This window comes from Achromobacter aegrifaciens, from assembly GCF_902859965.1.
Lineage (GTDB): Bacteria > Pseudomonadota > Gammaproteobacteria > Burkholderiales > Burkholderiaceae_B > Achromobacter > Achromobacter aegrifaciens.
Genome location: NZ_CADIKO010000003.1, coordinates 1 through 57,671, shown reverse-complemented (window position 1 = coordinate 57,671; position 57,671 = coordinate 1). Strand labels below are relative to the sequence as shown.

Annotated in this window: 48 protein-coding genes, 1 tRNA gene, 2 rRNA genes and 1 other RNA gene (1 of these 52 running past the window's edge); 14 read left to right on the top strand and 38 right to left on the bottom strand. The window is 65.5% G+C overall.

What is annotated here, in order from left to right; genetic code table 11:
• The 4 genes from HV793_RS19280 to HV793_RS19265 all read left to right on the top strand — a co-directional run.
• On the top strand, positions 1–170 hold the end of the coding sequence (locus tag HV793_RS19280; RefSeq protein WP_175213790.1) for a M14 family metallopeptidase. Its footprint begins 922 nt before the window's first position; 170 of the gene's 1,092 nt are visible here — the last part of the coding sequence; the start codon falls outside the window, past its left edge; the stop codon is at positions 168–170.
• A gap of 88 nt (positions 171–258) precedes the next feature.
• Positions 259–525, top strand: a complete 267-nt coding sequence (locus HV793_RS19275) for a transposase (protein ID WP_175163501.1) — start codon at positions 259–261, stop codon at positions 523–525.
• Between the two features lie 71 nt (positions 526–596).
• Entirely contained in the window at positions 597–2,339 is a 1,743-nt protein-coding gene (locus HV793_RS19270) for a GGDEF domain-containing protein (protein ID WP_054457575.1), read from the top strand.
• Between the two features lie 182 nt (positions 2,340–2,521).
• Positions 2,522–4,156: a methyl-accepting chemotaxis protein gene (locus tag HV793_RS19265; RefSeq protein ID WP_175213789.1), complete on the top strand. Its 1,635-nt coding sequence runs from the start codon at positions 2,522–2,524 to the stop codon at positions 4,154–4,156.
• Positions 4,157–4,348: 192 nt separating this feature from the next.
• Here HV793_RS19265 and HV793_RS19260 read toward each other — a convergent pair.
• From HV793_RS19260 to mnmC, 6 genes are all read right to left on the bottom strand, one after another.
• Positions 4,349–4,424, bottom strand: a tRNA-Lys gene (locus HV793_RS19260).
• A 133-nt stretch (positions 4,425–4,557) separates the two neighbouring features.
• Entirely contained in the window at positions 4,558–5,355 is a 798-nt protein-coding gene (locus tag HV793_RS19255) for a MetQ/NlpA family ABC transporter substrate-binding protein (RefSeq protein ID WP_054457577.1), read from the bottom strand.
• 55 nt (positions 5,356–5,410) lie between these two features.
• Positions 5,411–6,064 carry a methionine ABC transporter permease gene (locus tag HV793_RS19250; protein WP_042796433.1) on the bottom strand — a complete coding sequence of 218 codons (654 nt, stop codon included), beginning with the start codon at positions 6,062–6,064 and terminating at the stop codon, positions 5,411–5,413.
• Positions 6,021–7,109 (bottom strand): methionine ABC transporter ATP-binding protein, encoded by a 1,089-nt coding sequence (locus tag HV793_RS19245; protein ID WP_054457578.1) that lies wholly within the window; start codon positions 7,107–7,109, stop codon positions 6,021–6,023. Before HV793_RS19245 ends, HV793_RS19250 begins: the two co-directional genes overlap by 44 nt.
• A 199-nt stretch (positions 7,110–7,308) precedes the next feature.
• Entirely contained in the window at positions 7,309–9,534 is a 2,226-nt protein-coding gene (locus HV793_RS19240; protein WP_054457579.1) for a glycoside hydrolase family 31 protein, read from the bottom strand.
• A 272-nt stretch (positions 9,535–9,806) separates the two neighbouring features.
• Positions 9,807–11,678: a bifunctional tRNA (5-methylaminomethyl-2-thiouridine)(34)-methyltransferase MnmC2/FAD-dependent 5-carboxymethylaminomethyl-2-thiouridine(34) oxidoreductase MnmC1 gene (mnmC, locus tag HV793_RS19235; protein WP_119451415.1), complete on the bottom strand. Its 1,872-nt coding sequence runs from the start codon at positions 11,676–11,678 to the stop codon at positions 9,807–9,809.
• 142 nt (positions 11,679–11,820) lie between these two features.
• Between mnmC and HV793_RS19230 the strand changes: the two genes are divergently transcribed.
• Complete coding sequence (locus HV793_RS19230; protein WP_054457624.1) at positions 11,821–12,696, top strand: inositol monophosphatase family protein; 876 nt, start codon at positions 11,821–11,823, stop codon at positions 12,694–12,696.
• 5 nt (positions 12,697–12,701) lie between these two features.
• On the opposite strand, the gene HV793_RS19225 is transcribed toward HV793_RS19230, so the two are convergent.
• A complete protein-coding gene (locus tag HV793_RS19225) occupies positions 12,702–14,402 on the bottom strand; it encodes an AMP-binding protein (protein ID WP_175213788.1) in 1,701 nt (566 codons plus the stop codon).
• 75 nt (positions 14,403–14,477) lie between these two features.
• Between HV793_RS19225 and HV793_RS19220 the strand changes: the two genes are divergently transcribed.
• A complete protein-coding gene (locus HV793_RS19220; RefSeq protein WP_119451413.1) occupies positions 14,478–15,674 on the top strand; it encodes a M20 aminoacylase family protein in 1,197 nt (398 codons plus the stop codon).
• 3 nt (positions 15,675–15,677) lie between these two features.
• On the opposite strand, the gene HV793_RS19215 is transcribed toward HV793_RS19220, so the two are convergent.
• A complete protein-coding gene (locus tag HV793_RS19215; protein ID WP_175213787.1) occupies positions 15,678–16,571 on the bottom strand; it encodes a LysR family transcriptional regulator in 894 nt (297 codons plus the stop codon).
• 120 nt (positions 16,572–16,691) lie between these two features.
• Here HV793_RS19215 and HV793_RS19210 point away from each other — a divergent pair, with 120 nt between their 5' ends.
• The 4 genes from HV793_RS19210 (at position 16,692) to pagP (ending at position 20,460) form a co-directional block, all read left to right on the top strand.
• Positions 16,692–17,777 (top strand): YeiH family protein, encoded by a 1,086-nt coding sequence (locus HV793_RS19210; RefSeq protein WP_054457584.1) that lies wholly within the window; start codon positions 16,692–16,694, stop codon positions 17,775–17,777.
• A gap of 105 nt (positions 17,778–17,882) precedes the next feature.
• On the top strand, positions 17,883–18,293 hold the full coding sequence (locus HV793_RS19205) for an acyl-CoA thioesterase (protein WP_054457585.1): 411 nt from the start codon (positions 17,883–17,885) through the stop codon (positions 18,291–18,293).
• 10 nt (positions 18,294–18,303) lie between these two features.
• On the top strand, positions 18,304–19,776 hold the full coding sequence (mgtE, locus tag HV793_RS19200; RefSeq protein ID WP_054457586.1) for a magnesium transporter: 1,473 nt from the start codon (positions 18,304–18,306) through the stop codon (positions 19,774–19,776).
• Positions 19,777–19,905: 129 nt separating this feature from the next.
• On the top strand, positions 19,906–20,460 hold the full coding sequence (gene pagP, locus HV793_RS19195; protein WP_054457587.1) for a lipid IV(A) palmitoyltransferase PagP: 555 nt from the start codon (positions 19,906–19,908) through the stop codon (positions 20,458–20,460).
• Between the two features lie 13 nt (positions 20,461–20,473).
• Here the strand turns inward: pagP and HV793_RS19190 are convergent, their stop codons facing one another.
• The 3 genes from HV793_RS19190 to HV793_RS19180 all read right to left on the bottom strand — a co-directional run bounded on the left by HV793_RS19190 (position 20,474) and on the right by HV793_RS19180 (position 22,569).
• Complete coding sequence (locus tag HV793_RS19190) at positions 20,474–21,085, bottom strand: gamma-glutamylcyclotransferase (protein WP_054457588.1); 612 nt, start codon at positions 21,083–21,085, stop codon at positions 20,474–20,476.
• A gap of 160 nt (positions 21,086–21,245) precedes the next feature.
• The gene (locus tag HV793_RS19185; RefSeq protein WP_042796425.1) at positions 21,246–21,704 is read right to left on the bottom strand and encodes an Lrp/AsnC family transcriptional regulator; all 459 of its coding nucleotides are present in this window, start codon (positions 21,702–21,704) and stop codon (positions 21,246–21,248) included.
• 82 nt (positions 21,705–21,786) lie between these two features.
• The gene (locus tag HV793_RS19180) at positions 21,787–22,569 is read right to left on the bottom strand and encodes an SDR family oxidoreductase (RefSeq protein WP_119449375.1); all 783 of its coding nucleotides are present in this window, start codon (positions 22,567–22,569) and stop codon (positions 21,787–21,789) included.
• 181 nt (positions 22,570–22,750) lie between these two features.
• On the opposite strand from HV793_RS19180, the gene HV793_RS19175 reads away from it, so the two are divergent.
• Positions 22,751–23,293 (top strand): cysteine dioxygenase family protein, encoded by a 543-nt coding sequence (locus HV793_RS19175; RefSeq protein WP_175164475.1) that lies wholly within the window; start codon positions 22,751–22,753, stop codon positions 23,291–23,293.
• Here the strand turns inward: HV793_RS19175 and HV793_RS19170 are convergent.
• From HV793_RS19170 to HV793_RS19145, 6 genes are all read right to left on the bottom strand, one after another.
• Complete coding sequence (locus HV793_RS19170) at positions 23,274–24,968, bottom strand: thiamine pyrophosphate-binding protein (protein ID WP_082401227.1); 1,695 nt, start codon at positions 24,966–24,968, stop codon at positions 23,274–23,276. The two genes, HV793_RS19175 and HV793_RS19170, sit on opposite strands and share 20 nt — an antisense overlap.
• A gap of 62 nt (positions 24,969–25,030) precedes the next feature.
• Complete coding sequence (locus HV793_RS19165) at positions 25,031–26,017, bottom strand: tripartite tricarboxylate transporter substrate binding protein (RefSeq protein WP_175163960.1); 987 nt, start codon at positions 26,015–26,017, stop codon at positions 25,031–25,033.
• The gene (locus HV793_RS19160; protein ID WP_054457593.1) at positions 26,014–26,769 is read right to left on the bottom strand and encodes a GntR family transcriptional regulator; all 756 of its coding nucleotides are present in this window, start codon (positions 26,767–26,769) and stop codon (positions 26,014–26,016) included. Before HV793_RS19160 ends, HV793_RS19165 begins: the two co-directional genes overlap by 4 nt.
• Positions 26,770–26,967: 198 nt before the next feature.
• Positions 26,968–27,687 carry a VOC family protein gene (locus HV793_RS19155; protein WP_175182184.1) on the bottom strand — a complete coding sequence of 240 codons (720 nt, stop codon included), beginning with the start codon at positions 27,685–27,687 and terminating at the stop codon, positions 26,968–26,970.
• 13 nt (positions 27,688–27,700) lie between these two features.
• On the bottom strand, positions 27,701–30,436 hold the full coding sequence (gene secA / locus HV793_RS19150; protein ID WP_175182178.1) for a preprotein translocase subunit SecA: 2,736 nt from the start codon (positions 30,434–30,436) through the stop codon (positions 27,701–27,703).
• Between the two features lie 192 nt (positions 30,437–30,628).
• Positions 30,629–31,600 carry a M23 family metallopeptidase gene (locus HV793_RS19145; RefSeq protein ID WP_054457596.1) on the bottom strand — a complete coding sequence of 324 codons (972 nt, stop codon included), beginning with the start codon at positions 31,598–31,600 and terminating at the stop codon, positions 30,629–30,631.
• Positions 31,601–31,727: 127 nt separating this feature from the next.
• On the opposite strand from HV793_RS19145, the gene HV793_RS19140 reads away from it, so the two are divergent.
• Positions 31,728–32,135, top strand: a complete 408-nt coding sequence (locus HV793_RS19140; protein WP_082401228.1) for a DciA family protein — start codon at positions 31,728–31,730, stop codon at positions 32,133–32,135.
• A gap of 296 nt (positions 32,136–32,431) precedes the next feature.
• Here HV793_RS19140 and lpxC read toward each other — a convergent pair whose 3' ends face one another.
• The 16 genes from lpxC to rnpB all read right to left on the bottom strand — a co-directional run bounded on the left by lpxC (position 32,432) and on the right by rnpB (position 51,497).
• The gene (gene lpxC / locus HV793_RS19135; RefSeq protein ID WP_008160097.1) at positions 32,432–33,355 is read right to left on the bottom strand and encodes a UDP-3-O-acyl-N-acetylglucosamine deacetylase; all 924 of its coding nucleotides are present in this window, start codon (positions 33,353–33,355) and stop codon (positions 32,432–32,434) included.
• 240 nt (positions 33,356–33,595) lie between these two features.
• The gene (gene ftsZ, locus HV793_RS19130) at positions 33,596–34,780 is read right to left on the bottom strand and encodes a cell division protein FtsZ (protein WP_054457598.1); all 1,185 of its coding nucleotides are present in this window, start codon (positions 34,778–34,780) and stop codon (positions 33,596–33,598) included.
• A gap of 189 nt (positions 34,781–34,969) precedes the next feature.
• On the bottom strand, positions 34,970–36,196 hold the full coding sequence (gene ftsA / locus HV793_RS19125; protein ID WP_006217473.1) for a cell division protein FtsA: 1,227 nt from the start codon (positions 36,194–36,196) through the stop codon (positions 34,970–34,972).
• A 4-nt stretch (positions 36,197–36,200) separates the two neighbouring features.
• Positions 36,201–37,025 carry a cell division protein FtsQ/DivIB gene (locus tag HV793_RS19120; protein WP_054457599.1) on the bottom strand — a complete coding sequence of 275 codons (825 nt, stop codon included), beginning with the start codon at positions 37,023–37,025 and terminating at the stop codon, positions 36,201–36,203.
• Between the two features lie 12 nt (positions 37,026–37,037).
• On the bottom strand, positions 37,038–37,988 hold the full coding sequence (locus HV793_RS19115; protein ID WP_054457600.1) for a D-alanine--D-alanine ligase: 951 nt from the start codon (positions 37,986–37,988) through the stop codon (positions 37,038–37,040).
• Positions 37,985–39,391 (bottom strand): UDP-N-acetylmuramate--L-alanine ligase, encoded by a 1,407-nt coding sequence (murC, locus tag HV793_RS19110; protein WP_054457601.1) that lies wholly within the window; start codon positions 39,389–39,391, stop codon positions 37,985–37,987. Before murC ends, HV793_RS19115 begins: the two co-directional genes overlap by 4 nt.
• Positions 39,388–40,464: an undecaprenyldiphospho-muramoylpentapeptide beta-N-acetylglucosaminyltransferase gene (gene murG / locus HV793_RS19105; RefSeq protein ID WP_175213786.1), complete on the bottom strand. Its 1,077-nt coding sequence runs from the start codon at positions 40,462–40,464 to the stop codon at positions 39,388–39,390. The genes murC and murG overlap by 4 nt, the downstream gene beginning before the upstream one ends.
• The gene (gene ftsW / locus HV793_RS19100; protein ID WP_042796415.1) at positions 40,461–41,654 is read right to left on the bottom strand and encodes a putative lipid II flippase FtsW; all 1,194 of its coding nucleotides are present in this window, start codon (positions 41,652–41,654) and stop codon (positions 40,461–40,463) included. Before ftsW ends, murG begins: the two co-directional genes overlap by 4 nt.
• Positions 41,651–43,183: a UDP-N-acetylmuramoyl-L-alanine--D-glutamate ligase gene (gene murD / locus HV793_RS19095; RefSeq protein WP_119449380.1), complete on the bottom strand. Its 1,533-nt coding sequence runs from the start codon at positions 43,181–43,183 to the stop codon at positions 41,651–41,653. Before murD ends, ftsW begins: the two co-directional genes overlap by 4 nt.
• Positions 43,180–44,349 (bottom strand): phospho-N-acetylmuramoyl-pentapeptide-transferase, encoded by a 1,170-nt coding sequence (mraY, locus tag HV793_RS19090; protein ID WP_042796413.1) that lies wholly within the window; start codon positions 44,347–44,349, stop codon positions 43,180–43,182. The genes murD and mraY overlap by 4 nt, the downstream gene beginning before the upstream one ends.
• A complete protein-coding gene (gene murF / locus HV793_RS19085; RefSeq protein ID WP_175213785.1) occupies positions 44,339–47,194 on the bottom strand; it encodes a bifunctional UDP-N-acetylmuramoyl-L-alanyl-D-glutamate--2,6-diaminopimelate ligase MurE/UDP-N-acetylmuramoyl-tripeptide--D-alanyl-D-alanine ligase MurF in 2,856 nt (951 codons plus the stop codon). The genes mraY and murF overlap by 11 nt, the downstream gene beginning before the upstream one ends.
• Positions 47,191–48,921, bottom strand: a complete 1,731-nt coding sequence (locus tag HV793_RS19080) for a peptidoglycan D,D-transpeptidase FtsI family protein (RefSeq protein WP_054457606.1) — start codon at positions 48,919–48,921, stop codon at positions 47,191–47,193. Before HV793_RS19080 ends, murF begins: the two co-directional genes overlap by 4 nt.
• Entirely contained in the window at positions 48,918–49,208 is a 291-nt protein-coding gene (gene ftsL, locus HV793_RS19075) for a cell division protein FtsL (protein ID WP_054457607.1), read from the bottom strand. The genes HV793_RS19080 and ftsL overlap by 4 nt, the downstream gene beginning before the upstream one ends.
• The gene (gene rsmH / locus HV793_RS19070) at positions 49,208–50,302 is read right to left on the bottom strand and encodes a 16S rRNA (cytosine(1402)-N(4))-methyltransferase RsmH (RefSeq protein ID WP_054457608.1); all 1,095 of its coding nucleotides are present in this window, start codon (positions 50,300–50,302) and stop codon (positions 49,208–49,210) included. Before rsmH ends, ftsL begins: the two co-directional genes overlap by 1 nt.
• Positions 50,303–50,309: 7 nt before the next feature.
• Positions 50,310–50,738, bottom strand: coding sequence for a division/cell wall cluster transcriptional repressor MraZ (gene mraZ / locus HV793_RS19065; protein ID WP_006226256.1), 429 nt, complete (start codon positions 50,736–50,738; stop codon positions 50,310–50,312).
• Between the two features lie 354 nt (positions 50,739–51,092).
• Positions 51,093–51,497: RNase P RNA component class A (gene rnpB, locus HV793_RS19060), an RNA gene on the bottom strand.
• A 133-nt stretch (positions 51,498–51,630) separates the two neighbouring features.
• Between rnpB and HV793_RS19055 the strand changes: the two genes are divergently transcribed.
• Complete coding sequence (locus HV793_RS19055) at positions 51,631–53,457, top strand: ATP-binding cassette domain-containing protein (RefSeq protein WP_054457609.1); 1,827 nt, start codon at positions 51,631–51,633, stop codon at positions 53,455–53,457.
• Between the two features lie 97 nt (positions 53,458–53,554).
• Here the strand turns inward: HV793_RS19055 and pyrC are convergent, their stop codons facing one another.
• Together pyrC and HV793_RS19045 are read right to left on the bottom strand one after the other, a co-directional pair.
• A complete protein-coding gene (pyrC, locus tag HV793_RS19050) occupies positions 53,555–54,619 on the bottom strand; it encodes a dihydroorotase (protein ID WP_054457610.1) in 1,065 nt (354 codons plus the stop codon).
• A gap of 11 nt (positions 54,620–54,630) precedes the next feature.
• Positions 54,631–55,824: a M20 aminoacylase family protein gene (locus HV793_RS19045; protein ID WP_054457611.1), complete on the bottom strand. Its 1,194-nt coding sequence runs from the start codon at positions 55,822–55,824 to the stop codon at positions 54,631–54,633.
• Positions 55,825–55,971: 147 nt separating this feature from the next.
• Between HV793_RS19045 and HV793_RS19040 the strand changes: the two genes are divergently transcribed.
• Positions 55,972–56,250, top strand: a complete 279-nt coding sequence (locus HV793_RS19040; protein WP_006217453.1) for an SWIB/MDM2 domain-containing protein — start codon at positions 55,972–55,974, stop codon at positions 56,248–56,250.
• 448 nt (positions 56,251–56,698) lie between these two features.
• Here HV793_RS19040 and HV793_RS19035 read toward each other — a convergent pair whose 3' ends face one another.
• The 3 genes from HV793_RS19035 to rrf (HV793_RS19025) all read right to left on the bottom strand — a co-directional run.
• Complete coding sequence (locus HV793_RS19035; RefSeq protein ID WP_013391517.1) at positions 56,699–57,064, bottom strand: DUF4870 family protein; 366 nt, start codon at positions 57,062–57,064, stop codon at positions 56,699–56,701.
• A gap of 237 nt (positions 57,065–57,301) precedes the next feature.
• Positions 57,302–57,414, bottom strand: a 5S ribosomal RNA gene (gene rrf, locus HV793_RS19030).
• A gap of 158 nt (positions 57,415–57,572) precedes the next feature.
• A 5S ribosomal RNA gene (gene rrf, locus HV793_RS19025) occupies positions 57,573–57,671 on the bottom strand; the annotation flags it as partial.

Below are 57,671 nucleotides of genomic sequence, written 5' to 3'. Positions count from 1 at the left end.
GCAGGAACTGGCTGCACGCGCACCCCGAAGCGCCGGACGAATTGCGGCGGACCATCCTGCAGACCACGCTGGACGCGTTCTATTGCAACGAGGCGAATTGGCACGGCATGGTGCTGGGACAAACCCGGGTTGCAGTGCTACAGGCGCTACGCGGCTTGCAGGTAGCTTGACGCAATGAGTCAAAGCGATTGCTCGGGGTGTACGCGCTCATGGTTTGAAAGGAATTGACTTCGTCTCAGGATACGGGGGGTGCATAACATGGATCGATTGGGCTTTACGGAAGAACAGATCAGGCATGCGTTGAGACAGGCGACGCTTGGCACGCCGATGTCTGACATCTGCAAGCGCATGGGCGTGAGCGTAGCGATTTTCCACGAGTGGAAGACGCATTACGACGGGCTTGCGTCCTCTGAACTGAAGTTGCTGAACAAGCTGGAAAGCGAGTGCAACCGGCTTGAACGCCTTATCGCCATCCTGGCGCTCAACAAAGTGATACTGCAGGACACGCTCGGAGCCAAGGAGTGAATCGCGCGCGACGCGGCAAGTCTGCCGCTACCCCTCCCGCCTGTTGAAACCTCTTCGTCCGCACCGTTCTTTTGAAATCCCTGAACCGCTACACGGTGGCCTATGTCATCGGCGTGCTCATCCCGGTCAGCGCGCTGATAGGCATTCAACTTACGCATAGCTGGCGGGCCCACGCGGCGGCGCGCGATGCCATGTCGAGCCTGGGCGTCGTCCAGGGCACGCTGGAGGCGATGGCTACCGTCCTGATGGAACGCGGTTCGATGAATGCGGCGCTGATTGAAGGCCAGCCGGTATCCGAGGCCAGACAGCAAGAACTACAACTCGCGCGCAACGCCAGCGACAACAGAATTGCCGAGCTGCTGGAACTGCACCGAACCCGCAGCTGCGACAGTTGCAGGGATGTCCGAGCCACCGTCCAGCACATCGCGCGGACCCTGGTCCAACACCGCGCCGCCGCAGATCGGCTCATCGCCAGGCCGCGTGCGCTGATCAGCGCGCAAGAGCTGAATGACGTGGTGGTCATCATGGCCGGGCTCATTCCCGCTCTCGAGGAAACCGCGCTCGACAACTCGGCCGTCGTGATCCGACATGAAGTGGAAAGCCCCGGCCTCATGACCATTGCCATGCTTGCTGCAGGCCTGCGCGAACAAGCCGGCCTGCTGGGATCCTCCTTCATGCCCGCACAGGTTCAGCGTCGCCCCCTCAGTGACTTGGAAACGCAACGCATCGAACAGCAGCTTGGACGCGTTTCGCAATTGCGTGCGTTGCTTGAAGTACAGCTTTCCACCCATGCGGACCTCGAGACGCGCGCTTATCCCCGAGTTCAGTTTGAGTATTTTGGCGCAGGCCTGGAGTACATCGAAACCTTGCGCCACACGCCGCCTTCAAGCGCTGACTCGCCCAGTCCGCAGGCGGGCACGCAGGAGCGTTATGTTCCGCTGATGCAATCCATCGTCGACTTCCGCGATGAAGTGCTGAGCGTATTGGAAAAGCTCCTGGAACGGCAACGCGTCAACGCGGTGACGGAACTGGTCACGACCACAGCGGTCGCCATCGTGCTGTTGCTGGCCGCCACCTGGGGATTCACCAAGTTCCGCTGGCGTCTGATACGACCATTCGTCGTGGCCACCGAAATCATCAACTCCATCAATGACAACGCCCCCGCGCCAATCTCCGGCGCCGGCTATCGGAAGGAAGTCCGCGGCCTGTTCGACGCCATTCAGAGATTGAAGGAGGACGCCATCGCCAAGTCCCGGACAGAGCATGAACGCGAGCGGCTCATCGCCGATCTGGCGACCTTGGCGGAGACAGACTTCCTCACGGGGCTGCTCAACCGTCGCGCATTTCACGTCCGCGCCGTAGCCTTGTGCGCAAGCCTGCATGAGCCGGAACAGATGCTGACTTTGATCGTCTTCGACATCGATCATTTCAAGCGGATCAACGATTCCTACGGCCACGCCGGCGGCGACAACGTGCTGGTGGCGGTGGCCCAGGCATGCCATCAGACATGGCGGCGCACCGACATCGTTGCGCGCATCGGCGGCGAAGAATTCGCGGTGCTATGCACGGTTCCCAGCATGGCGCAAGCAAGCGCAATGGCGCAGAGCATGCGCCGCCGCATCGAACGCCTGACGGTCCCTGCCGACGGCAGGACCATAACGTCGATCACTAGCAGCTTTGGCGTGGTCTGCGCGCGGGCAGATGAAATCAGGGATATCGACGCGTTGCTGAAGCAAGCGGACGCACTGCTCTATCGCGCCAAGGCCTCTGGCCGCAACTGCGTCATCACGCAGTCCGACAACCCGGCGCGATAAATCGATGGATGGCTTTGACCTGCGCCGCGCGGGCTTGCGCGGCGTGATCTACGGTCGCCCACAAAATAGGAAAAAGTGCTTGGCGGAACAAAATTTCTGTCTTTTGTCGCGCGCAGCGCGTCCGTATAGTCCGGACAGCGTGAACCGAATACAGAGATTCCATTTTTGAAAGCGAAACTGAAATGAAGCCATCAAAGCTGAAGATGCGTACTCGCCTTGCCATGGGTTTTGCGATGATCATGGTGGCGCTGCTGGTGTCCGGCGTTCTCGGCGCGTTTGGCATCCGGGCGTTGGAGCAGGATGTCTATCAGATCACCTCGATCAACAACGAACAGCGGCGCCTGGCGATCGACATGCGCTACCAAGTCCAGGAACAGGCCATCGCGATCCGCAACATTCTGCTCCTCACGGATCCGTCGGTGCTGAAGGCCGAATTACTGCGGGCAAATGAAGCGGAGAAACTCTACAACGAATCTCGAGACAAGCTGGGCGGCATGTTCTCCAGCCGCTCTGGCACCACCAACGAGGAAAGGCGTCTGTTCGCCGCCGCCGGCGTTGCACAACAAGACATGCGTTCGCAGTTCGTGCGTGTCATGGAAGAAGGATTGAACGGCGACCGCCAGAACGCGCAACATCTGCTGGAAGAGGAACTGCGGCCCAAGCAACGCGTGCTCCAGGAAACGCTTTCCACACTCGCGGCGCTCGAAACGCAGATCAACGACGCACGCGCGGCGGATACCCGAACGTTCGCGAACCAGTTGCAATGGGCTGTAGGAACGACCGTCATGATCGCGCTGCTGCTTGGGGTGCTTGCTGGCTGTCTCACGGCGCGCAGCATCCTGCGCCAGCTGGGTGGCGATCCCGGCGATGCACAAGTCCTGGCGGTAAGCATCGCGGATGGCGATCTGACCAGCCGACTGCAGCTCGATTCCCGCTATGACCACAGCTTGATGCATGGTCTGGAATCCATGCGATCACGTCTATCCAGAATCGTCGATGCAATCAAATCGTCGGCTTCGTCGATTTCGACGGCTGCTGGTCAGATTGCCCAAGGCAATGCAGACCTGTCGCACCGTACCGAGGAGCAGGCCGCCTCTCTGGAAGAAACCGCCGCCAGCATCGAACAGCTGACGTCCACCGTGCGACTGAATCAAGACAACGCGGCAAGCGGAGACGAAGTAGCCATTGAAGGAGCCAAGGCAGCCGAGAAAGCTGGCAGTGTGGTGTCCGAGATGCTCGCAGCCATGACAGAGATTTCCGCCAACTCCGAAAAGGTCGCTCAGATCGTGTCGCTGATCGAGAGCATTGCATTTCAGACAAACATACTTGCGTTGAACGCTGCAGTGGAAGCCGCCAGGGCCGGGGATCAAGGCCGCGGCTTCGCCGTGGTCGCCGGCGAGGTCCGGGCGCTGGCTCAACGCAGCGCCACATCCGCAAGGGAAATCAAAGACCTGATCGAGACCTCCACTTCCGTGGTCCAGGCCGGACGGGATCTCGCCGCGCGGGCTGGCCGGGACATGGAGGACGTCGTGACCTCGGTGATGCGCATGAAGACAATAACAGGAGAGATCGCCACCGCGTCGCGCGAACAAGCCATAGGTATCGAACAGGTCAACGTCGCCATCGCGCAACTGGACTCCGTGACACAGCAGAACGCGGCATTGGTCGAGGAATCAGCTGCCGCGGCGCATTCCATGGCGGAACAGGCGCGCGACCTGCTGCATGCGGTCGAAGTGTTCAAGACGGCATCGTCCCAGCCCCCGCGGCATGTGCCGATGGCGGAACCGACCCTCATCGCGTTTGCGGCCTCTACGTAAGAGAGCAACACGAATGGACCGGCTGCAACGCGCGCCGGTCCAGCAGCGGCTTCAACCCGGCCACAAGCCGAGTCCATAGCCAGGTCATCAACCACAATGATCAAGAAGCAAAAAAAACGCCGCTAGAAATAGCGGCGTTTTTCTTGAGTACAGCAATGCTTGGACAGCCATTGCTTTGTACGAGAATTGGGGTGGTGGGTTGTGCGAGACTCGAACTCGCGACCAACGGATTAAAAGTCCGCTGCTCTACCGACTGAGCTAACAACCCGACCGAAGCCAGAAATTATGGCCGATTTGACGCCGTTTGTCAAAATTCCATGCAAGGCCCCAGCCCATAACTTCCACCGAGCAACAAAAACGGCCGCTCGCGGCGGCCGTTCCTGGAGCTGGCGGTGCTGGGCTTACCAGGCGGCCACCACCGCGCCCTTGTACTTGGTCTCGATGAACTGCTTCACGGCCGGGCTGTGATAGATGGCGATCAGCTTGGCGAACTCGGGACGGTCCTTGTCCTTTTCACGTACGACCAACACGTTGGCGTACGGCGAGTCGGGCGATTCCTGGGCGATGGCGTCCTTGGCGGGATTCAGGCCGGCTTCCAGCGCAAAGTTGGTATTCACGGCCGACGCATCGGTGTCATCCAGCGAGCGCGGCAACTGAGCAGCGTCGAGTTCGATGAAGCGCAGTTTCTTGGGGTTCTCGACCACGTCGATCGGGGTCGCCTTCAGGCCGACATCGGGACGCAGCTTGATCAAGCCGTTGGCCTGCAGCAACAGCAGGGCGCGGCCGCCATTGGTCGGATCGTTCGGCAGCGCAATGCGGGCGCCTTCCTTCAGCTCGGACAGCGACTTGATCTTCTTGCTGTAGATGCCGATGGGGAAAATCACCGTCTTGGCGATGCTGACCAGCTTGTAGCCGCGGTCGGCGTTGGCGTTGTCCAGATAGGGTTGGTGCTGGTAGCTGTTGGCGTCCAGGTCGCCCGAGGACAGCGCGACGTTGGGCTGCACGTAGTCGGTGAATTCGATGACCTGGATGTTCAGGCCCTGCTTGGCGGCTTCCTGCTTCACCACATCAAAGATCTGGGCGTGCGGGCCGGCGGTCACGCCGATCTTCAGCGGCTTGTCCTGGGCCAGCGCGGGCTGGGCGAAAACGGCGGCGCCGAGTGCGAACGCGGCCAGCGACTTCAAAACCTTGATGCTCATGTTGCAGTATCCCGAATGTCGGAAGTGAGGAGAAATGGATGCGGCGCCGGCAGGATCAGCGATGCGAGATGCGGCGCACGTAACGGTCGCCCAGGCTCTGGATCACCTGGACCAGGACGATCAGCACGATGACGACTGCGGCCATCACGTCGGACTGGAAACGCTGGTAGCCGTAGCGGATGGCCAGGTCGCCCAGGCCGCCTCCGCCGATGGCCCCGGCCATGGCCGAGTAACCGATCAGGCTGACGACAGTGACGACCGTGGCTGCGATGAGGCCGGGCAAGGATTCGGGCAGCAGCACCTTCATGATGATCTGCATGGGCGACGCGCCCATGGCGCGCGCCGCGGTAATCAGCCCCGGGTCGACTTCGCGCATGGCGTTTTCGGCGATGCGGGCCATGAACGGAATCGCGGCGACCGACAAGGGCACGATGGCGGCGGTGGTGCCGATGGAGGTCTGCGCCACCAGGCGCGTGAACGGGATGATCGCAACCATCAGGATGACGAACGGCACCGAACGCGTGGCGTTGATCACCGCGCCCAGCACATGGTTGACGGACTGGTTCTCGAGCATGTTGCCGCGGGCCGTCACCGTCAGGATCACGCCCAGCGGAATGCCGATCACCACCGCGATGGCGCTGGCCACGCCCACCATCAGCAGGGTGTCAAGCAGCGACGTAATAAGCAGGTCGATCAGTTGCGGACTCATGAGCTATTTCTTCAACGGTAATGTCACGGGCGGCCAGCGCGGCAATCGCGTCCTTGACCGATGCGGGCGCGCCTTGGGCCAGCACGAACATCGTGCCCACGGCCACGCCCTGGATGTCTTCCACGCGCGCCTGGATCAGGCCCACGTCCAGCGAATACTGCTTGTACAGGTCGGACAGGAAGGAGCCCGACGCGTCGGTGCCGGTCAGCGACAGGCGCAGCAGACGCACGGCCTGGCCCGGCTTGGCGGCGGCAAGCGCCTGGATGCGCTCCTTGACCGCGGCCAGCGTGGCGTCGGTCAGGTCGGACGCGGTGGCGGCCGACACCATGGCGCGGGTCACTTCGTGGCGCGGCTGCGCGAACACTTCGCGCGTGCTGCCCATTTCGACGACTTCGCCCTGCGACAGCACGGCGACGCGATCGCAGACCTCGCGCACGACTTCCATCTGGTGCGTGATCATGACCACGGTCACGCCGGTCTTGCGGTTGATGTCGCGCAGCAAGGCCAGGATGTTGTGGGTGGTTTCCGGATCCAGCGCGGACGTGGCTTCGTCGCTGAGCAGCACGTCCGGATTGTTGGCCAGGGCGCGGGCAATGCCGACGCGCTGCTTCTGGCCGCCGCTGATCTGGCTGGGATAGCGGTCGCGCAGATGCTCCAGGCCCACCAGCGCCAGCAGGCGCTCGACGCGGGCCGGAATCTCGGCCTTGGCCACGCCGGCAATTTCCAGCGGCAGCGCAACATTGCCGTACACCGTGCGGCGCGACAGCAGGTTGAACCCCTGGAACACCATGCCGATGCGGCGGCGCTGCTCGCGCAACTGCGCCTCGTTCAAGCCGGTCAGGGACTGGCCGCCGATGGCGATCGATCCTTCATTGGGCCGCTCCAGCAAGTTGATGCACTGGACCAGCGTGCTTTTGCCGGCCCCGCTGGGGCCGATGATGCCGAAGACCTCGCCCTGCTTGATATGCAGGTTGATGCCGCGCAGCGCCTGGAATTGTCCGTGCGGCGTGGCGTAGGTCTTGGATAGGTTCTCGATCTGAATCATGGCAAGCGATTTTGTATCTTTTCTCTTCTACAGAGAACGACTGTTTCTTTCATTTTTTATAACTACAAGTAATATAAGAACCCGTACCCGCGCCCGGTTGCGTCCCTAAGGAGCACACGCCATAACGCGGAAAGGGCAGTCAGGAAGGAAAGCCTTCCTGACTGCCCATTTTGTGCCGGACCGGCCGCAGCCGGCTTTTTCAGCGTGCGCGCGAGATGCGGACTTCCGCGCCGCGGCGCTTGACTTCCAGGCCCTCGGACGGAGAGATGCGCAGGCCTTCCAGCCCCTTGATGTAGCTGGAGCCTTGCATCTGCATCACGCGGATCTTGTTGCGCATGACGACCGGGTTATGCACCGGCATGCCGAACATCCAGACCTCGTCCAGGATGCGGGCCGAGTTGAACTCGCCCGTATGCTGCGCCGCCGGTCCAAGACAGAGCATGTGCCCTTCGCGGCCGAAAACCGGGAACTGGCCCAGTTCGCAATCGATGGTCCAGGTGGTGCCGCCTTCGTAGCGGTGCCCGGTGTTCAGGTCCCACCAGGCCTCGCCCTTGGGCAGGTACACGCGCACCTGCTTGCCGGGTTCGGTCACCGGCGCCACCAGCAGGGCCGGACCCAGCAGGTATTGCAGGTCCCAGTCGTGCGCGTGCGGATCGTTCGGGAACGACATCGCCATGGAACGCTGCACCGGCAAGCCGGTGCGCGCCGAGTCCTCGATGGCGCCAAGCACGTAAGGCACCAGGCGGTAACGCCACTGCATCCAGGTCTTGGCATGCGCCAGGGTTTCTTCGCCGAAGTCCCATGGCATCAGGCCTTCCACGCCCTGGAAAGCGAAGTTCGACGAGAACACGCCGGCGGTCAGCCAGCGCAGGTACAGCTCGGGCGTCATGCCGGCGCGGTCGCGCGCGGCCGAGCCGATGCCATGCACTTGGACGGGCAAGCCGCTGGCGCCGATCGACAACGCGGTGCGCAGGGTGTGACGCAGCCCTTCCCAGGTGTTTTCAACCTGCGGCCCCACTTGCCACGGCAGACGCTGGGCGGCGGGGAACAGATCGGAGCTGGGCACCACGCCTTCCGGCGGCACCTTCAGGCCGGCAACCGCATCGAACAGCGCGCGGCGCACCAGCAGCGGATACATGCTGCGCAGCGCAGGACCGGTTTCGCCGTTGCGGGCCGTGACGCCGTCGGGGATGGCGATCTGGGCGTCGCACGCGGGCGCGTCCAGGCCGTCTTCGACCAATTGGCGATGGCGCTCCACCCACAGGTTGTAGATGTCGCGGTAGGTCAGGTCCAGCAGGCCGTAGGGCTGTCCCGAGGTGGCGGCGGTGCCGTCGAACACCTGGGCCGAACCGTCGTCCTTGGCCAACAGCCAGCCGCGGTCTTCAAGTTCCTCGAACAGCGGGCTGGTCTTCAGCACGCCCGGGAAGCCGGAAGCGGCGACATGCACATGGTGCTTGTGGAACAGCGCCAGCATCTGCTTGGCGTCCGGGAAACGCTGGGCGTCCCATTCGAAAACCGTCTTGTCCGACTGGAAGCCCCAGGCCGCAGGCTGCGCCAGCGTCACGGCATCCACCGGAATCTGGTTTTCGCGCATGCGAGCGACCAAGGCCACGGTGTCCGTGGGCATTTCGCCCGGGGCCTGCTGCAGCCACGCGCCCATCGCCCACAGCGAAGGCTGGCCCGCGCGGCCGGTCAAGGCGGTGTACTGATTGAGGATCTCGCCCGGTTCGCCAGCGAACAGGAACATGTCCAGCACGACGTCGTCCACGGTCAGCACATAGGCGGAATCCGCAGGCGCCACGCCCACCGAATGTTCGACGCGGCGCATGGTGTTGACGTAGACCCCCCAGCCGCGCGGGCTCCATGCCAAAGGCAGGGCGCGGTGCTCGGGGTCGTCGGACACCACGGATTCTTCGCGGCGGTTCAGATCGCCCGGGGTTTCGCCCAGGCCATAGATGCGCTCGTCGGACTGCAGCGTGAAACCCGCCGTCCAGACGGCGTCGTCGGCCTGGTCCAGCGCGTTGTGCCCGAATGCGGGCGTATGCGCGGATACCTCGGACTCGAACACTCGTTCGTCGTTGCGGTAGATCGCGACGCGCACGGGGTTGGACAGGATTTCCAGGGAAACGTCACCCTGGGTGATCCGCCAGCCCTCCCCGTCGTCGCGCGGAGCGATAACGGCTTCGCCCACGGCCTCCTGGCGCGCGAGCAGCATTTCCGCCACGGCGCGAGCACGCGCGCCGGGCTTGTCATCGGTAAGGTGATTAGCCTCGCCGCAGCGCAGGCGAAAGACGCCAGGCGCATGCGCCTCGACTACCAGATGCAACCCATCGCCCGCGTCGAAATCGATGCGACTGGGGCGGGACGTCAGCAGCTCGACGTTTTCGAGCTGGGTAGTATGGGCAAAGTCGAACTTGGGCGGCACAGAGCATCCCCCGGCTTAAGCCAAAAACCATCAAAAGACGCTATTTTGACGGATTTGGGCTTTGAAATAAACTCGGTCCCTCATTTGGACTGCGATCTCATCCATAAAAGGGGTCTAAAGCCTTCGGCCAGCGCCCCCCAAGAGGAGCGGCCGTCGAGCCGCCAAAATGCCAGGTTCGCGGCCAACTCAGGCCAATTTGGCGCCAAATCCGGGCAATTCCTGCCATTCTACGCCACCCGGGACAAGCTCCCGGCGCCCCTTTCGGCTTTTTTTCATCGTGGCGAAATAAGTTGGGCCAGATCGGTTTCCAAAGGCGACGGCTCCCCAGCCAGACGCGCGGCGATCAGGTCTCCCATGAGCGCCGACCAAGACAGCCCCCGCGATGCATAGCCGATAGCCAACCACAGGCCCGGCGCGTGGGGTAGTTCTCCAACGGCGGGCAAGCGCCCGGGCAGCACGGCCCGCCATCCGGCCCAGCCCGGCAGGCTGCCGGGCTCCAGGGATTCGAATTCGGGGAAGCCTCCGCCCAGCAGGCCCGCAGCCTTGTCCAGGGTGACACGCTGGCCCTCGGCGCCGATCCGCGCTTCGGCCGCGCCATGCACATAGGTGCTGCCCGCCACGCAGCCAGAGCCCACGTCGGGCAGCAGATAGCCCTCGCCGCCCACGATGCAGCGAGGACCGCCACGCAGCGTCTGCGCAGGCAGCAGCGTCACTTCTCCCGCAAGCGCGTGCATCTGGCCCACGCGCGGCAAGGGATCCAGCAAGCCGCTGTCTGCCAGCACGGCGCGCGCGCCGAACGCGTTGGCCAGAACGACGGTATCGGCTCGCGCCAGTTCAGCGCCCTCCGCATCGCGCACGCGCCAGCCGGCGCCGGCGCGTTCGACCCTGGCCGCCGCGCCGGGCTGCACCGTGACGCCCTCGGTCGCCAGCAGGGCCTCTATCAGCAAGTCTGGCCGCAGCAGCATGCCCTGTCCGAAATACACGCCGCCGCGCGCCAGCGGCAGGCCGGCCAAGGCGCTGGCTTCGTCGCGGCTGACCTGGCGCACCCAGTGTTCGGGAAAGGCCAGGGTCTCCAGGGTGCCGGCCAAGGCCGCGGACCGGCCTTCGTCGCGCTCAAGCTGGACCGTGCCGCAGACCAGGGGCGCCGCGCCTGCCGGCAAACCCTGCCAGCGCGCCAGCGCGCGCAGGCTGCCGGCGCGCGACAGGCGCGCCCGCGCGTTGTCGTCTCGCGCCACCACCGGCGTCAAGGCCGCCGCGACATGCCCTGCGTGCGCCGCCGCGCCCTGCGCCCGGCCCGCGTCGATCACGGTCACACGCCATCCGCGCGCGGCCAGCGCCTGGGCGATGCCGGCTCCCGCCAGCCCCGCTCCCACCACCACGGCGTAGCGGGACTCCGCGTGCGGGACGTCCGCGGCCGCGCCTCCAGGGGCAATCGCAGTGGCCACGGTCATATGCCATTTGCCGCCGTAGCCGGGCGCGCGCCGCGCCTCGAAACCCGCCGTCCGCAAGGCCTGCCGCAATTCGCCGGTGCAGGCCCAGGTGGCCAGCGTGGCGCCGGGCGCCGCAAGCTTGGCAAGGTCGCGCAGCAAGGGCAATTCCCACATCCGCGGATTGCGTTCAGGCGCGAAGCCGTCCAGGAAGAACGCGTCCACGCCGACGCGCAGACGGGACGCCAGGACCTGCGCATCGCCAAAGCCCAGCGTCAGCGTGACGGCGCCGCCCTCGAATTCCAGGCGATGCAGTCCGGGCAACAAGACCGGCCAAGCTGCCGCCAGTTGTCGCCCCAGACCGGCCAAGGGCTCGGGCGCATAACGCGTCAAGAGAGCCGCCAAGTCCTCGCGTTCAAAGGGATGCCCTTCCAGCGACACCACGTGCAGCGCGGCGCTGCGCTGCGGATCGTCGCGCCATGCCTTCCAGAGAGCCAGGAAGTTCAGTCCCAGTCCGAAACCCGTTTCGCAGACGGTGAATGCGCGGCGTCCGCGCCAACGCTCAGGCAGGCCATTGCCCCGCAGGAACACGTGTTCCGCCTGTCCCAGCGCGCCCGACGGCGAATGGTAGACATCGCCATAAGCCGGGCTGTAGAGCCGGCCATCGGCGTCGAATTCAGCCTTGGCGGGGATCAGGGGGGCATAGGAGAAGGACATGGAAACGGCGGCGGCAGACGAAATAGAGAATGAAAATCAGCGCGGATTATCGGATGCGGCCGCGTTGGGCGGAAGCCACGCGGCATGGCGGTTTCGGGGCTTCACCACGGATTTGACGCATACATGGGCTTACACTGGTTTCATGGATACCTATGATCAGCCCCGCTCGCAGACCTCGCCCATCGACCTGTGCGCCGCGATCGACGCGGCAGTCACGGCAGCCCATGCCGGCGCGGCCATCCTGCAATCCTACGCGCATCACCGCGCCGATCTCGTGATCGACCGCAAGGCGCGCAACGATCTCGTATCCCAGGCGGACCGCGAGGCGGAGGCCGCCATTATCCAGGAGCTGCAAACGCGCACGCCCAAGTTCGGCATCGTCGCCGAAGAAACGGGCGGCAAGCCCCAAGGCAGCGCCACCTGGTATATCGACCCGCTGGACGGCACCACCAACTTCCTGCACGACATCCCGCATTACGCCGTGTCGATCGCGCTGATCGCACACGCAGGCACCGCCATATCGGCGTCCGACACGCTGGCCGAGGACACGCCCGTGGTCGGCGTGGTCTACGACCCCAGCCGCGAGGAACTCTTTACCGCGGTCCACGGCCTGGGCGCCTGGCTCAACGGACGGCGCATCAAGTGCTCGCGCACGGCGACCATCGAAGATGCGGTGCTGGCCACTGGCTTCCCGTTCCGCGACTTTTCATTCGCTGCGCAGTACATGCCCATGCTGCATGACGCCATCAACCGCGCGCGCGGCGTGCGCCGTATGGGTGCGGCGGCACTGGACCTGGCGTGGACCGCTTGCGGCCGCTACGACGGCTATTGGGAAATGGGCCTGGCGCCCTGGGACGTGGCCGCCGGCACGCTGATCCTGCGCGAAGCGGGCGGCGCATGTTCCGACATGCACCGCCAGGATCCCTGGCCCATCGGCGGGCGCGTCGTGGCCGGCAACAAGGCCATCGAACGCGCCCTGCACGAGATGATCGCGCCGCACCTCGACAAGAAGGACTGACGGCCCTACGCCGCCTTGCCTGCGGGTACGCCCGCCACTGCGTCGGGACGCAGTTCCCGGCGCAATATCTTGCCCACGTTGCTCTTGGGCAGCTCATCGCGGAACTCCACATAGCGCGGACGCTTGTAGCCCGTGAGCTTTTCCCGGCACCAATCCTGGATCTGCGCCTCGGTCAGCGTCGGATCCCGCCGCACCACGAACACCTTGACGGCTTCGCCCGAATGCTCGTCCGGCACCCCGATCGCCGCGCACTCCAGCACGCCGGGATGCTGGGCCACGGCCGCCTCGACTTCGTTCGGATAGACCTTGAAGCCCGACACCGCAATCATGTCCTTCTTGCGGTCGACGATGCGTGTATAGCCCTGCTCGTCCATGATGCCGATATCGCCCGTGCGGAAATAGCCGTCGGCGGTCATGGAGTGGCGGGTTTCCTCGGGCTTCTGCCAGTATCCCAGCATGACCTGCGGTCCGCGGATGCCCACCTCGCCGCGTTCGCCCAGCGGCACTTCGCGGCCTTCGTCATCGAGGATGGCCACGTCGGTGGATGGCAGCGGCAGGCCGATGGAACCCGAATACGCGGTGGCGTTGGTGGGATTCACGGTCGCCACCGGCGAGGTCTCCGACAGGCCATAGCCTTCGATCAGCGGCCTGCCGGTGATCTTCAGCCAGCGTTCGGCAACCTGCTGCTGGACCGCCATGCCCCCGCCCAAGGTCAGCCGCAAGCCGGAGAAATCCAGGCGCGCGAAGTCTTCGTTGTGGGCCAGCGCGTTAAACAGCGTATTGACGCCGGGGAACACATTGATCGGCACCTTGCGCCATGCGTTGATGAGCGAAGGCTGGTCGCGCGGATTGATGATGAGCACATTGCGCATGCCCGCATGCAGGCCGTACAGCCCGCAAACGGTCATCGCGAACACGTGGTAGAGCGGCAGCGCGCTGATGATGGTGAGCTGCTGGTCCGCGAGGTCGTGCACCACCGGCTGCGCCACCGCTTCCGTTTGCAGCACGTTGGCCACCAGGTTGCGATGGGACAGCATCGCGCCCTTGGGCACGCCGGTGGTGCCGCCGGTGTATTGCAGCACCGCCACGTCGTCCATCGACAGCGCGGGCGGCGCAAAGCGCTGGCGCGCGCCGTCGCGCAGCACATCCGGCAGCATGCGGGCGCCATCCATCTGCCACGCGGGCACGATCTTCTTGACATAGCGCGCGGCCAGGTTGACCAGCGGCGCCTTCAGGCCGCCGAGCAGATCGCCCGGACCGGTCACGACGATATGCTTGAGCTGCCCGCGATCCGCGACGCGCTGCAAGGTATGCGCAAAATTCTCCAGGATGACGATGGCCGACGCGCCGCTGTCCAGCAATTGGCGCTGCAGCTCTTCGGCGGTGTAGAGCGGATTCACGTTCACCACCACCAGCCCCGCGCGCAGCGTGCCCAGCATGCTGACCAGATAGGCGGGCACGTTGGGCATCATCAGTGCCACGCGCTCGCCCTTGGACAGGCCGACGCTTTGCAGCCAGCTGGCGAACGCCTGCGCGTGCGCATCGAGTTGCGCATAAGTGATGTTGCTGCCCATCGCGGTGCACGCGATGCGCGAGGCGTACTGCTTGCAGGCCCGGTCCAGCAAGTCAGTCAGGGAGGCATAACCGTCTGTCGATATCTCCGCCGGAACCCCCTGCGGATAATGGGCAAGCCACGGACGCGTCATGGTATTTGTCTCCATTAAATTGGTTTTTGATTGATGATACCCTTGTTGCGTTCCCTTTTTTCGCCCGAGAGCCCCATGAAACTGCTCGAACCCATCGTCGCGTGGCATCACGACATTTCCAAGATCCGACGCGACATCCACGCGCATCCCGAACTGGCGTTCGAGGAGTTCCGCACCGCCGACGTGGTGGCGGCGAAGCTTGAAGAATGGGGCATCGAAATCGACCGCGGCCTGGGCGGCACCGGCGTGGTCGGCATCATCCGCGGCAATCTGCCGGGCGACCGCGCCGTGGGCCTGCGCGCCGACATGGACGCGCTGCCCATGCAAGAAGCCAATACCTTCGAGCATGCCAGCACTAACGCCGGCAAGATGCACGCCTGCGGCCACGACGGCCACACGGCCATGCTGCTGGCCGCTGCGCAATATCTGTCGCAGCACCGCGATTTCGCCGGCACGGTCTACGTGATCTTCCAGCCCGCGGAAGAAGGCGGCGGCGGCGCCAAGCGCATGATCGACGACGGCCTGTTCAAGCGCTTCCCCATGGAAGCGGTATTCGGCATGCACAACTGGCCCGGCATGAAAGCCGGCCAGTTCGGCCTGACCGCCGGCCCCATCATGGCTTCCAGCAACGAGTTCTCCATCATCGTGAAGGGCAAGGGTACCCACGCCGGCATGCCCAACCTGGGCATCGATCCCGTCATGGCGGCCGTGCAGCTGGCGCAATCGCTGCAGACCATCATCACGCGCAACCGCAATCCGCTGGACGCGGCAGTGCTCAGCATCACGCAGATCCACGCCGGCAGCGCCGACAACGTCGTGCCCAACCACGCCGAATTGCGCGGCACGGTGCGCACCTTCACGCTGGATGTGCTGGACCTGATCGAACGCCGTATGGAAGAGATCGCGCGCCACACCTGCGCAGCGATGGACTGCGAAGTGCAGTTCACGTTCCAGCGCAACTATCCGCCGACCATCAACCACGCCGAGGAAGCCGCGTTCTGCGCCGACGTGCTGCGCGACATCGTGGGCGAGGCCAACGTCAACGATCACGTGCAGCCCACCATGGGCGCGGAAGACTTCGCCTTCATGCTGCAGGAACTGCCGGGCTGTTATGTGTGGATCGGCAACGGCACCGGCGAACATCGCGACAGCGGCCACGGCCTGGGCCCCTGCATGCTGCACAACGGCAGCTACGACTTCAACGACGAACTGCTGCCGCTGGGCGGCACATACTGGGTCCAGCTGGCGCTCAAGCGCCTGGCCAAGGCCTGACCCTCAAACGCCGTCCGCCGCCCCGACCGCCAGGCACATCGCCAGGAAGCGTTCGGCGGCGCGGGCGGCCGCGTCCGCGTGCGGCACCAGGATGCTCAGGGTCCGCGTCAGCGGCTTGGGCAACAGGCGCAAGGCCGCCAGCGCGCCATCCTCATGGCGCATCGACATGACGGACACGAAGCCCACGCCCAGCCCGGCACGCACTGCCTGCTTCACGCCCTCCACGCCGGCCAGCTCCAGCCCCACGGACGGCGCCAGGCCCGCATCCGCAAACGCACGCTCCACCAGCCGGCGCACGCCCGAACCGGGCTCGCGCATGACCAGCGCTGAAGCCGCCAGATCGCGCAGCGTGACCGCCCCCTTGCTGGCCAGCGCGTGGTCCGCACGCACCACCGCCACCACTTCGTCCTGCCGCCAGGCATGCACGGCCGTGTCGGCGGGCAGTCCTGCGGGCACGTCGCCCTCGATGAACGCCAGGTCCAGGGCCGGCAGGCGCTCGACGATTTCGCGCGTGTTGCCGTCCGACAGATGCAGGCTGACCGCCGGGAAGGCCAGGCGGAAATCCGCCACCAGGCTGGGCAGCAGGTAGCTGGCGGGGGTGGTGCTGGCGCCCAGGCGCAGATCGCCGGTTTCCAGCCCGCGCCAGGATTCGCGCACCGCCTGGGCCTGCCGGTACACCTGGCGCAGCTGGCGCGCCTGCTCGGCCAGGCGCTCGCCGGCTTCGGTCAGCGCGATACCGTGCCCGCTGCGGCGGTACAGGGGTTCGCCGAACCATTCCTGCAGCATCCGTAGCTGGCCGGAAACGGCAGGCTGGGACAGGTTCAGCAACTGCGCTGCGCGGCTGATATTGCCGGCGTCGGCCACGGCGGCGAAGGTAAGCAGCTGGTCAGGAGTCATGGTCGCTAAATTATCAGAATTCCTGATATTACATATCTGAAATAAAGATTTTTCAAATAGTAGGCGGGAAATTAATATTTCGTGAAGTTATTTAGATATGCCTCCGCCAAAAGGCCAGCCATGAGTACCTCTTCCAGCACCGCCGTCCCCCTGCCCGCCACCCCGGCTTCGCCCGCCGCCACTCCCGCCGCTACGCCGTGGCGGGACAAACTCAACGGCGTACTGTTCGTCGGCCTGATGGCCGCCGCGGTGATGCAGCTGGCGGACCTGCCCGCGATCCGCCAGTTGGGTTTCTCGCCGCTGGTCGTGGGCATCGTCTGCGGCATGCTCTACGGCAACTTCCTGCGCGGCACCATGCCCGCCGACTGGGGCGCGGGCGTGAACTTCACCGCGCGGCGCCTGCTGCGCATCGCCGTGGCCTTCTACGGCCTGAACATCAGCATCCAGCAGATCGCCGCCGTGGGCCTGCCCGGGCTGGCGGTTTCGGTGGCGGTCGTGGTGGGCACCCTGCTGCTGGGCACCGTGGTGGGCCAGCGCCTGCTGGGCCTGGACCGCGACACCGCCATGCTCACCGCCGCTGGCAGTGCCATCTGCGGCGCCGCCGCCGTGCTGGCCTTCGAGCCCACGCTGCGGGCCGCGCCGCACAAGAGCGCGGTGGCCGTGGCGACCGTAGTGCTGTTCGGCACCTTGTCCATGTTCCTGTACCCGGTGCTCTATCACGCGGGCTGGCTGAACCTCGACACCCAGGCCCTGGGCATCTATATCGGCGGCACCATCCATGAAGTGGCCCAGGTCGTCGGCGCAGCCAGCAATGTCGATCCCGCCACCACCGAAGTCGCCACCATCGTGAAGATGACCCGCGTGGCCCTGCTGGTGCCGGTCCTGCTGATCCTGGGCATGTATCTGCGCAGCGCGGCCTCGCATGCCGGCGGCCAGGGCAAAGGCGCCAAGCTGCCCATTCCCTGGTTCGCGGTGGGATTCCTGGTGCTGGCCATCATCAATTCGCTGAACATCATCCCCGCCGATGCCGTCGCCGCCATCCGCCGCCTGGACGTCTTCGCCCTGACCATGGCCATGACCGCCCTGGGCATCGAAACCCGCTTCGCCCAGATCCGCAAGGCCGGTCCCCGGGTGATGGCGCTGGGCCTGATCCTGTACCTCTGGCTGCTGGTCGGCGGCTACGGCATCGTCAAGCTGGCAGCCTGATCCCCGGCCCGCCGCGCCCAAGGCAGCGGCGGGCTTTGCGCATGCACGCCGCTGTCTCGTTTTTCCTGCATAATCGGCTGGTTCCCTAGCAGTGGAGTCGGCCGCATGACCTCCAGCACCAAAACCCCGTTTACGACTTTGCCCGCCGATCGCGACGCGGTATTGCGCGTCATGCCGATGCCGGCGGACGCGAATATCCACGGGGACGTCTTTGGCGGCTGGATCATGTCCCAGGTCGACATCGCCGGATCCATTCCCGCCGCGCGCCGCGCCGCCGGACGCGTGGCCACCGTGGCGGTCAATGCCTTCCAGTTCAAAGAACCGGTGTTCGTGGGCGACCTGCTCAGTTTCTACGCAGCCATCATCAAGACCGGCACGACGTCGGTCACGGTGTCCGTCGAGGTCTACGCGGAGCGCCAGCGGCTGGACGCCGAGATCGTCAAGGTCACCGAGGCCACGCTGACCTACGTCGCCACCGACGAAGCCCGCCGCCGCCGTCCCCTCCCCACTCTTTGAGCCGTAACGCATGACGCAGTCCGCCGCCGCGCAGAAACCGCCCGCGACGCCCCGCCGCCTCGACCCGGAAGACGCCCAACACGCCCTGGCGGAAGTGCAGGAACGCCTGCGCCGCCAGCAACTGGTTGCCGACCTGGTGCATCGCCAGGAGGAAGGCGACTCCAAGGCCTCGCTGGTCGAGGACCTGGTGCACCGCCAGCACGAGGCCGAACTCAAGACCCTGCTGGACGGATTGCATCCGGCCGACATCGCTTTCATCCTGGAGTCGCTGCCCAAGGACGAACGGCAAGCCATCTGGAAGCTGGTCAGCCCCGAGCACGACGCGGACGTGCTGCTGGAAGTCGAAGACTGGGTGCGGGAATCGCTGATCGAGGCGATGGACCGCCAGGACCTGGTTGCCGCCACCGGCAACATGGACGCCGACGAGCTGGCCGACCTGGCGCCCGACCTGCCGCCCGACGTGGTGGCCGAAGTCCAGAAGGGCCTGACCGAAGAGGAACGCGCACAGTTGCTGGAAGCCATGGGCTATCCGGAAGACAGCGTGGGCGCGATCATGGACTTCGAGATGGTCCGGGTGCGCGAGGACGTCACGCTGGAAGTGGTGCTGCGCTACCTGCGCCGGCTGCACGAACTGCCCGACCACACCGACCAGATCTTCGTGGTGGACCGCCAGGACAAGCTGCAGGGCATCCTGCCGCTGTCCAAGCTGCTGGTCAGCGAGCCCGAAACCGAAGTGCGCGCCGTCATGAACTCGGACTTCCTGACGCTCAACCCCCTGGACTCCGATGCTGACGCCGCCGGCGCCTTCGAACGCTACGACCTGGTCTCCGCGCCCGTCATGGACGACCAGGGCCGCCTGATCGGCCGCGTGACCATCGCCGACGTGGTGGACGTGATGCGCGAAGACTCGCAGGAGCAGGCGCTGTCGCGCGCCGGTCTGCAGGAAGAGGATATCTTCGCGCCGGTGTCCACCGCCCTGCGCAACCGCGCCCCCTGGCTGCTGTTCAACCTCTGTACCGCCGCCACGGCATCCTTCGTGGCCTCCCAGTTCGAAGGCACGGTCAGCCAGATCGTCATTTTGGCGTTCCTGATGTCCATCGTGGCCGGCATCGGCGGCAACTCTGGCAACCAGACCATGACTCTGATCATCCGGGCCCTGGCCATGGGGCGCATCACGGGCCGCAACCTGTGGCAGCTGGTCAAGCGCGAACTCTTCGTCACCCTGATGGTGGGTCTGTGCGGCAGCCTGGTGGCGGCCCTGTTCGCCTGGGTCATCTCGCACTCGGTGTCGATCGCGCTGGTGATGATGGCCGCCATGGTCTGCAACATGCTGGTCGGCGCGTCGGTCGGCGTGCTGGTGCCGATGGTGCGCGCCCGCTTCGGCAAGGATCCTGCGATGGGTTCTTCCGTGCTCCTGACCTTCGCCACCGATTCGCTGGGCTTCTTCATCTTTCTGGGCCTGGCCACGATTTTCCTGCTGTAGTTCGCATACAACAGCAGGAAAAATCCGCTTCCCTCTGGCGACGCCCGCTTGACAGCTAGCTGACAGGGTGAAAGACGACTGTTCCATTACAGTAATGGGATTGTCATCTCCCCCTTTTCAGCGCCCACAATGACCGCAAGATTCCGGGCGGCAATCCTTTGCCTGCTGCTCGCCACCTTCGCCGCCACCGCCCAAGCCTGTGACAGCATGCCCTCATGGGCCAAGTCCGCCTGCAACCGCCTGGACCAGATCTGGACCGAAGGCGGCAATGACCTGTACTTCACCGGTTATTCCTGGCACAACCGGGCCACCTACAGCAAAGAGAAGATCGACAGCTTCAACGAACTGGCCTGGGGCGGCGGCTACGGCCGCAGCATCTACGACGAAGATGGCGACTGGCAAGGCCTGTACGCCATGGCCTTCCTGGATTCGCACAGCAAGATCGAGCCCATCGCGGGCTACGGCTTCCTGAAGATCGGACGCGTCAGTGAAAACGTCCGTCTGGGCGCGGGCTACACCGTCTTCCTGACGGCGCGCCACGACATCATGAGCTATGTGCCGTTTCCCGGCATCCTGCCGCTGGTGAGCGCCAGCTATAAGGACACGATGCTCTACGCGACCTACATCCCGGGGTCAGCTGGCGCGGGCAACGTGCTGTTCATGTTCGGCCGCTGGCACTTCTGACGCACCCCAGGCCTCAGAAGACCTGCCCCAGCCTGCGCACCAGATCGCCCAGGCGCCAATCGTCGATGCCATGCGCGCGCAGGGCTCTCTCGGTTTCCACGACATAGTCCAGGCACGGCCCCGAATGCCCCACGGCATTGCGCACCGACGCCAGCAGACGGTCGTCGCTCAGGCCGGCCGCGTATTCCTGGCAGGCCCGGTTCAGCAGGAACACCAGCCCGCGCACCGGCGCGGCTTCGGTATGGCAGGTGAGCCAGCGCGGCGTGTAGGCGCCAGTGACCATTTCCCGGCGCCACAGCGCCTGGAACACCGCAGGCACGTCGCAGGCGGCAATCTGGAAGGCGACGCCGCGGCAGCAGCCGCCGCGGTCCAGGCCAAACACCAGGCCAGGATTGTCGGGCGAGCCGCGATGGTCGTGCGACCACAGGCACAGGGACCGGTGGTAGCCGCGCACAGTCGCCAGCCGCCGTTCGCGCCAGGTGAAACCGGGATGCCATATCAGGGAGCCGTAGGCGAACACCCACAGGTCGTCGACGCCGTTCCAGCCGCCCAGCAGGTCATCCACCGAAAGCGCGCGCCGCGAATTTTCCGTACCGGCGCAGCCGGCGGGTACTGCCAACGACATAGGGTCCTCTGATATCCCGATTTGTCCCATGATGGGAGTGGGGAATATCCTACGCCGTAGCCCGCGCAAAAGAATTGCGTGATGGGGGCCGGCCGGCAGGCCGAATGGAATTTGCATCCCCGCCGCCCCCTGCCATGGAAAAAAAATTGCGCGCGGCCGCCTACACCGCGTCCAGCGGCAATTCCGTGGTGCTTTTGATGACTTCCATCGAGAAGCTGGCGCTGACGTCCAGCAGGTCCACGGCGGCGATCAGACGCCGGTAGAAGCGGTCATAGGCCGCCATGTCCTCGACCACGACTTTGAGCAGGTAATCGACGTCGCCCGCCATGCGGTGGAACTCCACCACGTTGGGCAAGGCCATCACGGCATTGATCAGGCTCTGCGTCCATTTCTCGTTGTGCTGGCTGGTCTTGATGGAGACGAAGACCGTCAGGTTCAGGCCCAGCGCGCAGGGATCCAGCAAGATGGCGTTGCGGGCGATGACGCCGTCATCCTTCAGCTTCTGGATGCGGCGCCAGCAAGGGGTGACGGACAGATGCACCTGCTCGGCAATCTCGGCGACCGAACAGGTGGCGTCCTTCTGCAGCAAGGCCAGTATCTTGATGTCCGTCTGGTCCATGGGTTTCCTTGGCTGGATCGGCCCCAATGTTGCCTGTTCCGCCTGCCCGCGTCCAGCCTGCGCCCTCCCGGGGCGCCGGACTTCAGTAGGTCCCGGGGTAGCCGCCGCCGTCGATCAGGATGTTCTGGGCGGTCATGTAGCCGGCCTGCGCGGAACAGACATAGGCGCACAGGGCGCCCAGCTCCTCGGGCTGGCCATAGCGGCCAGCCGGGTTGGCGCGTCCGCGCTCGTCCCAGAGCTGTTCGAAGCTCTTCCCGCCGGATTGCTCCAGCATGCCTTGTATGTGCCTGACCTGCGCATCCGTGGCGAAGGCGCCAGGCAGCAGGTTGTTGATGGTGACGTTGTGGCGCACGGTCTGCCGCGCCAGACCGCTGACGAAGCCGATCAGGCCCGAACGCGCGCCGTTGGACAGGCCCAGCTCGGCGTGCGGCGCCTTCACGCTGCGCGAGACGATGTTCACGATGCGCCCGAAGCGCCGTTCGATCATCCCGTCCACGACCCGCCGGATCATGTCGATGGGCCCCAGCATCATGCTGTCCAGCGCGGCGATCCAGTCGTCGTGGCTCCAGTTGCGGAAATCGCCCGGCAGCGGGCCGTCCGCATTGTTGACCAGGATGTCCGGATGGGGACAGGCGGCCATGGCCGCATCCCGCCCTTGCGCCTGCGTCAGGTCGGCCGACACCCAGCCGACTCCTATCCCGGTCTCATGCGATATCTCGGCCGCGGCCTGCTCCAGCGTGGCCGGGTTACGTGCGGCGATCGTCACCGCCACGCCCTCGCGCGCCAGTTGCAGGGCGCAGGCCCGGCCCATGCCGCGGCTGCCGCCGAATACCAGTGCCGTCTTGCCGCTGATCCCCAGATCCATGCCTGACTCCCCTGTCATTGCGCTGCCCGGCGCAGCTTTGCGCCAACGCGGACCAGTATAGGAGCGCGCAGCTGCCGGGCGGAATGGAATTTTTTTCCAATCTGCGGCCCTGGCGCGCCGAATTTGGCAAAGGCATTCCAGCGCAAGCTCCTACCATGGAAGCTCTGCCCGGAGGCCTGCCATGTCTTCCATCCAACTCGCCGGCGGCGACCTGCAATCGCTCTGCGCATCGGTGCAGTCCGCCCAATTGAACGCCGCGCGCGCCCTGCTGCGCGACCTGGCCGCCAGCGTCGCCAACGCCGGCGACATGCTGCAGAACCTGCCTGCGGAACTCCGCGGTGGACGGGCCGAGTCCTACAGCCGCCATATCGCCTACGCCGACCCGCATGGCGCCTTTACGATGGCCTACCTTATCTGGCGTCCGGGACAGTTCAGCCCGGTGCATGGCCACAAGACCTGGTGCACCTACCAGGTGCTACAGGGCGAACTCACCGAAACCCACTACCGCTGGGATCAGGAATCCGCCATCGCCCAGGCCTGCGGCACGGTGATCCGCCGCCCTGGCGACATCGTCACCGCGACGCAAGGCCTGCGCCAGATCCACCGTCTGGGCAATGCCGGCCCGGACATCGCCGTATCGCTGCACATCTACGGCGTGGCCCGGGACGACCTCTGCACCGGTGTCAACCACCTGGTCGACAGCGTCAACCCATCCACTGGCTGACCGGCGCGGCCGCGTCCTGCAAGGGCTGCGCCACCACGTCGATCAGCGCCGGGCCGTCATGCTCCATCGCAGCCTTGATGGCGGCATCCAGCTTGGACGGATCCTCGACTCGCCAGGCCTTCACGCCATAAGCCTCGGCGATGCGGGCATGGTCGGTGCGGTTGAAGTCCACGCTGTAGTAGCGCTTGTCGTAGCCCGCCTTCTGGCTGGCCTTGATCCAGCCATAGACGGAGTTCGAGAACACCACCATCAGCAGCGGCGCCTTGTGCCGCACGATGGTTTCCAGTTCGCCCACCGTGAAGCCGAAGCTGCCGTCGCCCATCACCGACACGCATTTGGACTGCGGCCGGCCCACCCAGGCGCCCAGGGCGGCCGACATGGAGAAGCCCAGCGCACCGTGGGCGCGGTTGGTGATGAAGTGCCGGCCGGGGCGCGACACGTCGTAATAGGCGGAAAAATACGGGCAAGGCGTGCCGGGGTCGGCGCAGACCACCGCGTCGTCGGGCAGCAGGCGGTTCAAGGACTGCACCACGCGCTCGGGGCGGATGGGCGCGTCCAGACTGTGGGCCAGCGGCTCCAGCTGCGCACGGCGCGCCTCCTTGGCGCGGCCGGCCAGCACCGCGCCGTCGGCGGCGTCGGACGGACGGTGCGCCAGGCGCGCCGCCACCTCCACGCCCAGGGCTTCCAGCGCCAGCTTGGCGTCGCCCACCATGCCGACCTCGGTCAGGTAATTGGCGCCGATCACCATGGGATCGATGTCGATGTGCAGGATGGGCACGTCGCGGTTGGGGAAGCGCCAGTGCTCGGTCGAGGTGGAGCCCGCGCGGCAGCCGACGAATAGCACTACGTCGGCCGCGGCCACCACGTCGCGCGTCGCCATCACGCCGCCGTTGGAGCCGACCACGCCCGCATTCAGGGGATGGGTGTCGGCCAGGCTACCCTGCCCGCTCACGGTCACGCAGACCGCGGCCTTGAGCGATTCAGCCAGCTCCTGCAAGGCGCCGCTGGCGCCGGCGATGACCACGCCGCCGCCGCAGATGATCACCGGCGCCCGCGCGCTGACCAGCCGCTGCGCGGCGCGCGCGACGTCCAGGGGATCCGGCGCGTAGCGCATGGACGGGAAACGCCCGTGCTCGGGCTGGGCCCAGACATCGGACGCGTCCACCTGCTGCTTCATCACGTCGTACGGAAAGCACAGATGGGCCGCGCCAGGCTTGCCGGTGGTCATGGCGCGGAAGGCCGCGCGCACCATGCCGGGAATCTGGTCCGCGCGGTCGATGGTACGGTTCCACTTGGTCAGTGGACGGTACAAGGCTTCCTGGTCCAGCTCGGTCAGCGGGTACTTGCCGCGCGAGCCCACCGCCACGTCCGAGGTGATGCCAAGGACCGGAATGGACGATTCGTTGGCCTCCACCAGCCCGGGCAGCAGATAGGTCGCGCCGCCGCCGCTGGGGCCTTCGCACACGCCGACCTTGCCGGTCACGCGGGCATAGGCATCCGCCATGTAGCCGGCGCTGCGCTCGTCGCGCGTCAGGATGTGCTGCATGCCGTGGTCCAGACGGTACAGCGCGTCGTAGAACGGCAGGCTGGTGTCGCCGCACAGGCCGAATATGTGCTTGACGCCGTTGTGCTGCAGCATGCGCACCATGGCTTCGGCGCCGGTCATGTTTTCCATGTCATCTCCACTTGTGTTGCACGCGTCGCGGCCGGGCGCCTCAGCGCCAGGCCGCGAGCCGTTCAGTTGTCCAGATTGATGTTGCTGCTCTTGATGAAGGCGCTCCACCGGTCGTATTCCGACTTCACGTAGGCATCCAGCGCCGGGCCGTCGGAGGCCACGATCTCAAAGCCCGCGTCGGTCACTTTCTTGCGGATTTCCGGGTCGGCCAGTACGGCCTTGAAGTCGGCCGTCAGCTTTTTGACGGTCGCTTCCGGCGTGCCCTTGGGCGCGAACATGCCGCTCCAGGAATAGGCGACAAAGCCGGGGAAGCCGGATTCCGCCACGGTCGGCACGTTGGGCAGATCCGGCAGGCGCTTGTCGCCCGCCACCGCCAGCGGCTTGATCTTGCCGGCCTGGATCTGGCCGCGCAGCGCCGCGAAGCTCAGCCAGGTCATGCTGGCCTGGCCTCCCACCACCGCCTGGATGGCCGGTCCGCCGCCGCCGTACGGCACGTGCAGCAACTCCACCTTCGACAGGCGCTTGAGCTCTTCGGGCGCCAGATGGTTCAGCGAACCCACGCCCGTGGACGCGTAGTTGAACTTGTTGGGCGGCTGCTTGGCGGCCGCGGCCAGGAACTCCTTCAGGTTGTCCCCCGGCACGCTGGGATTGGCGCCCAGCACCAGCGGGAAACGCACCGTCTGCGAAATGGCGACGAAGTCCTTGAACGTGTCGTAGGGCAGCTTGGGTTTCACGGCGGGGTTGATGCCGTGGTTGTCGAAGCTGACCAGCAGCGTGTTGCCGTCGGGTTCAGCGCGCGCCACAAAAGCCGTGGCGATCTGGCTGGCCGCCCCCGGCCGGTTCTCGACCACGACCGCGCGGCCGCCCAATTGCTGAGACAGGCGCGGCTGCAGGATGCGCGCCAGGATGTCGGTGCTGCCTCCGGGCGGATACGGCACAACCAGCACCAGCGGCCGTTCTTCGGCGGCGGCCGGCGCGGCAACGAAGGCTCCCGCCGTGGCGGACAGCATGCATAGCGCAGCCAGTCCGCGCTTGATCCCGTGATTCATAGCTTTTCCCCTGCTTGTATGGTGTTGGCCGGCGCTGCCGTGGCGGGTTCGGCCTGGTCCCGCATGTAAATCGTGGAAAAACCCGTACGTATGACGTCGGTGATCTGGTCCAGGCGGCGGCCGATATGCGCGCTCATCAGTGCCGGCAAAGCGTCGATGTCACGCCGCTCCAGCGCCTCGACGATGCGCAGATGCTCGCCCTGGGTATGACTGCGGCGCCCTTGCAGCATGTCGATCCAGCGCACGAAATGGATGCGGGCGTTGACGCTTTCCAGCGCGCGCACGAACTCCTCGTTGCGCGAATAGCGCGCCAGCGTCAGGTGAAAGGCCTCATCGAGTTCCAGCAGGCGGGTGGCGTCGCTGTCCTCGGGCACGTCGCGCGAACGCTCGACGAATTCCCGCAGGCTTGCCAGCTCCTGGTCGGTGGCGCGCTCGCAGGCCGCGCGCACGATGCCCGCCTCCAACACTGCGCGGTATTCGTAAAGGCTGTGGATCTGCTTGGCGTCGAGCAGGCGGGCGATGAAGCCCCGGTTGACCGAGCGGGTCAGGAAACCTTCGACCATCAGCTGGTTCAGCACCTCGCGCAGCGGCGTGCGGCTGACGTTCAGCCTGCGGGCCAGCTCGACCTCGTTGATGCGCTCACCTGGCTTGAATTCGAAGCGCACGGCCATCGCCTTGACCGCGCCATACAGCTCGGCCTGCGCTTCCTTGGTGCGCGCTGCAGGCCGGATTGCGACTGAGGGTTGCGTCATGCCGGATCACCTGGTCGGTTGGATCGTCGGGAATGAACTGCATACTAAAGTGCATACACTTTACCCAACAACCCCGGGTTTCCCCGGAAGCGGGCTCTTGCCAGCCGCGTTCACCATGCCTTTCGGGACAAAAAAAAGCCCGCAACGCGGACGTTGCGGGCGATTTTGTCCTTGTCAGCGGCATCTGCCGCCTGGCGCTTACAGGCCGGTATCCAGCGTGTAATGCGCGCCGTCCTTGTTTTCCAGAGTCAGCGTCGACAGCGTAGGCCCCGCCGCTGCGGCATCCTGGCTCACATGGATGCGCAGGTTGGCCAGCGGCACATCCCAGCCACCGCTGGCGGCTTCGGCCTGCACGCCGGCCACCAGCGCCAGGCGCTCGGCGACCGCGCGCGCATCGGGCGCGCGGGCATCGATGCGCAGCAAGCTGCGCGCGCCGTTGGGATGCGCCATGAGTTCGGGCGACCACACGCATTCGGGCGTCAGATGGCGACAGAAATACATGCGGATGCCGGGCAAGGGCTGCTCGGCGAAACGCACGGTGTGGAAACGGGCCTGGACTTCCTGGCCGTCCAGCATGGCGGGACGGCTCAGTTCCTGGACGGGATTGACGGCAAAACCTGCCGCCAGCAGGCGCTCGCGGGTGGCTTCGGCGTCATGGGTGCGGAACACCAGCGCCTCCAGCCCGAACGGGGAATCAGCGATTTCCTTGCGCTCCGGCGGCGCGCCGGGCGGCCAGCCCAGCAATTCGACGTACGTGCCTTCCAGCACGATCAGGCGGTTGCACGACCCCAGGTTGTGCACCGCCTTGTCGCTCAGGTGAAAACCCTGGCGCTCGAAATGCGGGGCCAGCGCATCCAGCCGGTCGCGCACCATGACCACGGCATGGTCGAATTCAGTGCGGCCGACGGAATGCAGCATCATGGCTCCTGGATCAGACGAGCTTGCCGTGGCACTGCTTGTACTTCTTGCCGCTGCCGCAAGGGCACGGGTCGTTGCGGCCGACCTTGGGCAAGGCATTGCGCACGGGCTGCGCACCGCTTTCCGGTTCAGACTGGGCCAGCGCTTCGTCGTAGTCGGAATGGTGGTATTGCACGTTCTGCACGTGCGGCTGCGCCGCTTCGGCTTCGGCCTGTTCGACCTGCTCCTGCGACTGCACGCGCACCGTCATCAGCACCCGGACCACGTCGTCGCGGATGCGATCCAGCATGCCCGAGAACAGCTCGAAGGCTTCGCGCTTGTATTCCTGCTTGGGGTTCTTCTGCGCATAACCGCGCAGATGGATGCCCTGGCGCAGGTAGTCCAGCGCCGACAGGTGTTCGCGCCAGTGCGTGTCGATCGCCTGCAGCATGATCGAACGCTCGAACTGCGACCACGATTCCGTGCCCACCTGGTCGACCTTGGCCTGATAGGCCTCGCGCGCGGCGCTCACCACGCGTTCGCGCAGGTCGTCGTCGGTCAGGTTGGTTTCCTTTTCCAGCATTTCCGTCAGCGGCAGCTGCACATGCCAGTCAGCCTCCAGCGCCTTCTGCAGCGCCGGCACATCCCACTGTTCTTCCACCGATTCCGGCGGCACGTAGGTGTTGAACATCTCGGTCACGGCGGCGTCGCGCAGGTTCTGCACGGTGGCGCCCACGCTGGCGGCTTCCAGCACGTCATTGCGCTGCGAATACAGCACCTTGCGCTGGTCGTTGGCGACGTCGTCGTATTCCAGCAATTGCTTGCGGATGTCGAAGTTGCGGCCTTCCACCTTGCGTTGCGCAGTCTCGATCGAACGCGTCACCATGCCGGCCTCGATGGGTTCGCCCTCGGGCAGCTTCAGGCGTTCCATGATGGCGCGCACGCGGTCGCCCGCGAAGATGCGCATCAGCGAGTCTTCCAGCGACAGGTAGAAGCGCGACGAGCCCGGATCGCCCTGGCGGCCCGCACGGCCGCGCAACTGGTTGTCGATACGGCGCGATTCGTGGCGTTCGGTGCCGATGATGCGCAGGCCGCCGGCGGCCTTGACCTGCTCGTTCAGCGGCTTCCATTCGGCGCGCACCTTTTCGATGCGGGCGCTCTTCTCGGCATCGGACAGCGATTCGTCGGCGCGGATCAGGTCGACCTGCTTGTCGACGCTGCCGCCCAGCACGATGTCGGTGCCGCGGCCCGCCATGTTGGTGGCGATGGTGATGTGGCCAGGCTTGCCGGCCTCGGCGACGATCTCGGCTTCACGGGCGTGCTGCTTGGCGTTCAGCACTTCGTGCGGCAGCTTGGCTTTCTTCAGCAGGCCCGACAGCAGCTCGGAGTTCTCGATGCTGGTGGTACCCACCAGCACCGGCTGGCCGCGTTCGTGGCAGTCGCGGATGTCTTCGAGGATGGCGTTGTACTTTTCGCCGTCGGTCTTGAAGACCTGGTCGTTCTGGTCCTTGCGGACCATGGGCTTGTTGGTCGGGATGATGACCGTTTCAAGCCCGTAGATTTCCTGGAATTCGTAGGCTTCCGTGTCGGCCGTGCCGGTCATGCCGGACAGCTTTTCGTACATGCGGAAGTAATTCTGGAACGTGATCGACGCCAGCGTCTGGTTCTCGTGCTGGATCTTCACGCCTTCCTTGGCCTCGACCGCCTGGTGCAGGCCGTCGGACCAGCGGCGGCCCACCATCAGGCGGCCGGTGAATTCGTCGACGATGACCACTTCGCCGTCCTGCACCACGTACTGCTGGTCGCGGAAGAACAGCGTGTTGGCGCGCAGCGCCACCATCAGGTGGTGCATCAGCGCGATATGGCGCGGGTCGTACAGCGATTCGCCTTCCGGCAGGATGCCCAGGCGCGACAGGATGCCTTCGGCGTTTTCGTGCCCGGCTTCGGACAGGTAGACCTGCTGGCTCTTTTCGTCGACCCAGTAGTCGCCTTCGGGTTCCGGCTCCTGCGGCTTCGGCTCATGCGCCATGCGCTTGAGCAGCGGCGGCACCGCGTTCATGCGGACGTAGAGTTCGGTATGGTCTTCGGCCTGGCCGGAGATGATCAGCGGGGTACGGGCTTCGTCGATCAGGATCGAGTCCACTTCGTCGACGATGGCGTAGAACAGGCCGCGCTGGCGACGGTCTTCAACACGGTATTCCATGTTGTCGCGCAGGTAGTCGAAGCCGAACTCGTTATTGGTGCCGTAGGTGATGTCGGCCTGGTAGGCCGCCTTCTTTTCCTCGTTGGGCTGCTGCGGCACCACCACGCCCGTGCTCAGGCCCAGGAAGTGGTACAGGCGCCCCATCCATTCGGCGTCGCGGCGCGCCAGGTAGTCGTTCACCGTGACCACGTGCACGCCCTTGCCGGCGATCGCGTTCAGGTAGACCGGCAGCGTTGCCATCAGGGTCTTGCCTTCGCCCGTGCGCATTTCGGCGATCTTGCCGCTGTGCAGGGCGATGCCGCCCAGCATCTGCACGTCGAAGTGGCGCATGCCGAACACCCGCTTGCCGGCTTCGCGGACAACCGCGAAGGCTTCGGGCAGCAGATCGTCCAGGGACGTACCCTGGGCGTGACGGGACCGGAATTCCTCGGTTTTGGCCGCCAGCTCCGCGTCGGAAAGCGCGGAGATCTTGGGTTCGAGCCCATTGATCTGGGTTACCAGCTTGCGATACTGCTTAAGCAGCCGGTCGTTGCGGCTGCCTATGAGTTTTTTGAGCAGAGAAACCATGCGTATGTCGGCCGCACGAGCCACGCCGCGCCCACGAAAGGCCGGAGCAGCGTCACCCGTGACTTGATGTTATTGGTTGAGCGGGGGTCCGCTGGAAAACGAACCAGTTTAACGCACATGGAGCGCAATAGCCTGAACCTATGGCCAGGGTAGCGCTGCCGGCCGGTTTGACCGGCGCGGGCCCGCCCAGGTTCACTGGGCGGCGTGAGCCACCGTGGAAGGCGGTGCGGTCTGGTGCGGCCCCAGGAACAGGCGCGGGTCCAGCGGCTGCCCCGCCAGACGGACTTCGAAGTGCAAATGCGGCCCCGTGGAACGGCCGGAGCTGCCCACGCGGGCCACTTGCTGGCCGCGTTCGACGAGCTGCCCCTGCTTCACCATCAGGGAGGAAGCGTGGGCGTAGCGGGTGATCAGGCCGTCGCCATGATCGATCTCGACCATGTTGCCGTAGCCCGGCTGGAACTTGGACTCCAGCACCACGCCACCCGAGGCCGCCAGGATGGGCGTACCCGGAGGCGCGGCGAAATCCAGGCCTTCGTGCATGGCGCTGCGGCCGGTCACGGGGTTGCGGCGCCAGCCATACGACGAACTGAGGTAGGGATAATCGGTGATCGGCATCGCGGTCGGCATGCGCGCCTGGTCCGCCGACCGCTTGGTCAGCGCCGCGTCCAGCAGTTTCAGATTGTCGGACTGCTGGGCCAGCCTGGCCTGGATCTCGTCGAGCTGGCGGCCCAGCGCCTCGGCCGAGGCCGCGCTGGGCGGCGGGTGGTCGGTGAACAGATCGTCCATGACCTGGGTGGCTTCGGGCTGGGTCAGCGCCTCGGGTTGCGCCACGGCCAGCTGCTTGGCCAATTCGGGGTCGGTATAGGCCACGCCGGCCACCTTGGCCACGCGCTGGCCCAAGCCGTCGATGCTCACCAGCTTGGCCTGCAACGCACCGACCTTGGCGGCCAGCAGATTCATGTTCCCGCGCAGGAAATCGGCATCGCGCCCGGGTTGGCCCGCCAGGGGCCAGCCCACGGCATGTACGGCCGGCAGGATCGGAGTAAGGTATCGTTGTAATGCGGCGCCAAAGATGGCGGCCGTGATCAAGGCGCCCCCCAGAAACAGCGCGAGGCGCGCGCCGCCCAGGGTGAAATGCCCGTCCTGCCCGTCGCGGGCGTGCATAATCACGATTTTCAAGGTTTGCTTCCTAATTCTTAGAGCCGGGATGAATAGACCCACTTCATACCGTCAACGTTCCAGTTCCAGCCGGCGGAAAGAAGATACCGCCCTGGGATGGCTGGGTCATGACATGCGGGGCGCCGGAGTTCTGGCGACCGCCCGCAAGCACCTGCAAATTCAGTACGCGGTGGCGGCGGTTCTGCCCGCCCCGCTGGGCGCCGTATGCCAGGTGGGCAAGCTGGAAAACCAGTGCCTCCACCTGGTGGTGCCGAGTGCCGCGCATGCGGCCAAGATGCGTCAATTGGCACCGCGCATCGCGCGGTCCCTGGCAGACCAAGGCTGGAACCTTAACGAAATCGCCGTCAAGGTACAAGCGGGTTTGCCCAAGCCCGGCGCCCGTCAGCCGCGCCCACCCAAAGAGGCGCAACCGCTGGGCAATACCGCCCTGGGCGCGTTCGAGACACTGCACGGCAACCTGCGGCCCGGTCCTCTGGCCGACGCGGTCGCCAAGCTCTTGAAGCATCACAAGAGTAGCTGAAGCCGGCAGGGTTGTCCTTGATCCGGCGCCCCCGGAAACGAAGCGAAACCAAGTTCTCGGACGGATCGATACTATGGTTTGCCGCCGGTTTGCGCCTTAAGCGCTAGGGGATGACGACCGCAGTCATCCGTCGGGAACCGCACCGGGGAATTACCGCGAACGATCAGGAATCAAGCAAGAACCCCGTCGCGCAAGATGATAGCGCGGGCGCCGCGGAGCCGGCTTTGCCGGTCCGCCAGCGCCGCCCCCTCAGGGGGCCCGCGTCAGGGGGTTGGGGATGGGCCTGGCCTTGCCGCTCAGGCCAGCTTCCACTCGTGGCGGAACGCCTGCGGCGCCTCCGCCTGCGATTCGTAGGTGATCAGTTCCCAGGCATCGCGCTGCTCCAGCAGCGCGCGGGCCAGCTGGTTGTTCAGGCCGTGGCCCGACTTGCACGCGACATAGCGCGCCACCAGGGGCTTGCCCAGCAGATACAGGTCGCCGATGGCGTCCAGGATCTTGTGTTTTACAAATTCGTCGTCGTAGCGCAGACCGTCGCTGTTGAGCACGCGGTACTCGTCCATGACGATGGCGTTGTCCAGGCTGCCGCCGCGGGCCAGGCCCATGGAGCGCAAGGCCTCGACTTCGTTGACGAAACCGAAGGTGCGCGCGCGGGCGATTTCACGCACGTACGAATGCGTGGCGAAATCGATCTCGGCGAAATTGGCCGTGGAGTCGATGGCGGGGTGGCGGAAATCAATCGAAAACGCCAGCGCATAGCCTTCGTGCGGTTCCAGCCGGGCCCACTTCTCGTTGCGGCCTTCGCCTTCGCGCACTTCCACCGGCTTCAGGACGCGGATGAATTGCTTGGGCGCGTTCTGTTCGACGATGCCTGCCGAGCGCAGCAGGTAGACAAACGTGGCCGCACTGCCGTCCATGATGGGGACTTCTTCGGCAGTGAGGTCGATATGCAGGTTGTCGATGCCCAAGCCGGCCAGCGCCGACATCAGGTGTTCCACCGTCGACACGCGGACATTGCCTTGCTGCAGCACCGATGCCATGCGCGTGTCGCCCACGCCCGTGGCCTGCGCGGGCAGGTCCACGACCTGCGGCAGGTCGACGCGGTGGAAAACGATGCCCGTATTCGGTTGTGCCGGGCGCAAGGTGAGCTCGACCCGCCGTCCAGAGTGGACGCCGACGCCTGTCGTGCGGACGAGATTTTGAATGCTGCGCTGTCGGAACATGAGACTTGGGTGTTTTGAGCCAGGAAGCCGGCAAGAAGACGAGCAGATTGCCGGCGTAACTGACGTATTGTAACTCTGTCCGATCCCTGGCGCCATTTGGCGTCCGGACCGACCGATACCTCCGTCCCTTATTGAAACCGTGCAAGGGAAACACGGACCGCTCCGCCTCCGGCCTGCCTGTGGGGACAGGCAAGCCGGAGATGAGGGAGTGCGTTTAGAGCCCGAAACGGGCTCTCAAGTTCAATCCGCCTGCTTGCGCAGGAATGCCGGGATGTCGAAATGATCCATGCCCGAGCTTTCCAGAGCACGCACCTGGGCCGACGCCTGGCTGCGCGGATTGCGCATGACAGACGGCATGTCCAGGTTGCGGTAATCGCCTTGACCGCCAGCCGGCATCGCGCCCATGGGCATGTTGTCGGTGCCGGTACGCAGCACTTCAGCGGTGTTCTGCACCAGCTGCGGACGCGCTTGCGCACGGCCCAGGCCGGTCGCAACCACGGTCACGCGCAGGTTTTCGCCCATGGACTCGTCATAGGCGGTGCCGAAGATCACGGTCGCGTCGTCCGAAGCGTAGCTGCGGATCGTTTCCATGATTTCGCGCGTTTCGCGCATCTTCAGCGAGCGGCTGGCGGTGATGTTGACCAGCACGCCGCGAGCGCCGTTCAGGTCCACGCCTTCCAGCAGCGGGCAAGCAATCGCGTGCTCGGCAGCCACGCGGGCGCGGTCTGCGCCCGAAGCCGACGCCGTGCCCATCATGGCCTGGCCCTGCTCGCCCATGATCGTCTTGACGTCTTCGAAGTCGACGTTGACGTTGCCTTCGACGTTGATGATTTCGGCGATGCCCGCGCAAGCGTTGTGCAGGATGTCGTCGGCCGAACGGAAGCAGTCTTCCTGCGTCGCGTCCTCGTCCATCAGTTCATAGAGGTTCTCGTTGAGCACCACGATGAGCGAATGCACGTGCTTGGCCAGTTCCGAGATACCGTCCTCGGCCATCTTCAGGCGCTTGTTGCCTTCGAAGGTGAAAGGCTTGGTGACCACGCCCACGGTCAGGATGCCCAGTTCCTTGGCGACTTCGGCCACGACCGGACCTGCGCCGGTGCCGGTGCCACCGCCCATGCCGGCGGTGATGAAGACCATGTGCGCGCCGTTCAGCGCGGCACGGATCTCCTCGCGCGCGGTCTCAGCCGACGCGCGTCCCTGCTCGGGCTTGGCGCCCGCGCCCAGGCCGGTGCGGCCCAGACGGATCTGCACCGGGGCGTTGGTCGCCGCCAGTGCCTGCGCATCGGTGTTGGCGCAGATGAAATCCACGCCGTGCACACCGCTGCGAATCATGTGCGCCACGGCATTGCCGCCCGCACCGCCCACACCAACGACCTTGATAACGGTCCCTTTGGTGTTGTTCTCAAGCATCTCAAAGTTCATCATGATGACTCCCTCACAAGTCCGATTTCGCAAATCACAAAAATTCCCCAACCAACCTATGTTTTGTGAATCGCCTCAAACTCGTCGCCGGACGGGCCCGCAACGGGTTTGAAGCGCCTCCCCTCTTCTGGCCCGGTCCGCAATACCGCTGCGAACCGCACCAAGGACAGGCCCCAACCTGCCCTTTACAACTCAGTTCATGAACCATTCCTTCATGCGCGCCAGCAGGCTCTTGAAGTTGCCTGTCTGGGCGGCGACCTTGCGGCCGCGCACGCGCTGCATTCTTGCTTCCTGCAACAAGCCCATCACCGTCGAGAAGCGCGGATTGCGCATCACGTCGGCCAGGCTGCCTTCGTATTCGGGCACAGCCACGCGCACCGGCTTGAGGAACACGTCCTCCGCCAGTTCGATCATGCCGGGCAACTGCGCCGAACCGCCGGTCAGGACCACGCCGGAAGCCAGCAGGTCCTCGTAGCCGGAGTCGCGCACGACCTGCTGCACCAGCGTGAACAGTTCTTCGACGCGCGGCTCGATCACGGCGCCCAGCGCCTGGCGCTTGACCTGGCGCGGGCCGCGGTCGCCCAGGCCGGGCACTTCCACGGATTCGTCGGGGCTGGCCAGCACCTGCTTGGCCACGCCGTAGCGCAGCTTGATTTCCTCGGCATCGGGCGTCGGCGTGCGCAGCATCGCGGCGATGTCGTTGGTGATCTGGTCGCCGGCGATCGGCAGCACGGCGGTGTGGCGGATCGCGCCGCCGGTGAAGATGGCCACGTCGGTGGTGCCGCCGCCGATGTCGACCAGCACGACGCCGAGTTCCTTTTCATCGGCGGTCAGCACGGCCAGGCTCGAGGCCAGGGGCTGCAGGATCAGGTCCTGCACTTCCAGGCCGCAGCGGCGCACGCACTTCACGATGTTCTGGGCGGCGCTGACCGCGCCGGTCACGATGTGCACGCGCACTTCCAGGCGCAGGCCGCTCATGCCGATGGGCTCGCGGATGTCTTCCTGGCCGTCGACGATGAACTCCTGCGTCAGCACGTGCAGCACCTGCTGGTCGGTCGGGATGTTCACCGCCTTGGCGGTCTCGATGACGCGGGCAACGTCGGTGGCGGTGACTTCCTTGTCCTTCACGGCGACCATGCCGCTGGAATTGAAGCTGCGGATATGGCTGCCGGCAATGCCGGTGTAGACGTCGCGAATCTTGCAATCTGCCATCAGCTCGGCTTCTTCAAGCGCGCGCTGAATGGAATTCACAGTGGTCTCGATATTGACGACCACGCCCTTGCGCATGCCGCGCGATTCGTGCTGGCCGAGGCCCAGCACTTCGAATCGCCCTTCAGGCAAAATTTCAGCCACCACAGCCACCACCTTGCTGGTGCCGATATCGAGGGCGACGATAAGGTCCTTGATGTCACGGGTCATGGCGTTAGCGTTTCTTGGGAGGTTTCGGTATGGATTTGGATTTGGTTTCCGACGGCGGCAACGGGGCCAGCGCCAGGGCGAAACCATTGGGATAGCGCAAATCGGCCTGCGTCACGGTGCGCCCTTCCAGGCGCCCCGCCACGGCGGGCCACGCCTGCACAAAACGTTGAATGCGGGCCGCGAACGGCAGAGCGCCGGGCAGGCCATGCGGATCCGGCGCATCGGCGCCCGGATCGCGGCCCAGGTCCAGCGACATACCGTTGGACAACACCACGCGCCAGGCGTAGCGCGGACTCAGGTCCAGCTGCGTGACGTGCATGTCCAGCGGGGCGAACCAGCGCGCCAATTCGGCGTAGCGCTGCACGACCAGCGACTCGGTGCCTTCCGGACCGGAGAACTGCGGCAGAACGGTCTCGTCGTCCACCTCGCCCGTGTTGGCCGTGAACGCCTCGCCCCAGGTGTTGATCATCTGGTTCTCGTTCCACAACGCCAGGGGCTGCTGTTCCTCGATCCGCACGCGCAACACATTGGGCCAGATCCGCCGCACGGTGGCGTGCCGGACCCACGGCACCGATTCGAAGATCTCGCGCGCTTCGTCCAGGTCCACCGTGAAGAAATTGCCCTTGAAGCGGCCCGCGATCGCCGATCGCACCGCCCCCGTGGACACGTAGTGCAGCTCGGTGTCCGGCATCGACTCCAGCTCGATGGCCTGCAGCGTGAAGAACGGGCGTTGCGCCACCCACACCACACCCGCGACGAGCATGGCGCAAACCGCCAGCACGGCCAGCGTGTTGGCGATCAGGTTGGTGGTGCGAGCGTCGTTCCACACAGAGTATCCGGGTCAAGCGTTGCGGGCCGGACTGCGCACTTTGCACGCAGCCTCGGACAAGATCGCCACGCACAGATCGGCGTAGCTGATTCCCACCGCCTTGGCGGCCATGGGAACGAGTGAATGGCTGGTCATGCCAGGCGAGGTATTCATTTCAAGCAGCCACGGCCGGTTGTCGCGGTCGAGGATGAAATCGGCGCGGCCCCAGCCTTCGCAGCCCAGCGCCTGATAAGCCTTGACCGCGATCTCGGCGACTTCCGCGGCCACTTCGGGCGGCAGCGTGGCCGGGCAGAAATACTGCGTGTCGTCGGAGAAGTACTTGTGCTCGTAGTCGTAGTTGCCGCCGGGCGCGGCGATCTCGATGACGGGCAGCGCGCGCGCGGTCTTGCCGCCGCCCAGCACCGCCACGGTCAGCTCGCGACCGGTGATGAACTGCTCGGCCAGCACTTCGGCGTCGAAACGCGCGGCCGCGGCATAGGCTTCCTTCATGTCGGAATAGCCCACCACCTTGGTAATGCCGACCGTCGAGCCTTCATGCGGCGGTTTGATGATCAGCGGCAGGCTCAGGCGGTCCGGCACCAGACGCAGCTCGGTGTCGGCGTCCAGCAATTCGAAGTCGGGCGTGGGCAGGCCGTGCTGCAGCCACACGCGCTTGGTCATGGTCTTGTCCATGGCAAGCGCGGAGGCCAGCGGACCGCTGCCGGTATAGGGGATGCCCAGCAGTTCCAGGGCGCCCTGGATGGTGCCGTCTTCGCCATAGCGGCCGTGCAAGGCAATGAACACGCGGTCAAAACCCTGGGCGGCCAGCTCGGAGAGGCTGCGCTCGCCCGTGTCGAACAGGTGCGCGTCGACGCCGGCGCTGAGCAGCGCCTGGTGCACGCCCGTGCCCGACATCAAGGACACTTCGCGCTCGGCGGATCGTCCGCCGTACAACACACCGACCTTGCCGAATTGCGTGTTCATGCCAGTTCTCCAACTTGAGCGGGGACCTTGCTGATCGAACCCGCTCCCATCACTATCACCACGTCGCCATCGCGCACGAAATCCACGATGGCCTGCGGCAGTTCCGTCACATCCTCGACGAACACCGGCTCGACCTTGCCGGCCACACGCAGGGCGCGCGACAAGGCTCGGCCGTCCGCCGCCACCAGTGGCGGTTCGCCCGCGGCGTAGACCTCGGTCAGCAACACCGCGTCGGCCGTGCCCAGCACGCGCACGAAATCCTCGAAGCAGTCGCGGGTACGCGTGTAGCGGTGCGGCTGGAAGGCCAGCACGATGCGGCGGTCGGGCCAGGCGCCGCGCGCGGCGGCCAGCGTCGCGGCCATTTCCACCGGGTGATGGCCGTAATCGTCGATCACCGTGAAAGTGCCGCCGCCATGACTGGCCGGCACAGGGAATTCGCCCGTCTGCGTGAAGCGGCGGCCCACGCCATGGAAGGACGACAGCGCCTCGCAGATGGCTGCATCGGCCACGCCCAGCTCGGTCGCCACGGCGATCGCGGCCAGCGCGTTGCGCACGTTGTGCAGGCCCGGCAGATTCAGTTCGACCTGCAGCGGCGGCAGCAGGGTGTCGCGATGCGTGCGCTGCACGTTGAAGCGCATGCGCGTGCCTTCCGGCTGCACTTCATAGGCGCGCACCTGCGCCTCTTCGTTCAGGCCGTAGGTCGTGATGGGCCGCGAGACAAAAGGCATGATCTCGCGCACATTGGCGTCGTCCGAGCACAGCACCGCGCTGCCGTAGAACGGCAGGCGCTGCGTGAACTCGATGAAGGCGCTCTTCAGGCGCGCCACGTCGTGCCCGTAGGTGTCCATGTGATCGGCATCGATGTTGGTCACGATGGCCATCACCGGCAGCAGGTTCAGGAACGAGGCATCCGATTCGTCGGCTTCGACCACGATGTAGTCGCCCTGCCCCAGCCGCGCATTGGCGCCGGCCGAATTCAGGCGGCCGCCGATCACGAAGGTCGGATCCAGGTCGCCAGCGGCGAGCACGCTGGCCACCAGACTGGTCGTGGTCGTCTTGCCGTGCGTGCCGGCGACGGCAATGCCGCGCTTCAGGCGCATCAGCTCGGCCAGCATGATGGCGCGCGGCACCACTGGGATGCGGGCGGCGCGGGCGGCGATCACCTCGGGATTGTCGCCTGCCACCGCGGTGGACGTGACGATGGCGGCGGCGCCCGTGACGTTGCTGGCCACGTGGCCGATTGCGATCTTCATGCCCAGGCCGGCCAGGCGGCGCGTCACCGCCGACTCGTTCAGGTCGGAACCGCTGATGGTGTAGCCCAGGTTGAGCAGCACCTCGGCAATGCCGCTCATGCCCGAGCCGCCGATGCCTACGAAATGGATGTGTTGAATTCTGTGTTTCATGATGCGCGCCCCGCTGCTTGTTCACAGACGTCGGCGATATGGGCCGCGGCTTCGGGGCGCGCATGCGCGCGGGCCCGTTCGGCCACGGCTTGGAGTTCTTGTCGAGAGCGTTGGCCCAGCCACTGCGCCAGCCATTCGGGCGTCAGGCCGGTCTGCGGCTGCAGCCAGGCAGCCTGCGCGTCGCTCAGAAAGCGCGCGTTGGCGGTCTGGTGGTCGTCGATGGCATGCGGGAACGGCACGAACAGGGCTGCGACGCCCGCCGCGGCCACTTCGGACACCGTCATGGCACCCGCGCGGCAGATCAGCAGATCGGCTTCGCCCATGGCGCCCGCCATGTCATCGATAAATGCGCGGCAGTCGGCTTCCACGCCCGCCAGGGCGTAGGCCTGCTGCAGCGCGGGCAAATGTTGCTCGCCGGCCTGGTGCACCACCACCGGCCGGTTTTCCTGCGGCAGGCGCGCCAGCGCCTGCGGCAAAGTCGTGTTCAGCGCCTGGGCGCCCAGGCTGCCGCCCACGACCAGCACGCGCAGCGGGCCGCTGCGGCCGGCGTAGCGCGCGGCCGGGTCCGGCAACGCGCACAGGTCCGCGCGCACCGGATTGCCCATGGCCTCGCCCTTGGGCAGCACGCCGGGAAAGCCGCTCAGCACGCGGCGGGCCATCCTGGCTAGCCACTTGTTGGCAGTGCCGGCCACGGCATTCTGTTCATGCACCACCAGCGGCGTGCCGCGCAGCGCCGCAATGACGCCGCCCGGGAAAGCGACGTAGCCGCCCATGCCCAGCACCACGTCGGGCCGCACGTCGGACAGGCGCGACCACGCTTGCCCGAATGCGCGCAGCAACAGGAACGGCAGCTTCAGCAGCGCCGAAGCACCCTTGCCGCGCACGCCCTGGAAACGCAGCGGAACCAGCTCGATGCCGCGCGGCGGCACCAGCCGGCCTTCCATCTTTTCAGGATTGCCCAGCCACAGCACGCGCCAGCCGCGCTCGCGCAGCACATCAGCCACGGCCAGGCCCGGCATGATGTGTCCGCCGGTACCGCCAGCCATGATCAGAATGGTGCGAGAGGCCGTCATACCCGCCCTCCACGCATCATGACGCGGTTTTCCACGTCGACCCGGATCAGCATGGCCAGCGCGCACAGGTTCATCACGATGCCCGAACCGCCATAGCTCATCAGAGGCAGGGTCAGGCCCTTGGTGGGCAGCAGGCCCAGGCAGACGCCCATGTTGATGAAGGCCTGCACGCCAAACCACATCGCCACGCCATGCGCAACCAGGCCCGCGAAGGTGCGTTCCATGGCGATGGCCTGGCGGCCTATGTCGAAACCGCGATAGACGATGATGGCGAACAGGGTGATGACCAGCATCACGCCGGCAAAGCCCAATTCCTCGCCCACCACCGCCATCAGGAAGTCTGTGTGCGCTTCCGGCAGGTAATGGAGCTTCTCGACGCTGGCGCCCAGGCCCACGCCCAGCCATTCGCCACGACCCAGAGCGATCAGCGAATGCGACAACTGGTAGGCGCTACCGTAGGCATTGTCTTCGTTCCAGGGATCCAGATACGCGAACAGGCGCGCCCGACGCCACGGCGACAGCCAGATCAACATCAGGAAAGTGCCGACCAGCACGGCCAGCAGGCTGCTGAAATACTTGCCGTTGATGCCGCCCAGGAACAGGATGCCGATCGCGATCGCCACGATCACCATGAAAGCGCCCAGGTCAGGCTCCAGCAGCAGCAGCATGCCGACGCCGGCCAGCGCGAACGCCATCGGCAGGAAGCCGCGGGCAAAGGCCTGCATGTGCTCTTGCTTGCGCACGGTGTAATCGGCAGCGTAGAGCAGCGCAGCCAGCTTCATCAGTTCGGAGGGCTGGAAGTTCAGCGGACCCAGCGGGATCCAGCGGTGCGCGCCGTTGACCTCGCGGCCGATGCCGGGGATCAGCACCGCCACCAGCAGCACCATCGCCACCACGAACAGCGGCACCGCCAGGCGTTGCCACACGCGGATCGGCACCGCCAGCACCACCGCCGCGCCCACCAGGCCGGCGCTGATGAACAGGCCGTGGCGGATCACGAAGTAGTAGCGGCCATATGAGGCATAGCGCGGGCCGTCGGCCAGCGCGATCGACGCCGAATACACCATCAGCAGGCCGAGCAGCAGCAAGGTCGACGCCGCGATGACCAGCGGCAGATCGAAATTGCGCATGCGGGTACGGCCGGGCCGTACGGCGTTGACGCTGGCGGTGAGATCGGCGATCAGGCTCATGCGATCTCTCCACGGTCGCGGGCCAGGTCTTCGACCTCTTCCACGAACACCTGTCCGCGGTGCGGATAGTTGCGGAACATGTCCAGGCTGGCGCAAGCGGGCGACAGCAGCACGGCATCGCCCGGCTGGGCCAATTCAGCGGCGCCGCGCACGGCGTCGCGCAGGGTTTCAACCGTCACGCACTGCACGCCGGTCGACGCCAGCACGCGGCCGATCTCGGGGCCGTCCTGGCCGATCAGCATCACGGCACGCGCATGCTGCGCCACCACGGGAATCAGCGGCGAGAAATCCTGGCCCTTGCCCTGGCCGCCGGCGATCAGCACGACTTGCTGGCCCAGGCCTTCCAGCGCGGCCACAGTGGCGCCCACGTTGGTGCCCTTGCTGTCATTGATGTAGTCGACGCCGCCGATCGTGCGCACGAAGGCCGCGCGGTGCGGTTCGCCCGTGTACTCGCGCAAGGCGCGCAGCATCGGCCCCCAGCCCAGGTCCAGGCAGCGCGCCAACTGCAACGCGGCCAGCGCGTTCAAGGCATTGTGGATGCCGCGGATACGCAAGGCGTCCACCGGCATCAGGCGGCTCATGCGGCCCTTGGCGCGCGTCGGTTCGGGCGCGTCCTTCTTGCGGCGCACCGGCGGCGCGGGTTCATCGAAATCGTTGGGTTCGCAGGCCACCAGCCAGGCCACGCCCTGGCCCAGCTCCAGGCCCATGTCGCCGACCAGCTCCGGCACGTCACGGCCGAAGCTGCGCACGTTCAGCGCGTTCAGCGTGGCGACCATGTCCACGGTGTACGGATCGTCGCGGTTGACGATGGCCACGCGGGCCATCTTCAGCAGGCGGGCCTTGGCCTGCGCGTAGGCTTCCATGCCGCCGTGCCAGTCCAGGTGATCCTGGGTGACGTTCAGCACGACGGCCGCGTCGGCCATCAGCGAGCGCGTGGTTTCCAGCTGGAAGCTGGACAGCTCCAGCACCCAGACCTGCGGCAGCGATTCGGCGTCCAGCGCTTCCATCAGCGCGGCCAGCGCTGCGGGGCTGATATTGCCCGCAGCCACCGCCGACAGGCCGCTGGCCTCGACCAGCTGGCGCGTCAGCGCGGTGACTGTGGTCTTGCCGTTGGTGCCGGTCACGGTCAACAGGCGCGGCCGGTACTCGCGCGTCTCGGCCAGATCGGCCAAAGCGCGCGCAAACAATTCGATCTCGCCGACGACCTCGATGCCGCGGGCCTCGGCCTCGCGCAGCAGCTCGGCCGCGGGTGCCTGGGAGGGCGCCAAGCCGGGGCTCAGCACGACCTGATTCACGCCGTCCAGCAGCGCCGTGTCGAAGGACTCGTCGCAGCCCAGGCGGTACTCCACTTCGCTTTGCGCCAGTGATTCGCGCAGCGCGGCCAGCCCGCCCGGTTCGGCGCGCGTGTCGGCCACGCGCAGGCGGGCACCCAGGCGGGCGCACCAGCGAGCGGCGGCGACACCCGTCTCGCCCAATCCGAGGATCAGGACGAGCGGCGCGTCTGCGCGGGAGGTTTCCATCGTATTCATCGCAACTTCAGGGTAGAGAGGCCAATCAGCACCAGCATCATGCTGATGATCCAGAAACGCACGACCACCTGGGTTTCTTTCCAGCCGCCCACTTCAAAGTGATGATGCAACGGGGCCATGCGGAAAATGCGTCTACCTGTTCCATAACGTCGCTTCGTGTACTTGAACCAAGTCACTTGCATCATCACGGAAAGGGTCTCGACCACGAACACGCCGCCCATGATGAAGAGCACGATTTCCTGGCGCACGATGACCGCGATGGTGCCCAGCGCGCCTCCCAAGGCAAGCGCGCCGACGTCGCCCATGAAGACCTGGGCCGGATACGCGTTGAACCATAAAAATGCCAGCCCGGCGCCGCCAATCGCGGCGCACAGCACCATCAATTCCGCCGCTCCCGGGATGTAGGGGAACAGCAGGTACTTGGAATAGTCCACGCGGCCGACCACGTAGGCGAAGATACCCAGTGCGCTGCCCACCATGACGGTAGGCATGATGGCCAGGCCGTCCAGGCCGTCGGTCAGGTTCACGGCATTGCTGGTGCCGACGATGACCGCCCAGGTCAGCGCCACGAAACCGAGCACGCCCAGCGGATAGCTCACGCTCTTGAAGAAAGGCACGATCAAGTCGGCGCGCGTCGGCAAGGACATCGTGAAACCGCTGCCCACCCAGGCCTTGAACAAGGGCCACAGTTCGGTATTGGCCGGCGCCGACACGGCAAACGCCAGATACACCGCGGCCACCATCCCGATGGTGGCCTGCCAGAAGAACTTCTGCCGCGCGGGCATGCCTTCCGGATCGCGATAGACCACCTTGCGGTAGTCGTCCATCCAGCCGATCCAGCCGAAGCCGAAGGTCACCAGCAACACCACCCACACGAAGCGGTTGGTCCAGTCCGCCCACAGCAGCGTGCTGATGGCGATGGAAATGAGGATGAGTACACCGCCCATGGTGGGAGTGCCGGTCTTGACCAGATGGGTTTCCGGACCGTAGGAGCGCACGGCCTGGCCGATCTTCATCTCGGTCAGTTTGCGAATCACGCGCGGACCCGCCACCAGGCCGATCAACAGCGCGGTCGCGCATGCCAGAACAGCGCGCAGGGTGATGTATTCGAACACCCCCAGTGCGCGCACATCGTCAGACAGCATGCGGGCGATTTCAAGCAGCATTCTGCTCTCCCTGCCCCTTGGCCGTCACACCTTCATTCGTAGAAAAAGCCGTCACTACCCGCTCCATGCGCATAAAGCGCGATCCCTTTACCAATACGCAGGACGCGCGCAAGCCGCGCATTGCGGCAACCACTTCGTCTACCGATGCGCAGGCGTGTGCGCCCACTCCGAATGCGGCCGCGGCCGCCCGGCTGGCTTCGCCTAGCGTGATGAGCGCGTCGAGCCCTTGCTCACGCGCGTAATTGCCCACCTCGACATGCATGGCGGGGCCGTTGTCCCCGACCTCGCCCATGTCGCCCAGCACCAGGACGCGCTTGCCGGCCATGCGGGCCAGCACGTCCACGGCTACGCGAACCGAGTCGGGGTTGGCATTGTAAGTGTCATCAATGAGCAACGTTCCGTCACTCATACTCTTGTGCTGCATGCGACCCGCGACCGGGCTGAAACCTGCCAGGGCGCGCACCGCGCCATCCAGCGGCGCCCCCGCCGCGATCGCGCTGGCAATGGCGGCCAGCGCATTGCGCAGGTTGTGCAGGCCCGGCACCGGCAGCGCCAGGTCGGCGACGCCCACCGGCGTCACCACACGGCAGCGGGTGGCGTTCACGTCAGCCAGGATCTGCTCGGCGTACACGTCCAGGCCGGGCTGCAGGCCGAAACGCAACACGCGGCGCGGCTCGGCCAGGGCATCCCAGATCGCCGAATACGGTTCGTCGCCGGGATATACGGCAACGCCATCCTCGGGCAGCGCCGCGATGGCGGCGCCGTTCTCGTGCGCCACCGCTTCCACGCTATGCATGAATTCCTGGTGTTCGCGCTGAGCGTTGGTGACCAGCGCCACCGAGGGCGCCGCGATCGCGGCCAGTTGCGCGATCTCGCCGGGGTGGTTCATGCCCAGTTCGAATACGGCCGCGCGGTGCTCCGGCCGCAGGCGCAGCAGAGTCAGCGGCACGCCGATGTCGTTGTTCAGGTTGCCCGCGGTCGCCAGGCGGCCCGCTTCACCCTGCCAGTCGGCCAGCATCGCCGAGATCATTTCCTTGGTCGTGGTCTTGCCGTTGCTGCCGGTCACCGCCACCACGGGCAGCGTGAACCGCGCGCGCCACGCAGCGCCGATGCGCATCAACGCGACGCGGGTGTCGCCCAGCACCAGCTGCGGCAGCCTGGCGTCGGGCACGGCGTGCGCCACCACGGCCGCGCACGCACCGCGCGCTTCGGCTTGATCCAGATAGTTATGGGCGTCGAAGTTCTCGCCCACCAGCGCCACGAACAATTCGCCTTCGCCGATACGGCGGGTGTCGGTCGACACGCCCTTGACCTGCGGCAGCAGCAGCGCCAGCCGCGCCCATTCCCGGTCATCGAAAGGCAGCTTCTCGCCCCCGATGTCCTGGTAGGTTTCATGGCCCTTGCCGGCCAGCAGCACCACATCGTCGGGCGTCGCGGCCCAGATGGTCTGCATGATGGCGCGCGCGCGGTCCACTTGCACGTCGGGCTTCACGCTGTCCGGGATGCCCGTCAGGATCTGTTCGACGATGGCTTCAGGCGACTCGGTGCGCGGGTTGTCGCTGGAGACGACCACATGGTCGGCCAGGTCCGCCGCAATGCGGCCCATCACGGGACGCTTGCCCGGATCCCGCTCGCCGCCGCAGCCGAACACGCAGATCAAGCGGCCCGATCGCGCGGTCGCAACGGCGCGCAAGGCGGTCAGCGCCCGCGACAACGCATCCGGGGTATGGGCATAGTCCACCACCACCAGCGGGCCGCGGCCCGTGCTGGCCTGGGTGCTGTGCGCCACCGGCTCGACGGTTTGCAGACGGCCGTCGACGGGGTCCGTCGCGGCCAGTTCGCGCGCGATCTGCGCAAACGGCAGGCCCAACTGATACAGCACGCCCGCTACCAGCAGCAGGTTCGATACATTGTGCGCGCCCAGCAGGCGCGTCACGATCTGGGCTTCGCCATGCGGCGACACCAGCGTGAAGATCTGACCCTGCGCGGTGGCCTGGAGATCGCGCGCGCGCATGGCGGCGGGAATGTCCTGCGCTTCGCTCAGGCTGTAGCCCATTGCCATGCCTGCCGGCAGATCGGCAATCAGGCGGCGGCCGGCTTCGTCGTCGGCATTGATCACGGCGGCGGTCAGGCCCGGCCAGCGGAACAGGCGCGCCTTGGCGGCTTCGTACCGTTCCATCGTGCCGTGGTAATCGAGGTGATCGCGCGTCAGGTTGGTGAAGGCGGCCAGCGCAACGCGCACGCCATCCATCCGGCCCTGCTCGATGCCGATGGAAGACGCTTCCATGGCCACGGCCTTGGCGCCGGCGTCGCGCATGGCGGCCAGCGTACGGTGCACGGTCAAGACGTCCGGCGTCGTCAGGTCGCCGCCCAGCGTCTGGCCGTCGGGCAGCACGGCGCCCAGGGTGCCGATGGTGCCGCAGGGCTTGTCATTGCGGCTCAGCGCGTGCGCAATCCATTGCACCGACGACGTCTTGCCGTTGGTGCCAGTTACCGCCACCACCGCCAGCTCGGCCGAGGGCCGGCCGTACCAGGTGTCGGCCAACTCGCCCAGCAGGGCGCGCAGGCCAGTCACCGGCAGCATCGCGGCCTGATCCTCCACGGCCGCGACGGCATCGTTGGCGGGGGCTTCGAACAACACCGCGCTGGCGCCCAGCGCCAACGCCTTCTCTATATAGAGACGTCCGTCGCTGGACAGGCCCGGGCAGGCGACGAACACATCGCCCGGCTCGATATCGCGGGAGTCCAGTTTGAGGTGCGCGGTCAACGACACGCGCGAATGCAACCACGCCACGGTTTCGGCAACCGTGGCGACAGGGTTGGAGAGGAAGCCTTTGGCGCTCATCTGCCTGGCTCCTTGAGACCAGCAACAATTGTGGATTCGAAGGGCGCGTCCGGGCGCACCCCCATCAGCCGCAAGCTCCCCCCCACGATCTGGGAGAACACGGGCGCGGCGATGGCGCCGCCGTAATAGCCGCCGATCGTCGGCTCGTCGATGGACACGGCCACGACGATCTTCGGATCGGACACCGGAGCGAAGCCCACGTAGGAGCTCCGATAGCGCTGCATGCTGTATTTGCCGTCGACGATCTTGCGCGCCGTGCCGCTCTTGCCGGCGACGCGGTAGCCCTGCACCTGGGCAGCCTTGGTGCCTTCGGGGCCGGCGGCCGCTTCCAGCATGCCGCGCACCATTTCAGTCGTCTTGGGCGTGTAGATCTTGACGCTGGTGGGATCGCTGTCGCGCTTGACCAGGGTCAGCGACACCATGTCGCCGTTGCGGGCGAAAACGGTATAGGCGCGCGCCACCTGCAACAGCGACACCGACAGGCCGTAGCCGTAGGCCATGGTGGCCTTTTCGATCAGGCGCCAACGGTCCCAGGGACGCAGGCGTCCGGGCGCCGCGCCGGGAAATCCCACCTGGGGCGCCTGGCCCAGGCCAAGTTCGGTAAAGCGGTCCCACATTTCGCGGGATTCCAGCTTCTCGGAGATCATCGTCATGCCGATGTTGCTGGACTTGCGCAGCACGCCGGCCACGTCCAGCGTGCCGTTGCGGCTCACATCGCTGATCGTGCTGCCCTGATACTGGAATCGGCCGTTGCCGGTTTCGAACAGGGTCTTGGTGCTGATGCGCCCCAGGTCCAGCGCCAACGCGGCGGTGAACGGCTTCATGATCGAGCCCGGCTCGAAGGTGTCGGTGATGGCCTGGTTGCGAAGCTTGGAACCGTGGAAGGTCTCGCGCTTGTTCGGATCGAAGGTCGGCACATTGGCCAGGGCCAGGATCTCGCCCGTATGCACGTCCACGACCACGGCGGTCGCGCCCTTGGCCTGGTGCTTGTCCATGGCGTCCTTCAACGCCTTGAACACCAGATACTGCAGACGCGTGTCGATCGACAGGCGCAGGTCGCGGCCATCCACCGGCAGGGTCACGGCCTGCACATCTTCGATCACGCGGCCGAGCCGGTCCTTGATGACGCGGCGGCTGCCGGGACGGCCGGACAACTGCTGGTTGAACGTCAGCTCGACGCCCTCCTGCCCCTGATCCTCGACGCTATTGAAACCCACCACGTGAGCCATCACGTCGCCGTCCGGGTAGTAGCGGCGGGTCTCAGGCTGCTGGTGCACGCCGGGCATGCCCAATTGTTTGATCTTGTCGGCCACGTCCATGGAGACCTGGCGCTTCAGGTAGACGAAGTTCTTGTCTTCGTCGACCAGGCGGTGACGCAGGTCAGCCGGCGGCGTTTCCAGCAGCTTCGCCAGCGTGTCCATCTGCGCCGGGGTAGCCTGCTTGGCGTCTTCCGGAATCGCCCAGATGGCGCGCGCCGGCACGCTGGAGGCCAGCACCGCGCCGTTGCGATCCATGATCTTGCCGCGCGTCGCGGCCAGCGTCAGCGTGCGCTCATAGCGCCGCTCGCCCTGCTGCTGCAGGAACTCGGTGGACAGCCCCTGCAGGAACAGGGCGCGGCCGGCCAGCACGGTGAACCCGCCGAACAGCAGGATCAGCACCAGGCGCGCGCGCCAGGTGGGCAATTGCCCGCGCAGCACGGGGTTATCGAAGAAGGGGACGCGTTTCATTGCGCGCCTCCGGTGGCGGAAGCGGGCGGCTGGTTCAAGTACAGCGTGCGATCCGGAACGATGGAGATCATCTTCAGGCCATCGCGCGCGATGGCGTCGACCCGCGCGTTGCGGGCCAGTTCGGCGCGGTCCAGCTGCAGGCGCCGCCAGTTGGTTTCCAGGTCGCGAGCCTGCGCCTGATCACGTCCCAGCTCGATGAAGAGCTGGCGCGACTGATACCGGCTGGTGACCAGGGAAATGGCCGACAGCATCAGCAAAGCCGCAACGATCAGGTTGACGCGACCCATTAGCGGCGCCCTCCCTTGCCGCGACGCGGCGGGGGTGCCAGGTCGCTGCCCGGCAGCGAACCGATCTTCACGAACGCGAAACCGCCCTCGGCGGGCAGCGGCGTCTCGGTACGTTCGGCTACGCGCAAGACGGCGGAACGGGCGCGGGCGTTGGCCGAGACTTCGTCGTCTTCGGCCAGCACGCGGCCCAGGGAGCGCAGGACTGGCTGGGGCATTTCGCTTTCGCGCAGGGGCAGGCGCGCATGCGCGGCGGCCGGACGAGCCGCCGCCGCGATGCACTGCTTGACCATGCGGTCTTCAAGCGAATGAAAGCTGATCACCGCCAACCTCCCTCCCGGGGCGAGCAGGTCTAGAGCTGCCGCGAGGGTGCGCGCGAGCTCTTCGAGTTCCCGATTGATGTAAATCCGTAGAGCTTGAAAGGTGCGTGTGGCCGGATGTTGCCCCTTTTCGCGCGTGCGGACGGCGCTGGCGACGCACTCGGCAAGCTCGAGCGTGGTGCGCAGCGGCCTTGTTGCGCGGCGAGCAGCAATCGCCTTTGCAACCTGAAAAGCAAACCGTTCTTCGCCATAATCCGCTATGACCTCCCGCATCTCATCCACACTGGCTTGCGCCAGCCAATCCGCCACCGTGGGACCACGAGTGGTGTCCATCCGCATATCGAGCGGGCCGTCTCGCATGAACGAGAAACCACGCTCAGCGTCATCGATCTGAGGCGAGGAAACGCCCAGATCCAGCATCACGCCATCGACCTTGCCGATGCCGAGCTGCTCCAATTCTTCGGCCATGGTGGCAAAGCCGCCATGCACCACGGTGACCCTCGGGTCCGCTGCCGCCAGTTGCCTGGCTACGGCGATCGCCTCCGGATCCTTGTCGAACACCACCAGCCTGGCGCTCGGGCCCAGACGGCCAAGCAGTTCGCGGCTGTGCCCGCCACGCCCGAAGGTGCCGTCGACGAAGACGCCGCCTTCCGCCCGCGTAGCCGCAGCCGGCCCGGCCTGCTGATGCGACCGTGCCGCGCCCTTGCCGCCGAAGTCAGGCAGCAATAGCGCGTCCACCGTCGGCTCCAGCAGAACGGGCCGATGTTCGAATTCCATAACTTTTTCAGAACGAAAACTGATTCAACACATCCGGCATACCCTTGGCCAGGTCCTCAGCCTCGCGGCTGGCCAGAGTAGCGGCGTCCCACAGCTCGAAGTGCGCGCCCAGACCGAGCAGCATCACATCGCGCGTCATACCGGAAGCGTTGCGCAGTTCAGGAGCGATCAGGACCCGGCCGGAGCCATCCAGTTCCACGTCCTGAGCGTTGCCCAGCAACAGCCGCTGCAACGCGCGCGCCGTCATGGGAAAGGCGGCAATCTGCTCGCGCTTCTTTTCCCACTCGGGCCGCGGGTAGACCAGCAAGCAGCCGTCAGGGTGGCGTGTCAGGGTCAGCCGGCCATCGGCCTGCGACATGAGCGCGTCACGGTGCCGGGTCGGAATCGAGATCCGTCCCTTGGCATCCAGCGTGAGCGCGCTGCTTCCCTGAAACACCACTTTTACCCCACTTAATTGCACAATCTCCTACTATTTCCCACTCTACGGTATGGGATCGGGGCGGTCAAGCGCGTGGTTGCAATTTTTTCAATCACAACAAGGACTTAGATCAATATGTAAATCCGCAAAAAGAAAAACCTCCCAATAAATCAGGAGGTTGCGGCACTATCTAAAAGTCCTTCTTCAGAAGTGGCGGCTAACAATGCCTTTGCATTGTTTTACGGTCGGTCGTTTGCTCCGGTTGGCAAGGCTTCCAGCCGGGCCCGCCGATTTGAGCGGCCCCAAAAATGGTCCGGCCCGGCCAGCGCGACGCCAGGTTCCAGCCAGGACCAGGCTCGCGTTGCGAATGAGTTGCAAGACGGGTCTATAGGCCGGATTCTGTACACCAGGTTTCCCTGGCGGACGATCATTCCTCTGGACGGATCATTGCTGAGCCGCTCTAGCCATCTACCCGCATGCTTGGACGGGCCGCCCTACGCGGTCCGAAGACCGCACGCATGCCTATTTGATGTTGCTCCGGATAGAGGTTGCCGCGTTTCACCCTGCGATGCCGCCGCCCGTTGCCGGACGGCGCGATACGGAGATGGCCGTATCTGTGCGCGCGATGCACGCCCGCCCCGCAGACTCGTCTCTGTGGCCCTATTCCTCAACCGCGCCCGAAGACGCGGCCGGACGGCCGTTAGCCGTTACCCTGCCCTGTGGAGTCCGGACCTTCCTCGATGGATTCGCATCCACCGCGATCGTCCGACCCGCCTTGCGGTGCGTATTCTATTACACCCGCCAGCTCCGTCCCCGAAGAAGCCGCGACACTAGCCGTGCAAACGGCGTTACGGGGTTCCTGCGACAATACGCCTTGATTCGCTCAGACGCCGCAGACAATACCCATCACATGGCCCTTGCTACTCTCATCACCCTTACCGACATCCAGCTGGCCTATGGCCACCACCCGCTGCTGGACCACGCCGATTTCGCCATCCAGGCCGGCGAGCGCATCGGCCTCATCGGCCGCAATGGCGCCGGCAAGTCCTCGCTGCTGAGACTGCTGGACGGCAGGACCCAGCCCGACGACGGCGACATCGCCCGCAGTTCGGGTCTGCGCGTGGCCACGGTCGAACAGGAACCCGAACTGGACGAAAACGCCACCGTCTTCGATGTGGTCTGCAATGTCGAGGGCGATCATGAAGACTGGCAGCGCCCCTCGCGCGTGCGCTCGGTGCTCGAAAAACTCGGCCTGCCCGCGGACGTACAGATCGCCGGCCTGTCCGGCGGCACCCGCAAGCGCGTCGCGCTGGCGCGCGCCCTGGTCGATGAGCCGGACCTGCTGCTGCTGGACGAACCCACCAACCACCTGGACTTCGAAGGCATCGCCTGGCTGGAAGACATGCTGCGCACCTGGAAAGGCGCCGCCGTCATCATCACCCACGACCGCCGCTTCCTGGACGCAGTGGCTACCCGCATCGTCGAACTCGACCGCGGGCGCCTGCTGAGTTTTCCCGGCAACTTTTCGCAGTGGCAGGAGCGCAAGGCCCAGTGGCTCGAATCCGAGCGCCTGGAACAAGCGCGCTTCGACAAGCTGCTGGCGCAGGAAGAAGTCTGGATCCGTAAGGGCGTCGAGGCCCGCCGCACCCGCAACGAAGGCCGCGTGCGCCGCCTGGAACGGCTGCGGGTCGAACGCGCCGAACGCCGCGAACGCGTCGGCGACGTCTCGCTCGCGCTGGCCGAGGGCCAGCGCTCCGGCAAGCTGGTCGCCGAACTCGACCACGTGAACAAGGCCTTCGGCGACAAGATCGTGGTGGACGACTATTCCACCACCATCCTGCGCGGCGACCGCATCGGCATCATCGGCCCCAACGGCGCCGGCAAGACCACCCTGCTCAAGCTGATCCTGGGCGAGATGCAACCCGACAGCGGCACGACGCGGCTGGGTACCAACGTTGCGGTCGCGTACTTCGACCAGATGCGCGCGCAGTTGGACGAAAACGCCACGCTCGTCGACATCATCAGCCCGGGCAGCGAATGGGTGGAAATCGGCGGCGCCCGCAAGCACGTCATGAGCTACCTCGGGGACTTCCTGTTCTCGCCCGCCCGCGCCGGCTCGCCCGTGCGCAGCCTGTCCGGCGGCGAACGCGCCCGCCTGCTGCTGGCGCGCCTGTTCGCCCGCCCTGCCAACGTGCTGGTGCTGGACGAACCCACCAACGACCTCGACATCGAAACGCTGGAACTGCTGGAAGAATTGCTGCAGGAGTACCAGGGCACGGTGCTGCTGGTCAGCCATGACCGCGCCTTCCTGAACAACGTCGTTACGCAGACCATCGCCTACGAAGGCAATGGCCGCTGGCGCGATTACGTGGGCGGCTACGACGAATGGGTCGCGCAGCGGCCCGCGCCCGCGGCCCCGGCCGAAGACGCAACCCCCGCCGCCCGGCCTGTCGACGATGCCGCCGCGCGCGCGAAGGCCGCCAAGCCCAAACCGGCCAAGTCGGCCAAGATGAACTCCTGGGAACTGCGCGAACTGGAAGGCCTGCCGGACGCCATCGCCGCCCTGGAGGCGCAACAAGCGGAACTTGCCGGCAAGCTCGCCGATGGCAGCCTCTACCGCGACGCGCCCGCCGAAGTCGAACGCATCAACGGCGAACTGGCCAAGCTGGAAAGCGAACTCGAAGAGCGCTTCGCCCGCTGGGAACTGCTGGAAGCGCGCCGCGAAGGCACGCTGTAATCAGCTTGTCTCTATATACATATAGAGGCGCATGAAAAATGCCCCCGAAATCCGGGGGCATTTCTTTTGTTCCAGACCTGCCGGACGGCGCAATTGCCTAGCCCCGCGCGCGCCAGGTCAGCGCTTCACCCGCAGCCAGCGGAACCAGCGTCGTGTTGCCGAACGCGACTTCCTCGGGCACCTGGTAGGCCTCGCGCACCAGCGTCAGCGTGCCGGTGTTGCGCGGCAGGCCGTAGAAGTCCGGGCCATGGAAACTGGCGAAGCCTTCCAGCTTGTCCAGCTTGCCGACCGCGTCGAAGGCGGTGGCGTACAGCTCCATCGCGTGCAATGCCGTGTAGCAGCCGGCGCAACCGCAAGCATGCTCCTTCAACCCGCGCGCGTGCGGCGCGCTGTCGGTGCCCAGGAAAAAGCGCGGGCTGCCACTGGTCGCCGCCTCGACCAGCGCAAGGCGGTGCGTTTCGCGCTTAAGCACCGGCAGACAGTAGAAGTGCGGCCGCACGCCGCCTTGGAAAATCGCATTGCGGTTGTACAGCAGGTGCTGCGGCGTGATCGTGGCTGCGATGGGACCTTCCGCGTCGCGCACGTATTCCGCGCCCTCTTTCGTCGTGATGTGTTCGAACACCACCTTCAAGGCGGGGAAGGCGCGGCGCAGCGGCTTCATCACGCGCTCGACAAAGATTGCTTCGCGGTCGAACAGGTCGATCGACGGATCCGTCACTTCGCCGTGCACCAACAACGGCATGCCGCATTTTTCCAGCGCTTCCAGCGCCTTCGTGCATTTGCCCAGCAGATCGGTCACGCCGGCATCGGAGTTGGTCGTGGCGCCTGCCGGATAAAGTTTCACGGCGTAGACTTGGCCCGACTCGTAGGCGCGGAAAATCTCTTCCGACGTGGTGTTGTCGGTCAGATACAGCGTCATCAAAGGCGTGAAGGCATCGGGATTGCCGCCCGCCTTCTTCAAGGCCTCCAGAATGCGGCCGCGATAGGCCAACGCCTGTTCGGTGGTCGTGACCGGCGGCTTCAGGTTGGGCATGATGATTGCGCGCGCGAACTGGCGCGCGGTATCCGCCACCACCGCCTCGAGGGCAGCGCCGTCGCGCAGATGCAGGTGCCAGTCGTCCGGCCGGGTGATGGTGAGCTGAGTCGTGTTTTGAGTAGACATGGAAAGGCTTCTTAATCTGCCAGCGGCATGCCCCGTTCGGCCAGCGCGCTGAACATCGCGCTGCCCAAGGGGATGACGGCATCGTTGAAATCAAAATGCGAGTTGTGCAGCACGCAGCCGGAATCGGCTCCGCCCTGGCCCAGGCGGAAGTATGCGCCAGGCTTGCTCTGCAACATGAAAGAGAAATCCTCGGAGCCCATCGACGGCGTCAGATCGCGCACGACGTTCTCCTTGCCTATCATCTCGGTGGCGATGTCGGCCACCAGATTGGCGTGCTGCGGCGTGTTCAAGGTCGCAGGGTAGATCCGTTCGTAAGTGACCTCGGCAGTGCCGCCGAAAGCGCCCGCAATCGCGGACACCAACTCGCGCATGCGGGTCTCCACCATTTCCTGGACGGACTTGCGGAACGTGCGCACCGTGCCGACCATTCTCGCTTCGCGCGGAATCACGCTCATGGCGCCGGGATGCCCGGCCTGCAGCGATCCGATGGACACCACCGCCGAATCCAGCGGATTGACGTTGCGCGACACGATGGTCTGCAACGCCGTAATGATCTGCCCTGCGATGGTGACCGGATCGATGGTCTGGTAAGGATGCGCGCCGTGGCCGCCACGTCCTGTGATCAGGATCTCGAAGCGATCGGCCGCGGCCATCATCGGCCCGGGGTTGATGCCTATCGTGCCCGGCTTCAGGCCCGGCCAGTTATGCAGCGCGTAGATCGCGTCGCACGGAAAGGTATCGAACAGGCCATCTTCCAGCATGGCGCGCGCGCCGCCGCGCCCCTCTTCCGCGGGCTGGAAGATCAGAACCGCGGTGCCATCGAAATTGCGCGTCTGCGACAGGTACTTGGCCGCGCCGATCAGTACCGCGGTGTGACCGTCGTGGCCGCAACCGTGCATCAGGCCAGGCTTGGTCGACTTGTGCCCGAAGTCGTTGTCTTCGGTCATGGGCAAGGCGTCCATGTCGGCACGCAGGCCTATCATGCGCCCGCTATCGCAGCGTTTGCCGCGGATGACGCCCACCACGCCAGTCTTGCCGATGCCGCGGTGCACCTCGATCCCCAGCGCCTCCAGCGCGCCCGCCACGATTCCGGAGGTCCGGACTTCCTCGAAGCCCAACTCGGGGTGCGCGTGCAAATCGCGCCGCAGCGCCGTCAATTCGTCATGAAAGAGGCGAATTGATTCCAAAGGAGATCGTGCGTACATAGGAGGTTACAGAATGACGATATAGAGGGGACAGTCTGTGCATTTTAGTTGCTACAGAGGATAAATGCCTTTGTCTTTACGAGAGAGACACGTTATGCTCCGGCCGCAGGACAATTTTTCCAACAGCCAGAGAAGGAGCGCCGCATTATGGCCACAACCTCCAAACCCGCGACCGCGCGCAAGCCGAACGCTGCATTCATGAAGCCCCTGACCCCCAGCGCCGAACTGGCCGCCGTCATCGGCTCGGAAGCCGTGCCGCGTACCGAGGTCACCAAAAAGATCTGGGAATACATCAAGAAGCACAACCTGCAAGATGCCAGCAACAAGCGCAACATCAACGCCGATGCCAAGCTGCGCCCGATCTTCGGCAAAGATCAGGTCACGATGTTCGAACTGACCAAGCTGGTCAACGCACATCTGAAGTAAGCAGGCAAAGGGCGTACCCCGTACGTCCCTGCCTTCATATCGTCGCGACGCCCCGGTTCATTCCTGGGCGAGCTCGCCTCCCCAGCGCAGCTTTCTCTCACCGCGACAGCCTCGCCGCAACCTCGCCGGCACGGCCCGATTCCCCACACCAGCATTCCCCGAAAGCCAAGCCTGGCGCGCCTCTTCAGGCAGTTGGCATGGCTTCCTCACGGTCCCACGGCCAGCATTCGGAAGCAACATGGATTGGCCCATGCGCGATGGCTGCACATGCTGCGGGCCCACGTGTCGAGCGTGAATAATCCTGCACCAGCAGAGGCCTTCGAAACGCTGAATTGCACTCAGCGCTTGTTCGCTGATGCCCGCGCCCGCTGTCCAAGTACGGCGCCAAGATCAAACTCAACAAAGCAAAAGGCCGGCATATGCCGGCCTTCTGTTTGAACGCGAGCCTTCAGGCGTAGGTAGTCGGCGCGGACCCTTCCAGCAACGACAGCCAGCCCTTGATCAGGCGATACAGCACCCAGATCACGGTCGCCGCCAGGCCGATCCAGCCGATGAAGATGAGCGTCGCGATGCCGCTGATGGCCAGCCACAGCAGGGCCCACCAGAAGGTACGCAGCAGCCAGTCGAAATGAGCGGCATAGACGGTACCTGCGGCGTCCGAGCGCTTCAGGTACATCAGCACTACGGCCGCCAGCGTGGCGATGCCCAGGAAACCGCTCGTCAGGAAGCCCAGGGCGTACAAGCCATAGGCAACGTGGGTCAGCGTGCGCAGGTCTAACGTCGTTCCGGGCACGGGGGTCTGGGGATCACTCACGATAACGCTCCAACGAATTGACTCGGTCAATCTTACCGCACAAAGCTACCCCGCCCACGGCCGTTGTTATTTGTGCACATTCAATGCTGGCGCGGCTTGCAGCCTGATTGACGGTCCGCAACCACTCGCCCAAAAGCCCCAGCCGCCCGCAGCCGCGCCGACCGCTTGCTAGCTCATCGCAACAACACCGCAAAAGAAAAACCCCGCAGCGCGAGCTGCGGGGTTCCTGGAATCAAAGCCTGACAATGACCTACTTTCACGGACGTCCGTCCACTATCATCGGCGCAAAGGCGTTTCACTGTCCTGTTCGGGATGGGAAGGAGTGGGACCACCTTGCTATGGTTGTCAGGCGTAACTGCTTGAGTGCCTGCCCTATCGTGGGCAAACGCTCCAATCCTGTAGCGAGACCGATGCGCGTGCCTGGAGCAGATCTCGACAGGCGCCCGCAATGGGCTCTCACAAAGACAAAACCCCACAGGGGTTACCTGTGGGGTTCTGCGGAATAAAAGCTTGACGATGACCTACTTTCACAGACGTCCGTCCACTATCATCGGCGCAAAGTCGTTTCACTGTCCTGTTCGGGATGGGAAGGAGTGGGACCAACTCG

Coding starts and splice junctions, on each gene's coding strand:
- ftsL (WP_054457607.1), bottom strand. CDS start 49,208: ATGGGTCGCGTCAACCTGATCGTTGCGGCTTTGCTGATGCTGTCGGCC.
- ftsW (WP_042796415.1), bottom strand. CDS start 41,654: ATGAGCCTGATCGCCGATCTCACCGCCAGCGTCAACGCCGTACGGCCC.
- HV793_RS19245 (WP_054457578.1), bottom strand. CDS start 7,109: ATGATTCAGATCGAGAACCTATCCAAGACCTACGCCACGCCGCACGGA.
- HV793_RS19055 (WP_054457609.1), top strand. CDS start 51,631: ATGGCCCTTGCTACTCTCATCACCCTTACCGACATCCAGCTGGCCTAT.
- HV793_RS19145 (WP_054457596.1), bottom strand. CDS start 31,600: ATGCACGCCCGCGACGGGCAGGACGGGCATTTCACCCTGGGCGGCGCG.
- murD (WP_119449380.1), bottom strand. CDS start 43,183: ATGAATACGATGGAAACCTCCCGCGCAGACGCGCCGCTCGTCCTGATC.
- ftsA (WP_006217473.1), bottom strand. CDS start 36,196: ATGACCCGTGACATCAAGGACCTTATCGTCGCCCTCGATATCGGCACC.
- HV793_RS19140 (WP_082401228.1), top strand. CDS start 31,728: ATGCGGGGCGCCGGAGTTCTGGCGACCGCCCGCAAGCACCTGCAAATT.
- murG (WP_175213786.1), bottom strand. CDS start 40,464: ATGACGGCCTCTCGCACCATTCTGATCATGGCTGGCGGTACCGGCGGA.
- HV793_RS19080 (WP_054457606.1), bottom strand. CDS start 48,921: ATGAAACGCGTCCCCTTCTTCGATAACCCCGTGCTGCGCGGGCAATTG.
- HV793_RS19115 (WP_054457600.1), bottom strand. CDS start 37,988: ATGAACACGCAATTCGGCAAGGTCGGTGTGTTGTACGGCGGACGATCC.
- HV793_RS19255 (WP_054457577.1), bottom strand. CDS start 5,355: ATGAGCATCAAGGTTTTGAAGTCGCTGGCCGCGTTCGCACTCGGCGCC.
- pyrC (WP_054457610.1), bottom strand. CDS start 54,619: ATGTCTACTCAAAACACGACTCAGCTCACCATCACCCGGCCGGACGAC.
- mraY (WP_042796413.1), bottom strand. CDS start 44,349: ATGCTGCTTGAAATCGCCCGCATGCTGTCTGACGATGTGCGCGCACTG.
- mgtE (WP_054457586.1), top strand. CDS start 18,304: ATGACGCAGTCCGCCGCCGCGCAGAAACCGCCCGCGACGCCCCGCCGC.
- HV793_RS19215 (WP_175213787.1), bottom strand. CDS start 16,571: ATGACTCCTGACCAGCTGCTTACCTTCGCCGCCGTGGCCGACGCCGGC.
- HV793_RS19040 (WP_006217453.1), top strand. CDS start 55,972: ATGGCCACAACCTCCAAACCCGCGACCGCGCGCAAGCCGAACGCTGCA.
- HV793_RS19230 (WP_054457624.1), top strand. CDS start 11,821: ATGGATACCTATGATCAGCCCCGCTCGCAGACCTCGCCCATCGACCTG.
- HV793_RS19165 (WP_175163960.1), bottom strand. CDS start 26,017: ATGAATCACGGGATCAAGCGCGGACTGGCTGCGCTATGCATGCTGTCC.
- HV793_RS19160 (WP_054457593.1), bottom strand. CDS start 26,769: ATGACGCAACCCTCAGTCGCAATCCGGCCTGCAGCGCGCACCAAGGAA.
- HV793_RS19155 (WP_175182184.1), bottom strand. CDS start 27,687: ATGCTGCATTCCGTCGGCCGCACTGAATTCGACCATGCCGTGGTCATG.
- HV793_RS19175 (WP_175164475.1), top strand. CDS start 22,751: ATGTCTTCCATCCAACTCGCCGGCGGCGACCTGCAATCGCTCTGCGCA.
- lpxC (WP_008160097.1), bottom strand. CDS start 33,355: ATGTTCCGACAGCGCAGCATTCAAAATCTCGTCCGCACGACAGGCGTC.
- ftsZ (WP_054457598.1), bottom strand. CDS start 34,780: ATGATGAACTTTGAGATGCTTGAGAACAACACCAAAGGGACCGTTATC.
- murC (WP_054457601.1), bottom strand. CDS start 39,391: ATGAAACACAGAATTCAACACATCCATTTCGTAGGCATCGGCGGCTCG.
- mnmC (WP_119451415.1), bottom strand. CDS start 11,678: ATGTCCTTCTCCTATGCCCCCCTGATCCCCGCCAAGGCTGAATTCGAC.
- HV793_RS19180 (WP_119449375.1), bottom strand. CDS start 22,569: ATGGATCTGGGGATCAGCGGCAAGACGGCACTGGTATTCGGCGGCAGC.
- HV793_RS19220 (WP_119451413.1), top strand. CDS start 14,478: ATGAAACTGCTCGAACCCATCGTCGCGTGGCATCACGACATTTCCAAG.
- secA (WP_175182178.1), bottom strand. CDS start 30,436: ATGGTTTCTCTGCTCAAAAAACTCATAGGCAGCCGCAACGACCGGCTG.
- HV793_RS19265 (WP_175213789.1), top strand. CDS start 2,522: ATGAAGCCATCAAAGCTGAAGATGCGTACTCGCCTTGCCATGGGTTTT.
- HV793_RS19225 (WP_175213788.1), bottom strand. CDS start 14,402: ATGACGCGTCCGTGGCTTGCCCATTATCCGCAGGGGGTTCCGGCGGAG.
- HV793_RS19170 (WP_082401227.1), bottom strand. CDS start 24,968: ATGGAAAACATGACCGGCGCCGAAGCCATGGTGCGCATGCTGCAGCAC.
- HV793_RS19045 (WP_054457611.1), bottom strand. CDS start 55,824: ATGTACGCACGATCTCCTTTGGAATCAATTCGCCTCTTTCATGACGAA.
- HV793_RS19190 (WP_054457588.1), bottom strand. CDS start 21,085: ATGTCGTTGGCAGTACCCGCCGGCTGCGCCGGTACGGAAAATTCGCGG.
- HV793_RS19205 (WP_054457585.1), top strand. CDS start 17,883: ATGACCTCCAGCACCAAAACCCCGTTTACGACTTTGCCCGCCGATCGC.
- HV793_RS19210 (WP_054457584.1), top strand. CDS start 16,692: ATGAGTACCTCTTCCAGCACCGCCGTCCCCCTGCCCGCCACCCCGGCT.
- HV793_RS19275 (WP_175163501.1), top strand. CDS start 259: ATGGATCGATTGGGCTTTACGGAAGAACAGATCAGGCATGCGTTGAGA.
- HV793_RS19250 (WP_042796433.1), bottom strand. CDS start 6,064: ATGAGTCCGCAACTGATCGACCTGCTTATTACGTCGCTGCTTGACACC.
- pagP (WP_054457587.1), top strand. CDS start 19,906: ATGACCGCAAGATTCCGGGCGGCAATCCTTTGCCTGCTGCTCGCCACC.
- murF (WP_175213785.1), bottom strand. CDS start 47,194: ATGAGCGCCAAAGGCTTCCTCTCCAACCCTGTCGCCACGGTTGCCGAA.
- HV793_RS19185 (WP_042796425.1), bottom strand. CDS start 21,704: ATGGACCAGACGGACATCAAGATACTGGCCTTGCTGCAGAAGGACGCC.
- rsmH (WP_054457608.1), bottom strand. CDS start 50,302: ATGGAATTCGAACATCGGCCCGTTCTGCTGGAGCCGACGGTGGACGCG.